The 57,671-nt window shown below is 31.0% G+C and carries 65 protein-coding genes, 1 pseudogene and 1 other annotated feature (1 of these 67 cut by a window edge); of the genes and pseudogenes, 52 read left to right on the forward strand and 14 right to left on the reverse strand.

What is annotated here, in order from left to right; genetic code table 11:
* The 4 genes from ABDZ69_RS06990 to ABDZ69_RS07010 form a co-directional block, all read left to right on the forward strand.
* On the forward strand, positions 1-38 hold the 3' end of the coding sequence (locus tag ABDZ69_RS06990) for a hypothetical protein (RefSeq protein WP_343768122.1). It extends 412 nt beyond the left edge of the window; only the last 38 of its 450 coding nucleotides appear in the window; the start codon falls outside the window, past its left edge; the stop codon is at positions 36-38.
* 137 nt (positions 39-175) lie between these two features.
* On the forward strand, positions 176-886 hold the full coding sequence (locus tag ABDZ69_RS06995; protein WP_343768125.1) for a L,D-transpeptidase family protein: 711 nt from the start codon (positions 176-178) through the stop codon (positions 884-886).
* 517 nt (positions 887-1,403) lie between these two features.
* On the forward strand, positions 1,404-1,760 hold the full coding sequence (locus tag ABDZ69_RS07005) for a L,D-transpeptidase (protein WP_343769611.1): 357 nt from the start codon (positions 1,404-1,406) through the stop codon (positions 1,758-1,760).
* A gap of 154 nt (positions 1,761-1,914) precedes the next feature.
* Positions 1,915-2,793, forward strand: coding sequence for a formate/nitrite transporter family protein (locus ABDZ69_RS07010; protein WP_343768127.1), 879 nt, complete (start codon positions 1,915-1,917; stop codon positions 2,791-2,793).
* 158 nt (positions 2,794-2,951) lie between these two features.
* Here the strand turns inward: ABDZ69_RS07010 and ABDZ69_RS07015 are convergent, their stop codons facing one another.
* The 3 genes from ABDZ69_RS07015 to ABDZ69_RS07025 all read right to left on the reverse strand — a co-directional run bounded on the left by ABDZ69_RS07015 (position 2,952) and on the right by ABDZ69_RS07025 (position 6,106).
* Positions 2,952-3,323, reverse strand: a complete 372-nt coding sequence (locus ABDZ69_RS07015) for a VOC family protein (protein WP_343768129.1) — start codon at positions 3,321-3,323, stop codon at positions 2,952-2,954.
* 80 nt (positions 3,324-3,403) lie between these two features.
* A complete protein-coding gene (gene baiCD, locus ABDZ69_RS07020) occupies positions 3,404-5,341 on the reverse strand; it encodes a bile acid Fe-S flavoenzyme BaiCD (RefSeq protein WP_343768131.1) in 1,938 nt (645 codons plus the stop codon).
* Positions 5,342-5,527: 186 nt separating this feature from the next.
* Positions 5,528-6,106 carry a TetR/AcrR family transcriptional regulator gene (locus ABDZ69_RS07025; RefSeq protein ID WP_343768133.1) on the reverse strand — a complete coding sequence of 193 codons (579 nt, stop codon included), beginning with the start codon at positions 6,104-6,106 and terminating at the stop codon, positions 5,528-5,530.
* Positions 6,107-6,292: 186 nt separating this feature from the next.
* Here ABDZ69_RS07025 and ABDZ69_RS07030 point away from each other — a divergent pair, with 186 nt between their 5' ends.
* From ABDZ69_RS07030 to ABDZ69_RS07045, 4 genes are all read left to right on the forward strand, one after another.
* The gene (locus ABDZ69_RS07030) at positions 6,293-6,523 is read left to right on the forward strand and encodes a glutaredoxin domain-containing protein (RefSeq protein WP_343768135.1); all 231 of its coding nucleotides are present in this window, start codon (positions 6,293-6,295) and stop codon (positions 6,521-6,523) included.
* A 23-nt stretch (positions 6,524-6,546) separates the two neighbouring features.
* Entirely contained in the window at positions 6,547-7,482 is a 936-nt protein-coding gene (trxB, locus tag ABDZ69_RS07035; RefSeq protein WP_343768138.1) for a thioredoxin-disulfide reductase, read from the forward strand.
* Between the two features lie 138 nt (positions 7,483-7,620).
* Positions 7,621-8,001 (forward strand): BlaI/MecI/CopY family transcriptional regulator, encoded by a 381-nt coding sequence (locus ABDZ69_RS07040; protein ID WP_343768140.1) that lies wholly within the window; start codon positions 7,621-7,623, stop codon positions 7,999-8,001.
* Between the two features lies 1 nt (position 8,002).
* Positions 8,003-10,255 carry a M56 family metallopeptidase gene (locus ABDZ69_RS07045; RefSeq protein ID WP_343768142.1) on the forward strand — a complete coding sequence of 751 codons (2,253 nt, stop codon included), beginning with the start codon at positions 8,003-8,005 and terminating at the stop codon, positions 10,253-10,255.
* A 39-nt stretch (positions 10,256-10,294) separates the two neighbouring features.
* Here the strand turns inward: ABDZ69_RS07045 and ABDZ69_RS07050 are convergent, their stop codons facing one another.
* The gene (locus ABDZ69_RS07050; RefSeq protein ID WP_343768144.1) at positions 10,295-10,438 is read right to left on the reverse strand and encodes a polynucleotide phosphorylase; all 144 of its coding nucleotides are present in this window, start codon (positions 10,436-10,438) and stop codon (positions 10,295-10,297) included.
* Between the two features lie 52 nt (positions 10,439-10,490).
* Positions 10,491-11,867, reverse strand: a complete 1,377-nt coding sequence (locus ABDZ69_RS07055) for a sodium-dependent transporter (RefSeq protein ID WP_343768146.1) — start codon at positions 11,865-11,867, stop codon at positions 10,491-10,493.
* Positions 11,868-12,197: 330 nt separating this feature from the next.
* Between ABDZ69_RS07055 and ABDZ69_RS07060 the strand changes: the two genes are divergently transcribed.
* From ABDZ69_RS07060 to ABDZ69_RS07080, 5 genes are all read left to right on the forward strand, one after another.
* Complete coding sequence (locus ABDZ69_RS07060; protein WP_343768149.1) at positions 12,198-13,643, forward strand: DEAD/DEAH box helicase; 1,446 nt, start codon at positions 12,198-12,200, stop codon at positions 13,641-13,643.
* A 205-nt stretch (positions 13,644-13,848) separates the two neighbouring features.
* On the forward strand, positions 13,849-15,198 hold the full coding sequence (locus ABDZ69_RS07065; RefSeq protein WP_343768151.1) for an ABC transporter substrate-binding protein: 1,350 nt from the start codon (positions 13,849-13,851) through the stop codon (positions 15,196-15,198).
* An 89-nt stretch (positions 15,199-15,287) separates the two neighbouring features.
* Complete coding sequence (locus ABDZ69_RS07070) at positions 15,288-16,130, forward strand: carbohydrate ABC transporter permease (protein WP_343768153.1); 843 nt, start codon at positions 15,288-15,290, stop codon at positions 16,128-16,130.
* The gene (locus ABDZ69_RS07075) at positions 16,130-16,963 is read left to right on the forward strand and encodes a carbohydrate ABC transporter permease (RefSeq protein WP_343768156.1); all 834 of its coding nucleotides are present in this window, start codon (positions 16,130-16,132) and stop codon (positions 16,961-16,963) included. The genes ABDZ69_RS07070 and ABDZ69_RS07075 overlap by 1 nt, the downstream gene beginning before the upstream one ends.
* Before the next feature lie 54 nt (positions 16,964-17,017).
* Positions 17,018-18,058: a LacI family DNA-binding transcriptional regulator gene (locus ABDZ69_RS07080; RefSeq protein ID WP_343768158.1), complete on the forward strand. Its 1,041-nt coding sequence runs from the start codon at positions 17,018-17,020 to the stop codon at positions 18,056-18,058.
* 48 nt (positions 18,059-18,106) lie between these two features.
* Here ABDZ69_RS07080 and ABDZ69_RS07085 read toward each other — a convergent pair whose 3' ends face one another.
* Positions 18,107-19,432, reverse strand: a complete 1,326-nt coding sequence (locus ABDZ69_RS07085) for an acetyl-CoA hydrolase/transferase family protein (RefSeq protein WP_343768160.1) — start codon at positions 19,430-19,432, stop codon at positions 18,107-18,109.
* A gap of 264 nt (positions 19,433-19,696) precedes the next feature.
* Between ABDZ69_RS07085 and ABDZ69_RS07090 the strand changes: the two genes are divergently transcribed.
* The 5 genes from ABDZ69_RS07090 to nadE are packed head-to-tail and all read left to right on the forward strand — an operon-like array spanning position 19,697 to position 24,231.
* On the forward strand, positions 19,697-20,587 hold the full coding sequence (locus tag ABDZ69_RS07090) for an NUDIX hydrolase (RefSeq protein WP_343768162.1): 891 nt from the start codon (positions 19,697-19,699) through the stop codon (positions 20,585-20,587).
* An 18-nt stretch (positions 20,588-20,605) separates the two neighbouring features.
* Positions 20,606-21,403, forward strand: a complete 798-nt coding sequence (locus ABDZ69_RS07095) for a ribose-phosphate pyrophosphokinase (protein WP_343768164.1) — start codon at positions 20,606-20,608, stop codon at positions 21,401-21,403.
* A 13-nt stretch (positions 21,404-21,416) separates the two neighbouring features.
* Positions 21,417-21,965, forward strand: coding sequence for a cysteine hydrolase family protein (locus tag ABDZ69_RS07100; RefSeq protein ID WP_343768166.1), 549 nt, complete (start codon positions 21,417-21,419; stop codon positions 21,963-21,965).
* A 2-nt stretch (positions 21,966-21,967) separates the two neighbouring features.
* Complete coding sequence (locus ABDZ69_RS07105; protein WP_343768168.1) at positions 21,968-23,437, forward strand: nicotinate phosphoribosyltransferase; 1,470 nt, start codon at positions 21,968-21,970, stop codon at positions 23,435-23,437.
* 59 nt (positions 23,438-23,496) lie between these two features.
* Positions 23,497-24,231, forward strand: coding sequence for an NAD(+) synthase (nadE, locus tag ABDZ69_RS07110; protein ID WP_343768170.1), 735 nt, complete (start codon positions 23,497-23,499; stop codon positions 24,229-24,231).
* Positions 24,232-24,383: 152 nt separating this feature from the next.
* On the opposite strand, the gene ABDZ69_RS07115 is transcribed toward nadE, so the two are convergent.
* Entirely contained in the window at positions 24,384-25,082 is a 699-nt protein-coding gene (locus ABDZ69_RS07115; protein WP_343768173.1) for a transglutaminase-like domain-containing protein, read from the reverse strand.
* 30 nt (positions 25,083-25,112) lie between these two features.
* Positions 25,113-25,877 (reverse strand): helix-turn-helix transcriptional regulator, encoded by a 765-nt coding sequence (locus ABDZ69_RS07120; protein ID WP_343768175.1) that lies wholly within the window; start codon positions 25,875-25,877, stop codon positions 25,113-25,115.
* Between the two features lie 220 nt (positions 25,878-26,097).
* Between ABDZ69_RS07120 and htpG the strand changes: the two genes are divergently transcribed.
* From htpG to ABDZ69_RS07140, 4 genes are all read left to right on the forward strand, one after another.
* A complete protein-coding gene (htpG, locus tag ABDZ69_RS07125) occupies positions 26,098-27,978 on the forward strand; it encodes a molecular chaperone HtpG (protein ID WP_343768178.1) in 1,881 nt (626 codons plus the stop codon).
* A 150-nt stretch (positions 27,979-28,128) separates the two neighbouring features.
* Entirely contained in the window at positions 28,129-29,001 is an 873-nt protein-coding gene (locus tag ABDZ69_RS07130; RefSeq protein ID WP_343768180.1) for an AraC family transcriptional regulator, read from the forward strand.
* A gap of 15 nt (positions 29,002-29,016) precedes the next feature.
* Positions 29,017-29,322, forward strand: a complete 306-nt coding sequence (locus ABDZ69_RS07135; RefSeq protein ID WP_343768182.1) for an ROK family protein — start codon at positions 29,017-29,019, stop codon at positions 29,320-29,322.
* A gap of 84 nt (positions 29,323-29,406) precedes the next feature.
* Positions 29,407-29,724, forward strand: coding sequence for a TIGR04104 family putative zinc finger protein (locus tag ABDZ69_RS07140; protein WP_343768184.1), 318 nt, complete (start codon positions 29,407-29,409; stop codon positions 29,722-29,724).
* Positions 29,725-29,778: 54 nt separating this feature from the next.
* On the opposite strand, the gene ABDZ69_RS07145 is transcribed toward ABDZ69_RS07140, so the two are convergent.
* Positions 29,779-30,033, reverse strand: a complete 255-nt coding sequence (locus ABDZ69_RS07145) for a GIY-YIG nuclease family protein (RefSeq protein WP_343768186.1) — start codon at positions 30,031-30,033, stop codon at positions 29,779-29,781.
* A 47-nt stretch (positions 30,034-30,080) separates the two neighbouring features.
* Positions 30,081-30,770 (reverse strand): YjjG family noncanonical pyrimidine nucleotidase, encoded by a 690-nt coding sequence (locus tag ABDZ69_RS07150; RefSeq protein ID WP_343768188.1) that lies wholly within the window; start codon positions 30,768-30,770, stop codon positions 30,081-30,083.
* Between the two features lie 145 nt (positions 30,771-30,915).
* Here ABDZ69_RS07150 and ABDZ69_RS07155 point away from each other — a divergent pair, with 145 nt between their 5' ends.
* The 16 genes and pseudogenes from ABDZ69_RS07155 to ABDZ69_RS07230 all read left to right on the forward strand — a co-directional run bounded on the left by ABDZ69_RS07155 (position 30,916) and on the right by ABDZ69_RS07230 (position 44,263).
* Entirely contained in the window at positions 30,916-31,605 is a 690-nt protein-coding gene (locus tag ABDZ69_RS07155; RefSeq protein ID WP_343768191.1) for a Crp/Fnr family transcriptional regulator, read from the forward strand.
* A 399-nt stretch (positions 31,606-32,004) separates the two neighbouring features.
* Positions 32,005-32,826, forward strand: a complete 822-nt coding sequence (locus ABDZ69_RS07160; protein WP_343768193.1) for a GNAT family N-acetyltransferase — start codon at positions 32,005-32,007, stop codon at positions 32,824-32,826.
* A gap of 164 nt (positions 32,827-32,990) precedes the next feature.
* Positions 32,991-33,602 carry a class I SAM-dependent DNA methyltransferase gene (locus ABDZ69_RS07165; protein WP_343768196.1) on the forward strand — a complete coding sequence of 204 codons (612 nt, stop codon included), beginning with the start codon at positions 32,991-32,993 and terminating at the stop codon, positions 33,600-33,602.
* Between the two features lie 45 nt (positions 33,603-33,647).
* Positions 33,648-34,052, forward strand: coding sequence for a GNAT family N-acetyltransferase (locus ABDZ69_RS07170; RefSeq protein WP_343768199.1), 405 nt, complete (start codon positions 33,648-33,650; stop codon positions 34,050-34,052).
* Positions 34,053-34,171: 119 nt separating this feature from the next.
* Positions 34,172-35,116: a ketopantoate reductase family protein gene (locus ABDZ69_RS07175; protein ID WP_343768201.1), complete on the forward strand. Its 945-nt coding sequence runs from the start codon at positions 34,172-34,174 to the stop codon at positions 35,114-35,116.
* Positions 35,117-35,286: 170 nt separating this feature from the next.
* Complete coding sequence (locus ABDZ69_RS07180; RefSeq protein WP_343768202.1) at positions 35,287-36,108, forward strand: MerR family transcriptional regulator; 822 nt, start codon at positions 35,287-35,289, stop codon at positions 36,106-36,108.
* Between the two features lie 118 nt (positions 36,109-36,226).
* On the forward strand, positions 36,227-36,925 hold the full coding sequence (locus ABDZ69_RS07185) for a B3/B4 domain-containing protein (protein ID WP_343768204.1): 699 nt from the start codon (positions 36,227-36,229) through the stop codon (positions 36,923-36,925).
* Positions 36,926-37,086: 161 nt separating this feature from the next.
* Positions 37,087-37,311, forward strand: a binding site (T-box leader).
* A 176-nt stretch (positions 37,312-37,487) separates the two neighbouring features.
* Positions 37,488-38,777: an aspartate--tRNA(Asn) ligase gene (gene aspS / locus ABDZ69_RS07190; RefSeq protein WP_343768207.1), complete on the forward strand. Its 1,290-nt coding sequence runs from the start codon at positions 37,488-37,490 to the stop codon at positions 38,775-38,777.
* An 88-nt stretch (positions 38,778-38,865) separates the two neighbouring features.
* A complete protein-coding gene (locus tag ABDZ69_RS07195) occupies positions 38,866-39,336 on the forward strand; it encodes a hypothetical protein (protein ID WP_343768209.1) in 471 nt (156 codons plus the stop codon).
* A gap of 160 nt (positions 39,337-39,496) precedes the next feature.
* A complete protein-coding gene (locus tag ABDZ69_RS07200; protein WP_343768211.1) occupies positions 39,497-39,871 on the forward strand; it encodes a MerR family transcriptional regulator in 375 nt (124 codons plus the stop codon).
* A gap of 15 nt (positions 39,872-39,886) precedes the next feature.
* Positions 39,887-40,318 (forward strand): annotated as a pseudogene (locus ABDZ69_RS07205) (GyrI-like domain-containing protein); the annotation flags it as partial.
* Between the two features lie 138 nt (positions 40,319-40,456).
* Entirely contained in the window at positions 40,457-41,155 is a 699-nt protein-coding gene (locus ABDZ69_RS07210; RefSeq protein ID WP_343768213.1) for a B3/B4 domain-containing protein, read from the forward strand.
* A gap of 287 nt (positions 41,156-41,442) precedes the next feature.
* Positions 41,443-42,201, forward strand: coding sequence for a YoaP domain-containing protein (locus tag ABDZ69_RS07215; RefSeq protein ID WP_343768215.1), 759 nt, complete (start codon positions 41,443-41,445; stop codon positions 42,199-42,201).
* 73 nt (positions 42,202-42,274) lie between these two features.
* A complete protein-coding gene (locus tag ABDZ69_RS07220; RefSeq protein WP_343768217.1) occupies positions 42,275-43,063 on the forward strand; it encodes a GNAT family N-acetyltransferase in 789 nt (262 codons plus the stop codon).
* 111 nt (positions 43,064-43,174) lie between these two features.
* The gene (locus ABDZ69_RS07225; protein WP_343769613.1) at positions 43,175-43,567 is read left to right on the forward strand and encodes an iron chaperone; all 393 of its coding nucleotides are present in this window, start codon (positions 43,175-43,177) and stop codon (positions 43,565-43,567) included.
* 168 nt (positions 43,568-43,735) lie between these two features.
* Positions 43,736-44,263: a GNAT family N-acetyltransferase gene (locus ABDZ69_RS07230; RefSeq protein WP_343768219.1), complete on the forward strand. Its 528-nt coding sequence runs from the start codon at positions 43,736-43,738 to the stop codon at positions 44,261-44,263.
* Between the two features lie 92 nt (positions 44,264-44,355).
* Here the strand turns inward: ABDZ69_RS07230 and ABDZ69_RS07235 are convergent, their stop codons facing one another.
* Positions 44,356-45,168 (reverse strand): alpha/beta fold hydrolase, encoded by an 813-nt coding sequence (locus ABDZ69_RS07235; protein ID WP_343768221.1) that lies wholly within the window; start codon positions 45,166-45,168, stop codon positions 44,356-44,358.
* 159 nt (positions 45,169-45,327) lie between these two features.
* Between ABDZ69_RS07235 and ABDZ69_RS07240 the strand changes: the two genes are divergently transcribed.
* The 10 genes from ABDZ69_RS07240 to ABDZ69_RS07285 all read left to right on the forward strand — a co-directional run bounded on the left by ABDZ69_RS07240 (position 45,328) and on the right by ABDZ69_RS07285 (position 51,876).
* Positions 45,328-45,819 carry a GNAT family N-acetyltransferase gene (locus tag ABDZ69_RS07240; RefSeq protein ID WP_343768222.1) on the forward strand — a complete coding sequence of 164 codons (492 nt, stop codon included), beginning with the start codon at positions 45,328-45,330 and terminating at the stop codon, positions 45,817-45,819.
* 100 nt (positions 45,820-45,919) lie between these two features.
* Positions 45,920-46,666 carry a hypothetical protein gene (locus ABDZ69_RS07245; protein WP_343768224.1) on the forward strand — a complete coding sequence of 249 codons (747 nt, stop codon included), beginning with the start codon at positions 45,920-45,922 and terminating at the stop codon, positions 46,664-46,666.
* A 31-nt stretch (positions 46,667-46,697) separates the two neighbouring features.
* Positions 46,698-47,423 (forward strand): sugar phosphate isomerase/epimerase family protein, encoded by a 726-nt coding sequence (locus ABDZ69_RS07250; RefSeq protein ID WP_343768226.1) that lies wholly within the window; start codon positions 46,698-46,700, stop codon positions 47,421-47,423.
* A gap of 71 nt (positions 47,424-47,494) precedes the next feature.
* The gene (locus tag ABDZ69_RS07255) at positions 47,495-47,689 is read left to right on the forward strand and encodes a hypothetical protein (RefSeq protein ID WP_343768228.1); all 195 of its coding nucleotides are present in this window, start codon (positions 47,495-47,497) and stop codon (positions 47,687-47,689) included.
* Between the two features lie 25 nt (positions 47,690-47,714).
* Positions 47,715-48,950, forward strand: coding sequence for a hypothetical protein (locus ABDZ69_RS07260; RefSeq protein WP_343768230.1), 1,236 nt, complete (start codon positions 47,715-47,717; stop codon positions 48,948-48,950).
* Positions 48,951-49,030: 80 nt separating this feature from the next.
* Positions 49,031-49,405, forward strand: coding sequence for an MmcQ/YjbR family DNA-binding protein (locus ABDZ69_RS07265; protein WP_343768232.1), 375 nt, complete (start codon positions 49,031-49,033; stop codon positions 49,403-49,405).
* A gap of 5 nt (positions 49,406-49,410) precedes the next feature.
* Entirely contained in the window at positions 49,411-50,232 is an 822-nt protein-coding gene (locus tag ABDZ69_RS07270; RefSeq protein WP_343768234.1) for a hypothetical protein, read from the forward strand.
* Positions 50,229-50,786 carry an NUDIX hydrolase gene (locus ABDZ69_RS07275; RefSeq protein WP_343768236.1) on the forward strand — a complete coding sequence of 186 codons (558 nt, stop codon included), beginning with the start codon at positions 50,229-50,231 and terminating at the stop codon, positions 50,784-50,786. The genes ABDZ69_RS07270 and ABDZ69_RS07275 overlap by 4 nt, the downstream gene beginning before the upstream one ends.
* A gap of 23 nt (positions 50,787-50,809) precedes the next feature.
* Positions 50,810-51,004, forward strand: coding sequence for a DUF6440 family protein (locus ABDZ69_RS07280; protein ID WP_343768238.1), 195 nt, complete (start codon positions 50,810-50,812; stop codon positions 51,002-51,004).
* 29 nt (positions 51,005-51,033) lie between these two features.
* Complete coding sequence (locus tag ABDZ69_RS07285) at positions 51,034-51,876, forward strand: MBL fold metallo-hydrolase (protein WP_343768240.1); 843 nt, start codon at positions 51,034-51,036, stop codon at positions 51,874-51,876.
* On the opposite strand, the gene ABDZ69_RS07290 is transcribed toward ABDZ69_RS07285, so the two are convergent.
* A complete protein-coding gene (locus ABDZ69_RS07290; RefSeq protein WP_343768243.1) occupies positions 51,859-52,719 on the reverse strand; it encodes a GNAT family N-acetyltransferase in 861 nt (286 codons plus the stop codon). The two genes, ABDZ69_RS07285 and ABDZ69_RS07290, sit on opposite strands and share 18 nt — an antisense overlap.
* Positions 52,720-52,848: 129 nt before the next feature.
* On the opposite strand from ABDZ69_RS07290, the gene ABDZ69_RS07295 reads away from it, so the two are divergent.
* Genes ABDZ69_RS07295 through ABDZ69_RS07310 form a run of 4 tightly spaced genes read left to right on the forward strand, consistent with a single transcriptional unit; the run spans position 52,849 to position 56,283 of the window.
* Entirely contained in the window at positions 52,849-53,715 is an 867-nt protein-coding gene (locus ABDZ69_RS07295; protein WP_343768246.1) for an NAD-dependent epimerase/dehydratase family protein, read from the forward strand.
* Positions 53,712-55,091 (forward strand): bifunctional metallophosphatase/5'-nucleotidase, encoded by a 1,380-nt coding sequence (locus ABDZ69_RS07300; protein ID WP_343768249.1) that lies wholly within the window; start codon positions 53,712-53,714, stop codon positions 55,089-55,091. Before ABDZ69_RS07295 ends, ABDZ69_RS07300 begins: the two co-directional genes overlap by 4 nt.
* Before the next feature lie 26 nt (positions 55,092-55,117).
* A complete protein-coding gene (locus tag ABDZ69_RS07305) occupies positions 55,118-55,753 on the forward strand; it encodes a GyrI-like domain-containing protein (RefSeq protein ID WP_343768252.1) in 636 nt (211 codons plus the stop codon).
* A gap of 32 nt (positions 55,754-55,785) precedes the next feature.
* Positions 55,786-56,283: an HIT family protein gene (locus ABDZ69_RS07310; RefSeq protein ID WP_343768255.1), complete on the forward strand. Its 498-nt coding sequence runs from the start codon at positions 55,786-55,788 to the stop codon at positions 56,281-56,283.
* 129 nt (positions 56,284-56,412) lie between these two features.
* On the opposite strand, the gene ABDZ69_RS07315 is transcribed toward ABDZ69_RS07310, so the two are convergent.
* A complete protein-coding gene (locus ABDZ69_RS07315) occupies positions 56,413-57,066 on the reverse strand; it encodes a heterodisulfide reductase-related iron-sulfur binding cluster (RefSeq protein ID WP_343768257.1) in 654 nt (217 codons plus the stop codon).
* Entirely contained in the window at positions 57,063-57,605 is a 543-nt protein-coding gene (locus tag ABDZ69_RS07320; RefSeq protein WP_343768260.1) for a bifunctional transcriptional activator/DNA repair enzyme AdaA, read from the reverse strand. The genes ABDZ69_RS07315 and ABDZ69_RS07320 overlap by 4 nt, the downstream gene beginning before the upstream one ends.
* Positions 57,606-57,671 lie beyond the last annotated feature (66 nt).

Genomic DNA, 57,671 nt, shown 5'->3' on the forward strand with positions numbered 1-57,671 from the left:
GTTTTTATTATAGCCTTAAAAAATTGAATTTGTATTAATTACTGTATAGTCTATTTATAGAAAACGGGAGTAAAATTGCTCCTGTCTTTTTGTGTTTTAATGATTATTACTGTAACGAAATCAACTTAAGTAAAATATTATAAAATAGAGCAAGTAATACTATAAGGAGATTTTTATGAGATATCCATACATGTGTAGACAATGTGCGGCGGGCCTTGTACCTTATACCATAAGAACTGGGGATACACTAAATAGAATAGCAAGTGGATATAATACTACAGCTCAGGATATTATTAATGCAAATCCTGGTATTAATCCAAATAGTTTAAGGGTAGGTCAAGTAATTTGTGTGCCACTAAGACCTCAATTATACCCATCTTGTCCAACTACAAACTACTATGTAGTAAGAAAAGAAGATACACTGGAGTCAATTGCAAATTATTTTAACATAACACCTCTTCAGCTTTTATACTCAAACTATGGTATTGACCCCAATGATTTATACGAAGATCAAATTTTATGCATTCCTGTAGCACCTTCCCCAGTAAATGTTGATGTAAATGTACCAGTAGGGCGACTTACGGTATTTAGAAATGGGAATATATTCAGGACATATATTATTGCACGTGAAAATCCTGCTTATCCCATGCCAAGAGGAACCTTTACAGTTTTAAATAAACAGGTAGACCCTGGAGTAGAGCGTGGTGCAAGGTGGATAGGGTTATCTGAGGCTGGCTTTGGTATACACGGGACAAACACTCCTCAATTTATTGATGTGGTATCTTCGGGAAGAAGTATAGTTATGTCGAATGAGGACGTAAGTGAATTATTTAATCTGGTACCTGTAGGAACAACTATAAGGGTTATAAATGGGGGAGGGGCTTGATATGCTTAATAGATATTGGTACCGTCAATGTCCAATGGGTTCGGCAACTTACATTATTAAAGCAGGTGATACCCTTTATAAAATAGCCCAAAGATTTAATACTACTGTAGCAGCTATTGTTTCAGTTAATCCAGGTATAGATCCATCAAGATTATATATAGGAGAGGAGATATGTGTACCTCAACAACAACTTCAACCTTTCCAATGTCCAATAGGAACCTCACCCTATGAAATAAAAAGCGGAGATACTTTAGTTACTATAGCTGGAAGATTTAATACAACTGTAGCTGCACTTATATCAGCAAATCCTGATATAGACCCCTATAGATTAAGAGTGGGTCAGATAATATGCGTAACAGAAAAACAGCCCCAGCCTACCACATGCCAGACGTTAAATACCTATGTTATACAAAAGGGAGATATATTATCTGCCATTGCAAGAGCATTTAATGTATCCATTCAAGATATTGTAGCAATTAATCCAGGACTTGATCCAAATAATCTTAATGTTGGTGCCATAATATGTTTGCCAGTAGCAGCGGCACCATTAAGTATTAGAATTAGTATAAGGGCTAAAATCCTTGGTTTATATCGTTCTGGAAGTTTTGTAAAATCATATCCAATAGCCACAGGAAAGCCTACAACTCCAACACCTACAGGAACTTTTACTATAGTAAACAAACAGGTTAATCCTGGAGGCCCCTTTGGAACAAGATGGATGGGGTTATCAAAGCCCCATTATGGTATACATGGCACTAACAACCCAGCATCCATAGGTACAGCGGCTTCAAATGGCTGTATACGAATGTATAATAATGATGTAAATGAGCTTTTCAATCAGGTACCTGTTGGAACTATAGTAAGAATATTTTAATATAAAATAATTTTCCCATAGGAGCATCATTTGCTCCTATGTTTTTTAATGAATATTCAGATTATAGACGATTTACAGACAATAAAACTGTATACTATAAGAATAAGTAATAATATTTGCGCAAAAAGTAATTATAATAAGAGGTGGTTATAAAGTGGATACGAAAAATTATTTAACGCCTGCAGAAATTGCTGCTACAACGGCACAAACAGGAATAAAAAAGGCAAAACTTTCATTTTCACACCAACTAATCTTAGGAATTTTAGCAGGAGCATTCATTGCATTTGCATCTGAAGGGTCAAATATGGCAGCGTTTAATTTATTTGCAAAACCTGAAACCTATGGGTTAGGAAAAGCTTTAGCCGGTTCAATTTTTGGAACAGGCCTTATGCTAGTTATTTTAGCAGGCGGGGAACTATTTACTGGAAATACATTAATGATAATAAGCGTTTTAGAGAAAAAAATAAAACTAAGAGAAATGTTAAAAAATTGGTGTACTGTATATATAGGAAACTTAATAGGCTCTCTAATAATAGCCTATATGATGGTGCAGTCAGGGCTATTTAATAGTGGAGCCAATGATCTTGGAGGGCAAACCATTAAAATTGCTGCGTATAAAGTGAATTTATCTTTTATGCCTGCCTTCTATTTAGGAATTATGGCAAATTGGCTTGTTTGTTTAGCGGTATGGTTAGCCTATGGAGCAAAAAGTATGACGGGGAAAATATTTGGAATATTCTTTCCTATATGGCTTTTTATCACATCAGGGTTTGAACATAGCATTGCTAATATGTATTACATTCCTGCAGGAATATTAGCAAAATCAAATATTAATTGGGCTAATGCGTCTCATCTTTCACAAGAAAAATTAGCTAGTATAAATTGGAATACTTTTATCTTTAATAATTTAATACCTGTTACCCTTGGAAATATAATTGGTGGAGCAATATTTGTAGGTTTTATATACTGGTTTGTATATCTAAAAGGTGATAATGCCAGTGTAAATGTAAAATCTAGCATAGATGTAAAATAAATATATAGTTTATTTAAGAATAAAAACGCAGTAGGTTTTCTGAAACCTACTGCGTTTTATTTGGTCTATATAGAACAGCTTGGTTGTAAATCAAGCAATGCTCCAAATTTTTGACAAGCTGTAAATAAACATTAATTTCTATAATCTTTTTAGGAGGCTTATCGTCTTGATGGAATGATTTCTATCCAATAGCCGTCAGGGTCTGATATAAAGTAAATGCCCATTTTTTCATTTTCATAACAAATGCAATCATTTTTCTTATGTAGAGCGTGTGCTCCCTCATAATCATCTACATGAAAGGCGATATGGAACTCATTGTCACCTAGGTTATAAGGCTTTGACCAATCTCTAAGCCAAGTTAGTTCAAGGTTGTGACCAGTAATGCCATCTCCTAGGAAAATTAAGATAAAGCTACCATCTTCAGCAACTTTACGTCTCACCTCTACTAGTCCTAGATTTTCTTTATAAAAAGCTAGACTTTTTTCCAGGTCAAGAACATTAATGTTATTATGATTAAAAGTAAACTTCATAACTAAAACCTCCTAATTAATAATTATAATAATGATACATTACATGTTTATAAACTTCAAGATTATAATATGATAAACCTTTATATTTTTCTTGCTACTTCTGCAGCTTCAGCTGTTGCATTAAGTGCTCTACGGGCACGTAGTGCATCTCCAATAATATAATAAGGGATTTTATTCTCCTCACAATATGCTTTTATATCATCACAATTGCGTGACTTTGCTCCTATAGCAATTATTACAGAATTGCATGGAACTTCTTCAAGGTCACCATTCTTTTCAACAACTACAGAATCTTCTTTAATTTCAACGCACTTTGCATTTGTGATTGCATTTACATTGGATTTATACATGCTTTCCATTACGCATATTTTACGTAAATTACCAAGATCTTTAGCTACTTGAGGTAGCATTTCCACGACTGTAATGCTATTGGCTTTTTCTGCAAGATACTCAGCAACTTCTAAGCCAACAAGGCCACCACCTATAACGACAACATTTCCTGATGCAGCTGTATTTCCAGCAAGTATATCATGGGAGTTTGTTACATGAGATAAATTAATACCAGGAATATTTGGCTTAATTGGTTCTGAGCCAATTGCTACAATAACCTCATGGGGATTTACTTTCTTAATAACCTCAGGAGTAACAGGGGTAGAAAGTTTTATTTCAATACCTTCCCTTTTTGCCATTTCGCCCATAGCTATAGCAGACTCCTTTAATTCTTCTTTTCGTGGAGCAGCTCCAGCAATTACAAATTGACCTCCTAGAGAGGTGCTTGTCTCACACAATATAGGGTTATGACCTCTATGTTTTAAAATAATAGCTGCTTCAAGCCCAGCTACACCACCACCTGCTATTAGGACTTTTTTAGGGCTATCAGTTTTTACTAAGGTATATTCAGCTTCTCTGCCTAATGCGGGGTTTCTTAAACATGTTATATATGGAACTTCTGGAGATACATAACCATCAAAGCAACCTTGATTACAACCAACGCATCTAACAATATCATCTACGTTACCTGAAAGTGCCTTATTACAAAATTCTGGATCAGCCAGTTGGCCGCGCCCTATTACTACCATATCTGCTTTTCCGTTTTCAACTATTTCCTCTGCCTGTGTAGGATCATTTATACGACCAACAGCTATTGTAATCATTCCTGTTTCTTTTTTTATTCTATGAGCGTTTGAAACATTAAAGCTTCTTGGCAAGTCCACTGGAGGTACTTCATATTTTATTGCTGAAGATGAAAAGTTTCCACGGGATACATCTAGCACGTCCACTCCAGCTTTTTTAGCTAGTTTGCAAAACTCAATAGTTTCTTCAATAGTTAAACCATTTTCCAAGCAGTCGTCCTGCGCTACAATACGCATAAATAGGGGCATATCTTCAGGAATATTGTTTCTAATAGATTTTATACATTCAAGCAAAAACCTTGCACGGTTTTCAAGGGAACCTCCATATTCATCTGTTCTTTTATTAAAGGCTGAGCTTAAGAAGGAATGAGGTAGATAATTGTGTCCAGCGTGGAATTCTATACAATCAAAACCCGCTTGGACTGCACGCTTTGCAGCTGTTCCAAAAGCTTCAACTATTTCTTTTATAAGTTCAATACTTGCACCAGGTATTATGGAATCAGTTCCTGTAATTGGGGTGTCACTAGACAAGATTATCCCTTCCTTTTGAAAACTAGCTACAGCCATTCCGCCTTGCCAAAGCTGTACACCGGATTTTCCGCCAGCGGCGTGAATGGCATCGGTAAGTTTTTTAAGACCAGGAATATATTTATCATCATAAATACCTAAAAAACCTTTTGGAGTGGATGGACCATGTACTCCACATACTTCGGTAAAGTTTAAGCCGTTTCCACCTAATGCTCTAGCTACATGGTAATCTATAAGCTGCTTTGTAACATACTTATTATCGCCAGGCATTTTTGTTCCCATTGCAGGAAACACAACTCTATTTTTAAGTTCCATACCTCTAATTTTTATAGGATTGAAAAGATTATCAAATGCCATGAATAAGACCTCCTAATATTTTTGTAATTTCTAATTATTTAATTAGATTATAGATTATTTAACAATGTAAATCAATATGTTTAAAACAATTTGTTTTATTATATAAAAATTCTCTTAAAAGAGATAAGTTAAAAAATAAAAGGCAATTTCCATTATTTAATTTATAGAAATTGCCTTTGCTCTATTTTATTTTAATCTATTTACTATATAGGAGATATAGTCTAATCTTTGTTTCTTATCATTTACCATGTTTGAATCAAAATTAATTGTATCCATGTTGCTAATTGGATGCAGAATTGAAGATAAAAAAATCATTCTGTTATATTGATATGTGGCGTTATTATTTTTAAAAACTTTTGATAGAATTCTATCCATCTTATCATTCATGGCATCAGTTATTTCAACTATTTTAGCATCAATTGCATCAATTTCTTTTTTAGCCATAGCTTCTTTTAAAATGGTGAAGATTCCTGGGTATTTTAATGTATATTCCATTATTTCGTTTGCCAATAAAATAATTTTTTCTTCATCACTAAATTCATCGCAATCTAATATGGAATAGGCTGAAATTGTGTTTTCTATATAAAATTCCTTTATATGAAGTAGCATCTCATCTTTGGTACGAAAATAATAGTTTATTGCACTTACATTTACATCTGCTTCCTTAGCTATGGCTCTTATGGGTACATTGAAGGAGCCATTTTTACCAATTAGATATAGAGCTTTATCTAGAATTTTTTCCTCAACACTTTTAAGTTCTCTCATTGCTATCACCTCTATAGTATAAATATGTAGTTATTACATATTATATCATAATCAACAACTTCAGTGGGATTTAATGCTATGGAAAGTAAAGATTGAATACTTTTATAGGTTATTGCAAATATTATTAAATGTTAGATAACTTTATCAGATTATATTAAAAAATAACTAATGTAGGAGGAGAAGTACATGGAAGTTATAGTTTATACAACACCTACCTGTCCTTGGTGTAAAGTTGTAAAGGATTATTTAAAATCAAATAATATAACTTATATTGAACATGATGTTTCTAAAGATGACAAGGCTACCACTGAAATGATTAATAAATCAGGTCAAATGGGCGTACCTGTAGTTGATATTGATGGAGAAATAATTATTGGTTTTGATCAAGATAGGATAGATAGAGTATTAGGATTATAGCTTAGTATGAGGAGAGACAATAATTGAATAAAGAAGTAAAAGATTTAGATTTAATAATAATAGGTGGAGGGCCAGCTGGCCTTACTGCTAGTATATATGCTGCAAGAGCAAAATTGAATATGGTTTTACTTGAAAATCAATTAATAGGGGGCCAAGTTAGGAATAGTTACACTATAGAAAACTACCCTGGGTTTAAAGTAGTAGCAGGTAATGATTTAGCAGATTCAATGGTGGAGCAGGCTAAAGAGTTAGGAGTTAAAATTGAGGGATTTAGTAAAATTATTAGCGTTAAGTTAAATAATGATGAAAAGTTAATTGAGACAAAGAAGTTTATATATAGACCTAAGGCAATTATAATTTCTACAGGAGCAACACCAAAGAAACTTCCCATTCCAAAGGAAGAAAGATTTTTAAGTAAGGGAATTCATTATTGTGCCATATGTGATGGCGCAATGTATGAAGGAAAAGTAGTGGGAATTGTAGGTGGAGGAAATGCTGCTTTAGAAGAAGCATTATTTTTAACGAGATTTGCTTCCAAAGTTATAATGATTAGAAGATACGATTATTTCAAAGGTGAAAAAGCCACACTAGATGAGGTTTTAAATAACTCTAAAATTGAAGTTATGTATAATTGGGATTTAGTTGATGTTGATGGTGATGACTTTGTAAATAAAGCATTAATAAAAAATACGAAAACTGGTGAAGAAAGAGAGATAGAGCTAAGCGGAATTTTTGGGTATATTGGTACTGAGCCAAAGACAAAATTATTTAAAGAGGATTTAAAGCTTACACCTTACGGATATATTATCACCGATGATAATATGCAAACTAACATAAAAGGAGTCTACGCAGCAGGGGATGTAAGAGATAAAGAGTTTAGGCAAATAACAACAGCGGTTTCGGATGGAACCATAGCGGCATTAGCTGCAGAAAAATATGTTGTGGAAAAGAATAGATAATAATCGTACCCTATGGGTGAGGAGAGCACCTTTAGGGTACGATTATTTTATTAAAAAGTTTTTGTATTGACAAATCATGACTACAGATGTAAACTGAGAATGTAATAGAAACTACAAATGTAATCGGAGGATATTTAGATGAGTAAATATAATATTAGTGAATCAGAGTGGAAAGTCATGGTGTGTTTATGGGATGAACCTAATTTAACTTTAAAGCAAATTGCTGATAAACTAAAAGATACAAAATGGAGCTATACTACTATAAGAACTTTGGTGACCAGGCTTATGGAAAAGGGAATCATAGATGCGGATAAAACCTCTACATCTAACTTTAAGTATTTTCCCGTTGCTCCAGAAAAAGAGTGTAAAGTAGAAGAAACCAAGAGTTTTCTTACACGAGTTTTTGATGGCTCTATATCTATGATGGTTTCAACTCTTGCAAGGCAAGAGGAGCTTTCAAGAAAGGAAGTGGAGGAGCTTAAAAAAATAATAGAAAGCATGGACGGAGGAGAGATTTGATATGGAAAGCATTATAAATGTAACCATAACTACTTCCATAACATCGCTTATTATCTTGTCGATAAAAGCATTGCTTAAAAATAAAATCTCCCCTAAGTGGCAGTTTTCCCTTTGGATTATAGTGGCTTTAAGACTTTTGGTACCGGTATTACCTGAAAGCAATATGAGTATTTTTAATGCTGTACCTCAGATTAAAAATGTAGAAGTTTCTGAGAGAGCATTAGAAAGCATTGGATCAGAGACTAGATCTTATATTACGGGAGACATAGTGGTAGGTGAAAAGGATAAAGAATTTATTCTAAGTAACGCCTTGGTGCAAAATGCTGTTACTATATGGATTGCAGGATCAATAATCATGTTTATATACATCACAGGTACCTATTTCATATATCATAGAAAAACAAGAAAGCTTATAGTATTAGAAGGAGGGGGTATTTCTTCAGTACTGGAGGAATGTAAAAGGGAATTAGGCATAAATCATATAATTAAAGTTAGAATGGGTGGAGAAACACCACTTTTAAAAGGCTTATTCAATCCAGAAATTATTTTGCCAGAAGGATACACTAATAAAGAGTTAAAGAGTGTATTTACCCACGAGCTTATGCACTATAAGCATAAAGATATTCTATGGAATGTAATTAGCATTTTACTACTTTGTATTTATTGGTATAATCCAATAATGTGGTTTAGTTTTTTTCAATTCAGAAGGGATATGGAAATATTATGCGATTACAGGGTACTCGAAATTTATAATAATAGAAAGGAATATGCAGAGGTTCTTTTAAAAACTGCCCTAAGAAAAAACAAATTCCTATTGTGCACCACATCCATGCAAAATGGTGAAAAGGATATAAGTAAAAGGATTAAGTATATTGCATATTTTAAAAAGCCAAAGGTATTTTGGAGTACTATTGCAGCTATTGTTGCAATTATAATTACATCAATTTGTCTTACAAATCCAGTAGGAAAAGCTTTTAATGTAGCTAATGGGTTGGATTACGGAAAGATCTATGAGCATAAGACCTTATACGTTGGAGATGCAAGCAAGGTAGGAAATCTAACAGATAAACTATATTATGGAGAATATAAGAAGGGATTTGAATTACAAACTGATTCTAAACCTTATGGAGCAACTATAAACTATTTAATTAAGCCTGGTGAATTGTCGCAAAATGGTGTTCTTGCAGTAACGGATAAAATGATGAAAAATGCAGCTATAATGTTTTGCCTTATTGATAATGTTGATGAAATCACTTTTGCTTTTAATGATGGTAGTGGAATTTATAGATTCCCTTTTAATAGAAAACTTTTCAATGAAGTATTTAATAAAGATATAAGAGAATATGCCACTTCTTTGCAAAGTTTTAAAAATGAATTTATCCCTATGATTTATAAACAGAACTGGAATGATGTAAAAGTACCTATAGATAATTTAAAGCATGATGTGAAGGATAAAGTTGAAAAAAACTTAAAAGTAATTATGTCATCGCCAAAATCATCCTCAAATCCTCAGGATTATATTGAGGCTCACCATAATGAGTATCACAACATACTTAAGATGGGAGAGGAAGCCTTACAATATATGCTTACTGTATTTGAAAGTAAAGAGGTGAAAGGTATTAAGGCACATATTATGATGTCTCTTTGTATTGATTTATTGGGGGATAGAAACAACGTTAAAGAGGGTTCATACAGTTCACCAGATGAGTGGTATGAAAAGCTTTCGCCATATACTGCTTCAAAATTACCTCCATTTAAATATGAAACATCTGATAAAATTGAGCAAATGGTTTATTTAGCAGCATTAGAAAAGTATTCAGCAGGAAAAGGTAATATTACACATGAGAATACTGTAACTATTGTAGCTCCACATATTTTTGGGACCTATGAGGATGGAAATCAACTAAAGATATTTACAACGGTTTACTATAATGGATTCAAGCTCTATGATAAAACCCTTTCTCAGGATGGTGCGGGAGTGGTTCCAGCAGCAATTATATATACTAAAAATAATGACGGCACATATACTTTTAAAAAATATGTTGAAGCAATGGATGGTACTTATTTCAAAAGATCCATAGAGGATTTCTGTAAGCCGCGAAGTGACATAGCTAAGGCAATAATGAATCATTACGGTAATGATGAAGATTTGTTTAGGATAATGAGAAGTAATCTTATAAAATACCTTAAGGACAATAAAATGGAGGGTATTAAGATTAAAGAAAACAACGGAGAAATTGTGACTTTAACCTAATGTAAAAAATTGCGATGCAACTTTGCATCGCAATTTTTATTACTTTTTCATAGCCATTAAATAAAAATCTGTTCCAAATTCAGTATTAAATTCTTTTTCTACTTCTCTAATTCTTTTTTCTTGTTGTTCTTGTAAATTAGCAAATTCAAGCTTGTTGTTAGAATTTGTATTGTTACTATTCATATTTATCACCTCATACTTAATTATTTCCATGAGGCTTTATAAAAATACATTATTAAAATTTTATAATATTTAAAGAACTCAAAAATACTATTATTAGTAAAATAGGAGTTACAAACTTGAGTATTAAGAAATACGCTTTGATAATTCCTTCATTTTTAATGGTGCCATTATTACTAAGTTCATTAACTACATTTTCCTTATTAATAAAGTAACCTACAAATATTGCTATTAAAAGTCCTCCTACAGGCAATAGTATATTTGATGATATAAAGTCAAAAGTATCAAAGAAACCTCTGCCAAAGAATACTTGTATATTACCTAAAATACTTCCTTTGTCAGCGGAAAACGTTGCTAGAGAGCCAATTGATAATATTATAATAGCATTAATTATTACGGCAGTACTTCTTTTAAAACCTTTTTCCTCTGTAAAATAAGCAACAGGAACTTCTACTATGGATATCATGGCTGTAGTAGCTGCAATTGCTGTGAGGAAAAAGAAGATTATTAAAAGGAAATAGCCAAAAGGTAATTTTGAAAATACTAGTGGTATAGTCATAAATAATAATCCAGGGCCAGATTGTGGCTCCATGCCAAAGGAAAATACTGTAGGGAATATAGCAATTCCCGCAAGTAAGGATACAATTGTATCGGCAACGGAAACTTTAGCGGAAGTGGTAATTAAATTAGTATCTTCAGTGAAATAACTACTGTAGGTAACCATAGTTCCCATACCTAAAGAAAGTTTAAAAAAAGCTAGTCCCATTGCGGACAAAATTATTCCAGGTTTAATCTTAGAAAAATCAACTCTAAATAAGAATTTTAGTCCTTCCATAGCTCCGGGGAGAGTTAATGCTCTAATGCCGCATACCACTATTAATACAAATAAAAGCGGAATAAGAGTTTTAGTAACCCTCTCAATACCTTTTTCAACACCTTTAATAAGAATTAAAGAAACCACTGCAATAGCAATGAACTGCCATGCTAATGGAGGTAAGGGTTCAACCACTGTTTTACCGAACAGTGCATTTGCAGAATCAGCAGTTACATTTGCAAAGTCTCCTCTTATGGTCTTAAAAATATAAGAGTAAACCCAGCCAGCAACACAGGAATAGAAGAACATAATAAAGTAAGCAGCAAGTAAGCCAGAAATACCTATGCTTTTCCAAAAATGATTAGGTGTTAACTCTTGTATGGCACCCATAACATTTTTATTAGTTTTTCTACCTATATAGAATTCGCTTACCATAACAGGGATTCCAATAAATGCAATACAGATAAGATAAACTAATAAGAATGCGCCTCCACCGTTTTGCCCAACTACATAAGGGAATTTCCAAATATTCCCTAAACCTACAGCTGAACCTAGGGTAGCAAAGAATACTGCAATTGAACCAGAAAAACTTTCACGGGTAAGTTTTTTGTCTTTCATACTGTAAATCACCTCCATATAATAGAAACAATAATTTATAAAATAATAAATTATGAATAATTTATCATACAATAAACTACAAATCAATATATCTTGCAATAATTAATATTAAAAAAATTAATTGTAGTAATTGTACAGAATAGTCTGTAATTTATGTAAATTTATATATGGAGATTACCTTTAAAGAAGGAACTATATCTAAGAAAGGAATTTTCAGTGGTAAAATTATGCTTTATTCTAAAAACTTTATAAATGTGAATACTATGGTAAAATAGAATAATAATATATATATATGCAATAAATAAAAAAAGAATACGAGGTTTTTGTTAAATGAAAGAATTAAATTTTAAAGATTTCAATATAAGCGAAGAAATATCAGAAGCTTTAGCTAAATTAGGTTATGAAGAACCTACAAAGGTACAAAGGAAAGTTGTCCCAGAAGCGTTAAGGGGAAGAGACATAATAGTTAAATCGAAAACAGGAAGTGGTAAAACAGCCTCCTTTGGTATTCCTATATGTGAAAAGGTGGAAGTGGAAAAGGGTAACCCTCAAGTGCTGGTACTTACTCCAACTAGGGAACTATGTATTCAGGTAAAAGAAGATATATCTAATATTGGAAGGCTTAAAAAAATAAGAGCCGCAGCGGTTTTTGGAAAGCAGCCTTTTGCAACTCAAGCAAGGGAATTAAAACAAAGGACTCATGTAGTAGTAGGAACTCCAGGAAGAACTTTAGATCATATTGAAAGGGGTACTTTATTATTAGATGAGATAAACTATTTTGTTATTGACGAAGGGGACGAAATGCTTAACATGGGATTTATTGACCAGGTAGAGTCAATTATCAATAAGCTTCCTAAAAATAGAGTGACCATGTTATTTTCTGCAACAATACCAGAAGAATTAGAAAAGCTATGCAAAGAATATATGAAAAACCCTATGACAATAGAGGTTACCCCTGAGGAAGTTACAGAGGGAAATATAGAACATATACTTTATGAAGTTCAGGATAGGTACAAAGATAAGGTTTTAAATAAAATAATAATCATTGAAAATCCAGATAGTTGCATTGTATTTTGTAGAACCAAGGAGAACGTCGACAATGTGTACAATGGACTTAAAAATAAAGATTATCCTTGTGGTAAAATCCATGGTGGAATGATGCAGGAAGAAAGACTAGAGGGGATGAAAAGATTTAAAAGGGGAGAGTTTATATATTTGGTTGCTACCGATGTAGCAGCTAGAGGCATTGACGTAGAAGAAGTAACCCACATAATCAATTATGACCTGCCCATGGAAAAGCAAAGTTATGTTCATAGAACAGGGAGAACAGCCCGTGCAGGTAAAAAGGGTAAAGCTATAACCTTTGTAACACCCCATGAAGATAAATTTCTAAAAGATATAGAAGAATACATAGGATTTTCCATACCTAAAGGGGAGGAGCCAAGGGAGCAGGAGATTGAAAGTGCCAGAGAAGCCTTTTTAGAAAAGATAAAAGCTAAACCAAAATTAAAAAAGGATAAAAGCAAAGAGTTAAATAAGGATATTATGAAAATATATATAAATGCCGGTAAGAAAAAAAAGATAAGACCAGGAGATATTGTAGGGGGCATTACAAGCATTCCAGGAATCACCGCTGATAACATTGGAATAATAGACATACAAGACAACATTTCCTACATAGATATATTAGAAGGAAAAGGAAAAGTTGTATTAGAAGGCTTAAAATCTGTTACCATAAAAGGTAAAGTTTTAAAAGCAGAAAAAGCAAGGAAATAAAGAAATAGCCACTAGAGAATAATGCTCTCAGGTGGCTATTTATAATGTATGGGATTAATGAGGAAAATTTACAAAACACATTGTAAATATATGGAAATTATGATAACATCAAAGTAAGGTATTGGAAACGATACCGATAACGGTACCAAATCATCATGGGGGAATGGCACTGGCTATAAAAAATTATAAGGGGGAGAAGATTAATATGAAAAAAAGGCTACTAAATTTATTTCTATGTGTAGCAATAGGCTCAACTTTATTAGCTGGATGCGCTGAAAAGCAAGCATCAACTTCTAAAACTAAGGAAATTTATTTTTTAAATTTTAAACCTGAAATTGCTCAAGTATACGAAGCAATTGCTAAAGATTATGAAAAAGAGTCAGGTGTTAAAGTAAAGGTTGAAACAGCAGCAAGTGGTACTTATGAAACAACTTTAAAATCAGAAGTAGCTAAATCCGATGCTCCAACGATTTTCCAGATCAATGGGCCTGTTGGATATAGTGCGTGGAAGGATTACTGCTTGGATTTAAAGGATACTAAGCTTTATAGCTATTTAACAGATAAAAGCTTAGCAGTAAAAAGTGGCGAAGGGGTTTATGGTATTCCATATGTTGTAGAGGGATATGGCATTATTTATAATGAGGCCATTATGAAAAAATATTTTGCCTTAAGTGATAAAGCTGTTTCAATAAATTCAACAAATGAAATCAATAGCTTTGACTTATTAAGCAAAGTAGTTACTGATATGACTAAACATAAAGATAAATTAGGTATTAAGGGTGTATTTGCATCTACATCATTAAAAGCAGGTGAACAGTGGAGATGGCAAACTCACCTTGCGAATGTTCCTTTCTACTATGAATTCAAAGATAATACTAAATATGACAATACAGTTTTAGCTGGTCTTGCATCAGATAAAATTGACTTCAAATATTCAAGTAACTATAAGAACATTTTCGATTTATACATCAATAATTCTAATACAGACAGAAAGCTTTTAGGAAGTAAATCCGTTGATGATTCTATGGCTGAATTTGCACTTGGTAATGTAGCTATGGTTCAAAACGGTAACTGGGCTTGGTCACAGATTAAAGGCGTTAGTGGTAATACTGTAAAAGAATCAGACATAAAATTCATGCCAATCTACACAGGTGTACCTGGAGAAGACAAGCAAGGCTTGTGCGTTGGTACTGAGAACTTTTTTGCAATCAATAGCAAGGTTTCAAAGGAAAAACAGGAGGAATCTATTGCGTTTATTGAATGGCTATTTACAAGCGATACAGGTAAGAAGTATGTAACTAATGACCTAGGTTTTATAGCTCCATTTAATACATTTAAGGACAATGAAAAGCCAGCAGACCCATTAGCTAAGGAAGTTTTGGCTTGGATGGAAAAGGGAACAAACGCAGTGGCATGGACATTTGCGGCATTCCCAAGTGAAGAATTCAAAAATAACTTTGGTGAAGGATTACTTGAATACGCTCAAGAAAACAAGAAGTGGGAAGATGTTGAAAAAATAGTTAAGGATTCTTGGGCATCTGAGAAAGCAAAATAATTAATATAACAGAAAATTAAAAATACAATGGTGAGCTTTGGATAGTAACTTAGTTCACCATTGTAAAATTATAATTAGGAGAAGATAGTGTGGAAAAGAGATTAAAAAAATATTTCCCTATTTTTGCCCTTCCAACCTTAATAGCATTTTCTATAGCATTTTTAATACCTTTTGTTATGGGAATGTATCTATCTTTTACAAAATTTACAACAGTTGTAGATGCCAAATGGGTAGGTTTCAGTAACTATGCTAAGGCTCTTGAAAATAAAGAGTTTTTAAACGCCCTTTGGTTTACTACAAAGTTTACTGTGGCATCTGTTATATCAATAAATGTAGTTGCTTTTATATTGGCATTATTGTTAACCAGAGGTAAAAGAGGTTCAAACGTATTTAGGTCAGTATTTTTTATGCCTAACTTAATAGGCGGTATTGTATTAGGTTATATATGGCAGTTAATTATTAACGGTGTTTTATATAAATTTGGTGTAACCTTGACCTACGACCCTAGTTACGGTTTCTGGGGATTAGTACTTCTAATGAATTGGCAATTAATAGGGTATATGATGATTATCTATATAGCAGGAATTCAAAATGTACCTGAAGATTTAATTGAAGCAGCCAAAATAGATGGCGCTGGTCCGTTTAGAGTGCTTAGAAGTGTTACAATTCCAATGATTATGCCAGCTGTTACCATATGTTTATTTTTAACCACATCTAATTCCTTTAAATTATTTGACCAAAACCTAGCTTTGACAGCAGGCGCACCATCTAAAAAAACGGCTATGCTGGCATTGGATATTTACAATACCTTCTATGGTAGAGTAGGCTGGGAAGGTGTAGGGCAAGCTAAGGCGGTTATATTCTTTGTTTTAGTAACTATTATAGCATTTGCACAACTTATTTTAACTAAAAGTAAGGAGGTAGAACACTAATGAGAGATTCAAAGATAAAAGATAATTTAATCTTCATGGTGCTATTAATCTTAGCCATTTTATTTTTGGTACCTATTTTAATAGTTCTTATGAATTCTTTTAAAGGCAAATTTTTTATTAGTGATACTCCATTCTTGCTGCCTAGTAGTACAACCTTCGTTGGGCTTAATAATTATATAAACGGTTTAACCAAGACAGGTTTTTTAAAAGCCCTTCAATGGTCATTATTTATTACTGTGTCCTCTGTTACAGTGATTGTTTTATTTACATCTATGACAGGGTGGTATATTACAAGAGTAAAGACTAAGTTTACCAAAGCTTTGTATTATTTATTTGTGTTTTCAATGATTGTACCTTTCCAAATGGTTATGTTTACTACTACTAAAGTAGCCAATGTTATGCATTTAGATAATCCATTAGGTATTATTATAATATATTTAGGTTTTGGTTCAGGATTGTCAGTATTTATGTTTGCTGGCTTTGTAAAGTCTATTCCAATTGAAATCGAGGAAGCTGCTTTAATTGATGGATGTAATCCAATTCAGACATATTTTATGATAGTATTTCCTGTATTAAAACCAATAATAATAACAGTTGCAATACTAAATACTATGTGGATTTGGAATGACTATTTGTTGCCCTACCTACTTATTGGTAGCGAATATAAAACAATTCCAATTGCTATCCAATATTTAAGGGGAGGGTATGGTTCGATAGATATGGGAGCTATGATGGCAATGCTAGTACTTGCTATTATTCCTATTGTAGTTTTCTATTTTACATGTCAAAAATACATCATTAAAGGTGTTGTATCTGGAGCAGTGAAGGGATAAAATCAAGGCAGTTGTAAAATGTTTAATATTATACAATGAAAAGGATGAGTGACTATGGAAACAATAACAATAAAAGATATTGCAGCATTGTGTGGTGTGGGTATAAGTACTGTATCTAGAGCAATAAATAATCATCCTGATATTAATGAAGAAACAAAGGCAATGATTATGCAGGTTATTTCCGAAAATAATTATATTCCTAACAATAGTGCAAGAAATTTAAAGAGAACGGATTCCAATACCATTGCGGTATTGATTAAAGGTATTACAAATCCTTTTTTCAGTAATATGATTAAAACCTTTGAAAGAAAAATTAAGGAGAAGAAGTATTCCTTTATTTTACAGCATGTAGATAATAGAGAAAACGAAATTGATGTTGCTATTCAATTAATAAAAGAAAAAAAATTAAAAGGAATTGTGTTCCTAGGAGGACATTTTTCTCACTCAAATGAAAAATTAGCTCAGTTAAAGGTGCCCTTTGTTCTAAGCACTATTGGAACTACACAAAAACTTGATAGGACTATTTGCTCCTCTGTTTCTGTAGATGACTTTAAAGAAAGCTACAAAATAGTTGATTATTTATGTAAGCTTGGACATAGTAAAATCGCCATTATTACAGCACCTTTGGACGATGAAAGTATAGGCAGTTTAAGACTTAATGGATATATGAGTGCTTTACGAGATAATGGAATTCAGATTAAAAAAAATCTAATACGCTTTATGAAAGATGAACTTGAAAGTTATTCTATACAAAACGGTTATGTTGTTACTAGAGAGCTACTGGAATCAGGAGAAAATTTTACAGCAATCTATGCAATAAGCGACACTCTTGTTATAGGTGCATGTAGGGCAATTTTTGATGTGGGTCAAAGAATACCAGAGGATTATTCCGTAGCTGGATTTGATGGATTGGACATCGCTCATTATTATAATCCGTCAATTACTACAATAAGGCAGCCCGTAGAAGAAATGGCGGAGGAAACTATTAAAATTCTATTTGATGCTATAAGTGGGAAAACATCAGCACAACATAAGACCTTTCAAGGTGAATTAATCATAGGACAATCCACGGGACCTATTTTAAGAAGAAAGTAAAATAAATAGCCATCTGAGAATAACAAAGTCTTCAGTGGCTATTTGTCTTTACCATATCATATGTTCTTTTGCATCATACCTCAATTCATCTCTAAAACTAGGATGGGCTATGTTTATAAGTCTTTCAACTCTTTCTTTTACCGAGCGTCCCCTAAGCCATGCTACTCCATATTCAGTAACCACGTAATCTACATCATTTCTTGATAGTGAAATAACGGTTCCTTCTTTTAATAGAGGAGATATTTTAGATATAAGTTTCTTATTACCGTCATTATCAGTTATTTCTATAGTAGAGTGAAGGGCAATTATGGATTTACCACCTTTAGACATTTGAGCGCCTATGGCCGTATCAGCTTGACCACCAGTACATGAATATTGCATGGCTCCTATGGATTCTGAAGCACATTGTCCAGTAAGGTCTACTTCAAGAGAAGTATTTATTGATACCATTTTGCTATTCTGCCCTATGACATAAGGGCTATTTGCCCAGGAAGCTGGTTTAAATATAAATGAAGGATTGTCATCTATAAATTTATATAATCTTTCTGAGCCGAAGGCAAAACAGCCAATGGATTTACCTTTATATAAGGATTTCATTGAATTATCTATTGCTCCACACTCTATTAAATCTGCCATGCTGTCAGTAAACATTTCTGTATGGATACCTAAATACTTTTTATTTTTAAGCTCATTAGCAACAGCATTAGGAGTTTTTCCTATACCCAGTTGAAGTGTTGAGCCATTTTCAACTAAATCGGCAATGTATTCACCGATTTTTTTATCTACTTCTGTATAGGAGGCAGGAGGTATTGAAGGAACAGCATAGTTTGTTTCCACCAAAGCGGATATTTCACTTATATGCACCGTAGTGTCGCCAAAGGTCCTAGGGAAATTTGAATTTACTTCAGCAATCACTAGAGCACCCATATCAATAAGTTCTCTTTCATAAACCGAGGAGAGGCTGAGGGTTAAAAATCCATGTTTATCCATTGGAGAACAGGTGCAAAGGAGAACAAGTCTTCTTCTTTCTGAAGCAAAAATTCTTTTTTTCAATGCGCTGTGAGCATGTTGAGGTACTAAACTTACATTTCCATTACAATGTGATTTTCTAAGAGGAGCAGTGTAAAACCAACCATTTACACAAATTGTGTCTTTATACAAAGGATTTTTTATAAATTCATAATTTTCTACAGGAAAACAGTTGGTAAGGTCACAGCCACGAATTCCTTTTTCTCTAATGATGTGAAGGTTATGTAATAGGGTGATGGGTTCACTGGCCGCTTGAGCAGTAAATATAAAATCATTAGATTTTATAAGTTCTAAGGCTCCTTGTAATGTTCTAATTTTACTTTTATAAATTTCTTTATAATTCATATTAATTACCCTCCAAAACTTTATGTTTACCATAGAAAATTAAAAGCAAAAAGAATGCCAAAGAAATTTCCCAATAGGAACTTTGTAAAATGGTACACTAGAGTAACATATTGTTACGTATAACAAATTTTAATTTGTATCGAGCAATTACAAAAATAAATTAAAAAAACACTTATTGACACATAGTGGAATAGATTGTATTATGAATACATAATATCAATTTGATATTATCTAATTGAAACTAAGTTGAGGTGGAAAATAATTTTGGATAAACATTTTATAGATAAGGAAGAAGAATTCCTAAAAAGTTATGACGAGAATGATTATAAAAGACCGAGTGTTACAAATGACATTATAATATTTACAACTGCTGATATGGAAGAAGATAATCTACGTAAGGTACCAAAAAGAGGGATGCAGGTTATTTTAATTAAAAGAGATGACTATCCTTATATAGATAAATGGGCGCTTCCAGGTGGGTTTGTTGATATTGAAGAAAGCTTAGAGGATGGTGCTAAGAGGAAACTTAAGGAGAAGACAGGGATAGACAACATTTATACAGAGCAGCTCTATACTTTTGGAGATGTTCATAGAGATAAAAGAACAAGGGTTATTAGTGTAGGAAATATTGCTTTAGTGGAAAAGAGTAGCATAAGATTAGGTGAAGTAGATTTGCAAAAGAAAAGTGGATGGTTTTGGATAGATAAAACTCTTATTAGTTCAGAAAAGTATGAGCAATATATAGAAAACAAACATCTGCTATCTCTTAAATCCATTGATGAAAGAATAATAATGAATTATGAAGTAACAGAGAAAATCGGAAGAGACATTTTTAGGAGGAAGGAGACAGCTTATAGGTTATTAAATAACTCTACAGAGGAATTGGCTTTTGATCACTATAAGATATTAGATTATGGAATAGATAGATTAAGAAATAAAGTAGAGTATACACCAATTGCATTTAACCTTTTGCCAAGAGTATTTACTGTAAAGGAACTACAGAATGTTTATGAAGCAATAATGGGAAGAGAAATTTTAAACTTCAGAAGAAAAATGGGAGAAATGATTATAGAAACCGATGAAAAAATAGAGGGTAAACCCTTTAGACCAGCTAAGGTATTTAAATTTAATGAAAATTGGGAGCATAATTTTTAAAAATAAAGAGGGGATATAATGATTTATTTTAATAATGAGAGAGTTGAGATTAAGAAATTTCCTAATGGTGAATCTCTGATTCATAGCGAAAATTTAAAGTTAAAAAGTGATGAAAATGAAATCAGAGTTTATTTTGAGAATGATGAAGATATAACTCATTTAATATTTTTGAAAAGCCATTTAGATGAATTAAGGATAAAATGTAACTTAATAATTCCATATATGCCGTATGGCAGAATGGATAGGACTGAAGGGATAACTATTTTTACATTAAAGTATTTCTGTAAGCTAATTAATAGTTTAAACTTCGAAAGTGTAACCATTTATGAGCCGCATTCAGAGGTGTCCATTGCATTATTAGATAGAGTTAAGATAGTTAATATGTCTAAAATGTTAGCAGAGAGTCTCTTGAAAGAATTAAACAATGGAAAAGAAGGAATATATTTAGTTTATCCGGATGCAGGTGCGGCAAAGAGATATGGGAAAGAAATAGACTATGAAAAGATTTTAACTGCAAGCAAAGAACGAGACTTTAAAACAGGCTTTATTAAGAAATTAGAGATAAATGGGGATATGAAAAGTAAAAGTTTTAAGGCAATTATAGTAGATGATTTATGTTCAAAGGGTGGCACTTTTATGCTTACAGCTTCTAAGCTAAAGGAAATGGGGGCAACGGAAATATATCTAGTAGTTACCCATTGTGAAAATACAATTTTTCAAGGTGAGCTTCTAACCTGTGATTTAATAACGGGGATATATACAACCAATAGTATTCTAAGCAAAAATCATGAAAAAATTAAGGTGTATGAAATTTAAGGGGGTATTTATTATGAAAAAACTATTAGTAGTTATTGATTATCAAAAGGACTTTGTAGATGGAACATTGGGATTTGAAAAAGCTGTAACTTTAGAGGAAAGTATATATAACAAGGTTAACAAATATCTAGAAAATGGTGACAAGGTATTGTTCACCTATGACACTCATTATGAAGAATATTTACAAACCAGAGAAGGTAAAAACTTACCTGTGGCACATTGTATCAAAGGTAGCGATGGCCATAAGCTATATGGAAAGCTAAGTGACTTTTCAAATTTAAAGAATACAATGCATTATGAAAAAAAGGGATTTGGCATATCTCCAGAGGATATGCTTCAAATATCTAATGAAATAGGAGAAGACATTAATGAAATTGAGTTAGTTGGAGTTGTTACCAATATATGCGTAATTAGCAACGTGGTATTGTTTCAGTCCCAATATAGAGAAGCTGACATCATAGTGGATGCAAGCCTTTGTGCTAGTTTTGATGATTCTTTGCATGAAAAAGCATTAGATGTAATTGAAGGCTTACAGGGAAAGGTAATTAATAGGGGGAACTGATTATGATAAACCCATTGTTATTAACGGATTTTTATAAAACAATTCATCATATGTGCTATGCACCGGGAATGACTAAATTAGTAAGCTATTGGACTCCCAGGATGTCCCGAAAAGATGATATGGATAAAGTTGTTATGTTTGGACTACAACCTTTTATAAAGAAGTATTTAATTCAGTACTTTAATGAAAATTTCTTTCAAAAGGATAAGGAGACTGTGGTTTCTGAGTATGAAAGAATTATTTCTAAAACTATGGGAAATATGGCAGCGGATACAAAGCATATTGAAGCTTTGCACGACTTAGGATATTTACCAATACAAATTAAATCTGTAGCAGAAGGCTCAAGAGTAAACATTAAAACGCCAATGATTGAAATTACCAATACACAGGTGGATTTTGCCTGGCTGGTGAATTATTTAGAAACTTTTATGAGCTGTAATATATGGCAACCTATGACAAGTGCCACTATTGCATATAGGTACAGAGAAATAATAGAAAAGTATTTTAATCTTACTGTAGAAAAGGGTGATATTAAAAAAGCTTGTGGAGATTTTAGCATGAGAGGTTTTAGCTCTGTGGAAAGTGCAGAACTTAGTGGTGCAGCACACCTGCTTTCATTTATAGGAACGGCAACAATACCTGCCATTAGTTATATAGAGGAATATTATAATTGCAATATAGAAGAGGAAGTAGTTGGATTAGGAACACCTTCTACAGAACACAGTGTAATGTGTAGCTACGGAGAAGATGAGTTTGCAGCCTATAAGAGGTTAATCACTGAAGTATTTCCAAGGGGAGTTTTGAGCATAGTATCTGACACCTATGATTATTGGAATGTTATAACAGATATACTTCCAAGGCTGAAAGAAGATATTATAAATAGAGATGGAAAAATTGTTATTAGAGGGGACAGTGGAGACCCAGTAAAAATAATTTGTGGGGATAAGGATGCAGCAAAAGATAGTGAGGAATATAAGGGAACCGTTGAGTTACTATGGGAGATATTTGGTGGGGAAATCAATTCAAAAGGATATAAGGTTCTAAATAGTAAAATAGGGACAATCTACGGAGACAGTATAACTGTGGAAAGATGCGAGCAGATTTGTAGAGGGTTAGAGGAAAAGGGTTTTGCAGTAAATAATTGTGTGTTTGGCATAGGTTCATACACCTATCAATACAATACTAGAGATACTTTTGGATTTGCTTTAAAGGCTACTCATGCAATAATAGATGGTGAAGAAAAGTTTATCTTCAAGGCTCCTAAAACGGATAAAGATAACTTTAAAAAGTCACAAAAGGGAATGTGTTATGTATATAGAGAGGGAGAAGATATTTTATATAAAGATGAATTAACTTTAAAGGAGCAAGCAGAATGTAAGGACAATCTGCTAGAGATTGTATTTAAGGATGGTAAATTGATAAAAGATTATTCATTATGGGAAATAAGAAATAGGCTGCACCGTAGCTTCTAATTAATATTTAAGGATAGTATAAGAAATTATTTTTCAATTTTGAGTGGAGGTATAGAAAGGTGAGAAAAGATTTCAATAGAGACATGGTATGTAAAAATATTATAAATTGGATTAGAGAATATTTTAAAGCCCAACCAAATGCTAAGGGTGCTATTATTGGAATTAGCGGTGGTAAGGATAGTTCGGTAGCAGCCAAGTTATTAGTTGAAGCTTTAGGAAAAGAAAGAGTCTTTGGCGTTTTAATGCCAAATGGTGAGCAGAAGGATATAGACGATAGTTTAAAGGTTGTAGATATTCTAGGAATTAATTATAAAATAGTTAATATAGAAAAAGCGTACAATGGACTATTGGACGCTATTCAGGAGGAGAGTTTATCTATTGATGCTAAAATCAATATTCCTCCGAGACTTCGAATGACTACCTTGTATTCACTTGGAGCTAACATGAACTATAGGGTATGTGGTACGGGAAACAAGTCAGAGGGCTTTGTAGGATATACAACAAAATGGGGGGATAATGCTTACGATTTTAATCCTATAGGAGACCTTACTACTGAAGAGGTTATGGCAGTGGGAGACTATCTAGGATTACCTTATGAATTGGTTCATAAAACTCCAAGCGATGGGTTAAGTGGAAAATCTGATGAGGAGAAATTAGGTTTGTCCTATAAACAAATTAATGAGTATATAGAAAATGGAAGTTGTGGGGATAAGGAGATAGATGAAAAAATTAAGTTGAAACATGAATATAATAAACACAAGGGAACTTTGCCACTAAAGTATGAGCTGGCATAACAGACCAGAAGTTGACTCGTAGCTAGAGGCTACTACTTTTTAGAATTGCCCTTGTAAAAGAAGTGAAAATTATCAAGTAGGTATGTACAATAAGCGGCATCGAGTCATTGCTTGATTCGATGTCGCTTTCGTTATACAATTTTCGGTAATATCTACAATTGGCGAATCTTGCGTATATTCCTGTTCATCAAGTGCCTTACTGCGTATTTATAAATGACTTCTTTGATTCTGCCCAAGTCTTGACGGTGTTCTTTGAAAAATTCGTCTGGGCTTTCATAAACTCCAAAGTCCCTTACAATACCCTCTTTTTGAATATAGGTATCGTTTTTATTCCAATATATAGAGGGATTTTTGAAGTCCTCTGTTGCAACTCCATAGCCACAAAAAGAACCGCTACACTGGCTAAACTTTTGCTGAAGCTTAGTCAAATAGGGAACATCAAGGATGAACCCCTCTAGATTAAGCCACTTGCCATCATAGTACACTTCGATCCAGCTGTGTAAAATTTCTTTTGGAGACAAGTGATAATATAGTCCCCTTATTGCTCCTTTTTGAAGTTTCTTATCAATGGTAAATCCGTGAATTCGGCAGGGGATTCCAAGGGCTCTTAATAATGCCATAAATAGAACTCCCTTTGTATTACACTGTCCGTAGCCATCTTTTAAAACTTGCGAAGCTGAAATATTATCTGCCCTGTTGTATCCAAAAAGGATAGAATCTCGAACAAAATTATAAATAGAAAGAACCTGTTCAGTTCTATCTAAAGTATCCCAGTGGTTATCTGAAATTAATTTCTGTATGATTTGATTCTTATAATTCAGTAGTGGGGTTTCAATTAAGTAATTCGTCATCAATAAGCACCTCCTACAATAATCATACAATTATTTATAAGGAGATACTTTCAAAAAAACGCTGTCTTTGTTTATCTCTCTTGCGGACATTCCTAATAAGCGCTTACTTGTGACAGCAAGATGAGAAGGACTGTCGAACCCCGCTGTTAATGCGGCCTTTGTTATGTTCATGCCATTAAAGATTAAATAAATTGCATTTTGTAATTTATGAAGAACAAGATATCCGCTTAATGTTATGCCGGTATTCTCTTTAAACAGATGGGACAGCCTGCTTTTGGATAAGCTTACTTGATTTGCTAATATATTTACGGAATGCTCGGAAGCATGACAATTTTTTAGCAGATCAATAACCTCAATGACCCGCTGATCTACAGGCTCTGAGTAAATATATTCAACGTTCAATAATCGAAGAAGTTCAGTTAGAAATTTAATATAGCTAGCATTGTCAATAATACTCTCATAGTTATTCAGTACAAACTTTGAGATTTTGTCTACCATCTCATTTGAGAAAGTATAAATATGATGACCGCAAAAAAGCTCTTTAAATGGCTTTGCCAAGGTAGAGGTATTATCAATCAGAAGAAAGAGCAATTTATTTTTATGACCATCAAAGCGGTGACTGGTGTTGGAATCAATGGCAATACCTTTACAGTTAAAATGTTTCCCCAAAACTTCTATCTCAAAAGAGGATTCCAGGGAAATTGATATCTGTAAAAATGAGTGCTTATGAAAATCAGCATTTATTATATCGCTTAAGATCAGTACGTGATCATGTGCTCCATATAGGTTCATCATTATTGTTCCGCCTCCTTCAAAGAATCCATCATTAGAAGTATAGCATAATTTCAAAAAAATGGGGTGTTTTTCATGCAACGGAAAGAAATGATATTTTTTTAATAACAAAATATTGACATAAAAAGAGAAATATGATATATAAAAATTATAGGTTAGCACTCAATGATGTTAAGTGCTAACAAATTAGTTATATAGTTTTTATACGAAGGGAGATATACATATGGAAAAGAGAGAATTTAAAGCAGAGTCTAAGAGACTTTTGGACTTAATGGTTAACTCAATCTATACGCACAAAGAAATATTTTTAAGAGAGCTTATATCTAATGCCAGTGATGCTATTGATAAAATTTACTACAAAACATTAACTGATGAAAATTTGAAATTTCATAAGGAAAATTACTATATTAAGGTAGTTTCAGATAAAGATAAGGGCGAGTTAAAAATTATCGATACTGGCATAGGTATGACAAGGGAAGAATTAGAAGAAAATTTAGGAACTATTGCAAAGAGCGGATCTTTAGCATTTAAAAAAGAAAATGAAATAAAAGATGGATATGATATAATTGGTCAGTTTGGAGTGGGTTTTTACTCTGCTTTTATGATAGCTGAAAAAGTTACTGTTATTACTAAAGCACTTGGAAGCGATGAAGCCTATAAATGGGAATCAAAAGGTGCAGATGGATATACCATAGAGGTATGTGAAAAAGAAACTGTTGGAACAGAAATTATATTAAAGATAAAGGAAAATAGTGAAGATGAAAATTATCAGGATTATTTAGAAGAATATAAATTGAGAAACTTAATAAAGAAATATTCTGATTTTATAAGATATCCAATAAAAATGGATATTACAGAAAGAAAACTTAAAGAAGGAAGTGACAATGAGTATGAAGACCATGTAGAAGAGCAAACAATCAATAGCATGGTACCAATTTGGACAAAGAATAAAAGTGAATTAACTAAAGAAGATTATGATAATTTTTACTTCGAAAAGCATTATGGATTTGATAAACCTGTAAAACACATCCATATAAGCACAGACGGCGCTGTAATGTACAACGCAATATTATTTATACCAGAGAGAATACCTTTTGACTATTATACGAAAGAATACGAAAAAGGCTTGGAGTTATATTCAAATGGAGTACTAATTATGAATAAATGCTCCGATTTACTTCCAGATTATTTTAGTTTTGTAAAGGGATTAGTTGATTCACAGGATTTATCTTTAAATATTTCAAGAGAAATGCTACAACATGATAGACAGCTTAAGTTAATTGCAAAGAACATTAAAAACAAAATAAAAAGTGAATTACTATCATTACTAAAAAATGAAAGAAATAAGTATGAAGAGTTTTACAAGTCTTTTGGTAGACAGCTAAAGTATGGAGTGTATAGCGATTTTGGAAGTGACAAAGATACATTACAAGACTTATTAATGTTCTATTCCTCTAAAGAGAAAAAACTGATTACATTAGATGAATATATTTCAAGAATGACAGAGGAACAAAAATATATTTATTATGCTACAGGGGATTCTGTTGAAAGAATAGCCAAGTTACCACAAACAGAAATGGTAGAAGAAAAGGGTTATGAAATTCTTTATTTAACTGAAGATATTGATGAGTTTGCAATTAAGATGATAATGTCATATAAAGAAAAGGAGTTCAGGTCTGTATCTAGTGGAGATCTAGGAATTGAAGACAAAGAAAATGAGAACAAGACAGAAAATGAAGATGCAGCCAATAAGGAATTGTTTGAAAAGATGAAAACCATATTATCAGACAAGATTAAGGATGTAAGAACTTCAAAGAGATTAAAATCTCATCCAGTATGTTTAACTAATGATGGAGACATATCAATAGAAATGGAAAAAGTTCTTAGCTCCATGCCAAATAATGAAAACATTAAAGCAGACAAAGTTTTAGAGATAAACATAAATCATAATATCTTTAAAGCTTTAAAAGAAGCTTATGAAAAAGATGAAGAAAAGTTAGCATTATATACTAATGTACTTTATAATCAAGCTCTTCTTATAGAAGGATTGCCAATTGACGATCCAGTAGAATTTACTAATAATATTTGTAAATTAATGATTTAATTAATATAGAAGCATAGAAGGTGCAACTTTTAGTATGCACCTTTTATGCTTCTATAGAAAAGCTTAAGTTAACCCTACAAAGTTGTGCATGAAAAGTCGGATAGATAAGTTCAGTTTCTGATATTCTATTTATGAGAGGAGGTCATATAAATGGATTTGCTTAAAAATATGAATGGAGCATTAGATTATATCGAAGAGAATCTTAACGATAATATTGACTTTAAAGAAATAGCAAAGAGGGCTTTTTGCTCTGAATATCATTTTAAGAGAATGTTTTCTTTCCTTGCAGGTGTTACATTGTCGGAATACATCCGTCGTAGGCGTCTTACACTAGCAGCATTTGAGATTCATAATAGTAACATAAGAATAATTGATATTGCAATTAAATACGGATATAGCTCTCCAGATTCTTTTACTAGAGCTTTTCAAAGTTTGCATGGTATAACACCGTCTGAAGCTAGAAATAATGGTCAATCGCTAAAAGCTTATCCTCGTATGACCTTTCAATTATCTATTAAAGGAGGAAATGAAATGAATTATAGAATTGAAGAAAAAGAAGCCTTTCGCATAATTGGCATTAAAAAAAGGGTACCTATAATTTTCAACGGAGTTAATCCAGAAATTGCCTCGATGTGGCAAAGCTTAACCGTTGAAACTATTAATAAACTTAAAGAACAATCTAATATAGAACCATTAGAACTAATAAGCGCGTCTGTAAATTTTTCAGAGGGGCGAATGGAAGAAAAAGGGGAGCTTGATCACTATATAGGTGTAGCAACAACTAATGAGTGCCCAAAGGATTTTACAAAACTTGAAGTTTGTGCATCAACTTGGGCTGTATTTGAATCTGTTGGACCATTCCCAAGTACGCTACAAAATATATGGGGACGTATATATTCCGAATGGTTTCCGTCCTCAAATTATGAACAAGCGGAAGGACCAGAAATCTTGTGGAACGAGAATAAAGATGTGACTTCACCAACTTTTAAAAGCGAGATATGGATACCGATTTCAAAAAAGTAGTGACTTTAAATCACCTTGACCAGCTTAAACTCTTTTGATGGAATTTTACTTGTAATAATATTGAAAATCATCCATACTATAGATAAAGAAATCCATAACGGTATGCTTCATCCTGAGATGGGACACGTTTTAGTTAGAAAGAACATGGATGATAAGTATGAAGGAAATTGCCATTTTCATGAAACTTGTTTAGAAGGTTTAGCTTCAGGCACTGCTATTGAGGGAAGAACTAAATTAAAAGGCATTGAAATACGGGATGATCATGAATCCTGGATATATAGTGGCAGAAGAATTAGAAGACATGGACAATTATATAGTTGAACCAAGCCTAGGTAGTAACTCTGGCATATTGGGTGCTTAGGCTTTAGGAATAAGTGAAGTATAAGGATAAGGTGGTGAAGGTGAATGTTAATACAAAAATGTAAGAAATGTTCTAATCAATTTACTTGGAAAGAGGTTATAAGACCAATATGGGTTAGTTGGACTTATTCACCTCTTAAATGTCCTAAATGCAATACTGAGCATTGCATTAATATTTCCACAAAAATATTTATTTTCTTAGGTATAATAGCTCCAACAGCTATTAAAGGATTTATGTTTTCCAGAAATGCACAAACTGTACTTAGAATTTCTCTAGGTCGCCAGTTATTGATTTATCTATTTTGGTTTGTTTTGCTAGGATGTTTGACACCATTTTTTGCAAGACACCATATAAAAGAATAGAGTAGTGAAATATATCTGTAATAGTCACCTAAGAATAAAAAAAGTATTAGGTGGCTATTTTTTAATGTAAAAATCTTTAATCAACATAAGCTTTTCATCTCTTCTAAATTGCTTAATTTCGTATTCTCTCTTCTGGGCAGATATCTTGTCCTCAAACTCCTCGAAGTAAACAAGCTCTACAGGCAGTCGACAGCGAGTATACTTAGCTCCTTTGCCCTTAGAGTGGGTCTCTATTCTTTTATTCAAATCCTTAGTCCATCCAGTATACAAAGTACCATCTGAACACTTTAGTATATATATATAACACATATTAATCACCAAAATTATTATAGCATTGAAGCTATATTAATTTATAGCTATTTTTTAAGTATATCATTAAGTTCTAATAAATTAAAAATCTCATAAGTAGGTTTTATTCCGATTTTATTTACAATTTTGTTAGGATTAAACCAGCATGTATCTATACCAAAATTTATCCCGCCTTGTATATCAGAGGTTAAACTATCGCCTACCATCAATACTTTACTCTTATCAGTATGCTTTATATTTTTTAAAGCTAGTTCAAATATTTTAGGATCTGGCTTTGATACCTCAACCTCCTCAGATATCACTATATCCTCAAAGTATTTTGCTATAGTAGATTTTCTAATTCTATTTTCTTGAACGTCTGTAAGACCATTAGTAATTATAGAAAGTTTATAATCTTTATGGAGATTTTCTACAAGGTCTACAGTATCATCATATAAAAAAGATCCATAAGATAAATGCTTCATATATGTTTTTGAAAATTCAACCTCGTCAAATCCAGCATTTAATTTATCTGATAATCTTTTAAATCTTTCAACTTTTAATTCTTTCTGAGTAATAAGCCCATCCTCGAACTCTTGCCATATAGCCGTATTTATATCCTTGTATATTTTCAAATGATGATTTTCATCATATTCAATATTAAATTGGAGCATAGTATTTTTAAAAGCTTCTCGTTCAGATTTTTTAAAATCAAATAAAGTTTCATCTGCATCGAATATTATAATTTCGTACTTCATATTAATCCTCCTAATATAGTTAATTTTTCTAATTATAACATATAAATATTTTTATAAAAAAGTCTTAAACTTTACAATCCTTTATAAATAAATTACAATATTAATATGAATTTGAACATGACATATGTCATGTTGAGGAGGGTTTATGAAAAGAATTTGGGACAATAACCTTATAAGCTATTATATTGTTAAACATAATATAGAAAACATGTTTGATAAAGACATATTTAAATATGCACAACTTCATTTCTATGAAAGAAATGAATATATATTGGAAGCAGAGTCTAATCTTGAATACTACTATTTGCTTGTAGATGGAAAAATCAAAATTTCTTATCCTTTTGAAAATGGTAAATCTATGCTTTTAAAGTTTTATAAAGATTTTAATTCAATAGGAGATTTAGAGCTTTTAAAAAACATTCCCACATTATGTGGCATTGATGCAGTAGAAGATACTTATTTGATAGCAATACCTTCAGATGTACTTAGAGAAAAATATTTAAATAATCTAAAGTTTTTACACCATTTAATTGACTCTTTAAGCGACAAACTTTATGCAACTATTAACAATAGTTCCTATAACTTTGTATATCCCCTTATAAATAGATTATCTAGCTATTTGGTTGAACATATAACAGATAAAAACTATGTAGTTTTGAATTCATCATTTATAGAAATCGCTCAATTCTTAGGAACAACCTATAGGCATTTAAATAGAACATTTAAAGAGCTTGAATTAAAATCCATTATAAAATGCGAGGATAAAAAAATATATATATTAGATGAGGATAAACTTCGAGAACTATCTAAAAACTTGTATATAAAACCCCTCTAATGTTAGATTAGTGTGGAAAGTAGATTTAAAAAATAATATTAAATTTAGAAAATACCTTTGAATATAGTGTAGCTGTGTTTAAAGGTATTTTTTTAGTAATTTCAATCTAGAAAGTTGGTTCAGTTACAAGGTGTTTTTAATCAAATACTTAGCCGATTAAGTAAAATGTATTATGGAAACATTGAAATGTAGCAGTAATTCCTATATTACATTCAAAACTTAAGCCATATTGACAATATGGAAAATATATGTAATAATACATAAAAAGTGAGTATGCTTAAGCATTTAATTGTGAGCAGCATAGGGACTATATATGTCCTACACGAATGGTTATTAACCCTTAGGAGTCACTGCTTTAGGTGATTCTATGGGTTTTTTGTTTTTACGGGGGTGATATTTATGATAAGGTTGCTTACACAGTGTGATAAAGAAATTATTTTAAACTATCTTAAGAGAAATGAAATTGAGACATCATTTTTGTATGGTAATATTATTGAATTTGGTGTTGACAATAATAAAGACATTAGAAGATGCGCAGATTACTATGGTTTTTTTAGCGGGGAAGTATTAAAAGGTATATTACCCTTCTATAATCTTGGCAGCTGTATACCTCACTATGAATTGGAGGAGGCGGTGCCTTTATTTGCAGAGATAATGAAAGATAGAAACTTTGAATTCTTGTTAGGTATGCATAAGATTATAAAACCTCTATATGAAGAGATTAAAGATTACAAAGAAATCAACACATATGAGGAATGTTCTTATTTTATAAACAATAACTTTAAACCTTTTATGTTGGAGGGCATAAAGATTGTAGATGCTAATAGACCAAATGTTAATGATGTAGTTGACTTTATAATAGATGCTCGTGTAAATGGATTTAATCAAGCTGTAACCAGGGAAGATGCTATAAAATCCTTAATACAAAGAGGAGAGGAAGAGGAGTTTATCATTGCAGAAAAAGATGGCATAATGGTAGCACAAGCATGTGTACAAACATATACTCCTAAAATAAATCAAATTGGCAGTGTTTATACACCTGAAAAGGAAAGAGGTAAAGGGTACTGTAAAGCAATTGTTTCTGAAATGTGCAGAAGAATTATTGTCAAAGATAAGGTACCTACTCTCTCTGTTAAAAAGAATAATATACCTGCTGTTAAAGCATATACTGCATTAGGCTTTGAGAATTATGATGATTACTTAATTATAAGATTTAAGTAATATAGAATAATTTTATGAGGCATTTTATATGTGAAAACTTCTAAAAATACAATGTAAAATTATAGATGTAAATAAAAATGTAGTATAATAATTTTAATACTACATTTTTTATATTAAGAAATAATGTGTTTTAGATATGGAGAGTTGTGAAAGGAAGTATTAAAATGAGTTTTGATAATTATGCTAAAAACTGGGATACTGAGGAAAGAATTAATAGAGCAAAGATAATTGCAAAGGAAATAAGCGAGTCTGTTGATATTAATAAGAATTATTCTGCTATGGAATTTGGGTGCGGAACTGGCCTTATAAGCTTTAATCTTTATGATAGATTTAAAAGCATTACTCTCATTGATTCCTCAAAAGGAATGATAGACATACTAAACTCTAAAATTCATAAATACAAGGTAGAGAATATGTTTCCCTATCATTTAGATATATTCACTGAAAATACACTAAATAAGAAATTTGATGTTATTTATAATTCCATGGTGCTTCATCATATTGATGATATTGAACCTACAATAAAAAAACTTCATGAATTTCTTAATGAAGAGGGTCAATTATGCATAGTAGATTTAGATGAAGAAGATGGTAGCTTTCACAAAGAGCATAAAGATTTTCATGGACATAATGGTTTTAATCAAGAGGATTTGAAAAGTATTTTAATTGCTTCTGGATTCAAGGATATAGAGTCACATACCTTTTTTTACGGTGAAAGAATTATAGAAGGTAAAAAGGTTAAATATTCATTGTTTTTGATGAAGGGAAGAAAATAGTGGCCATCAATTTATTTATTTTTACTATAAAAGGAGAATTAAAATATGAATAATATTACAATAACTGGAAAAAAGCCAACGGTTGAAGAATATATTCAATTAAGAAATTCTATAGGTTGGAAAATATTGCAGTATGATAAAATTGAAAAAGGGTTAGATAACTCAATTTACTGTGTTTGTGTTGAAAATCAAGGTAATATAATAGGATTTGGTAGAATTATTGGAGATGGTGGAACAGTTTTTTACATACAAGACATAATGATTGCACCATCATACCAAAGGCAACAAATTGGCACATTAATTATGAGGAAACTGATGGATTATATTAATGATAATTGTGTAGATGATGCTATCATTGGTCTGATTGCAATAAGTGAACTTGATAAGTTCTACAAAAAATTTGGATTTACATATAATCAGAATAACTGTTTTTATAGATACAATGGATAATATTTTAATAGCTGTTTAATTAAATCTGCATTCTTCTTGCTTTTAGTAAGTACACAATATTTAATATAGCACGTATCAATAGAATAATAATTAATTCATCTTTATGGGGGTGTTAAAAGGTGAAGCCTTCAGATAAAAAAATACTTATCATTGGTGCAGGTGTTATTGGAAGTATATATGCTGTAAACCTATCAAATGCTGGATATTCTGTCACAATGCTTGCTCGTTCCCGTAGGTTAACTGAGCTAGAAGAAAAGGGGCTTACTTTTTATAATAATAAGACTCAAAGCTTAGACAGGACCCATGTGGAAATTATTAATAAGCTTTATGATAATGATATCTATGACTATGTTTTTGTGACTGTCAGATATGAACAAATTGAGGATACTCTTTTGGGAATAAAGAATAATTGCAGCCTTAATGTAGTAACTATGGTCAATAACCCTTTTGGATACGACAAGTGGGGAGAGATAGTAGGAAAAGAAAAAATCATACCTGCCTTTCCGGGAGCTGGAGGGAAAATTGAAAACGGTGTTTTGTATTATAAGCTAACATCAAGAATAATTCAGCCTACCACATTTGGAGAACTCTCAGGTGAAAAAAGTACAAGGATAACAGAACTTTATAAGATTTTAAAATCAGCTGGATTTCCTGTAAGCATTTGCAATAATATGGACTCGTGGCAGAAATCTCATCTCGCTATGGTGATACCCATGGCCAATGCAATATATTTTGACGGAGGAAACAACTATTCAACTGCTAAAAATCTACAGGCTATACGTAACATGAGTCTATCACTAAAAGAAAATTTTAATTTTCTAAAATCTGTTGGTGTTATTATTACGCCTACAAAGTTGAGTATATTTAGAGTGTGTCCTACGTGTTTTTTAAGTTTCTTACTTAAATTTATATACAAAACTAAATTTGCTGAAACACTTATTAGTAATCATGCTAATAACGCTAAATATGAGATGGAATTGCTAAGTAATGATTTTGAAGAGTTAGCTAAAGAAAAGTGTATTTCTTTAAAATATCTATACCCAAGGGTACATGAATTTACATAAAATATTATAAAAATGTCTCCTTTTTTATTTTCTTTACAATTAAAATCTAGATTAAGTAAGTACAAAGTAATAAGAGATTAAGATATTAAATGAATTGGATATAATTTAAATATACATAAATCATCTATTAATATGAAAACTGTATTTTTGATAATTAGGAGATGAATTGAATGAGAGACTTATTTACAATCGGAGAAATATCAAAGTTATTTAATATTAATATAAAGACATTAAGATATTATGATGAAATTGACTTATTTAAGCCAATATTTATAGATAGAACAAATAGTTATAGATATTATTCAGCAAACCAATTTGAACAGTTAAACACAATCCAATATTTAAAAGCCCTTGGAATGTCATTGAAGATAATAGATTATCATTTAAAGGAACGAAGTACTGATACTATTATTGAGTTATTTGAAAAACAGAAGAAAATTACGGAAAAAAAGATAAAAGAGTTAGAATTTATAAAGCAAAAAATTGAAACTAGAATAAGTCAAATTAATTATGCAAGGCAATATGATAATTTAAATGTAATTCAAGAGGTTGAATTTAAAAAGAGAGAAGTTGTTTTATTAAAACAAAAAATAAAATCAAACAATGACTTAGAATTATCAATTAGACAGCTAGAAAACAAGGCAAATAAAAATGCTTCTATTTTTAATGGGAAAGTAGGGGTATCAATTTCTATAGATAAACTAAAAGATAGATTATTTGATGAATATGATTCCATTTTTTCCTTTGTAGAGGGTGAAGCATATAATAAAAAATTGCTAAAAGTTTTGCCACAAGGCGCTTATGTTACTATTCGTTTTAATGGAACTCATAATAGTTCTCCAGTATATTATGATAAACTTTTAAAATATATTGAAGAAAAAGGCTATACAATTATGGAGGATTCAATAGAAATAACCTTAATTGATTATGGACTAACTACTGAAAAATCAGAGTTTATAACTGAAATTCAAATATTAATAAATAAGTCTTGACACTCCAGTTACGGGAGACTTTATAATGTCTAATAAAGATAAGTGAAGATAATAAATTCATAGGAACAGTAGCAAAATTTGGCCTAAGAATTATAATTATATTTTGAGGAGGATAATTATGAAGTTCATTGTATCGAAAGAAGTTTTTGAAACAATAGATAACGTATATTTTGGTATTGTGGTAGCAAAAGGGATTAATAATGAGGATAATATCGAAGTAACTAACCTTTTGAAAGATAGTATAGAATTAAATGAAAAAAGATTTCAAGATAAAAAAGTAAAAGAAATAGAAGAAATAGTGTATTATAGAGACTCATTTATGAAATTGGGTATTAATCCTAACAAGTTCATGAGTTCTATTGAAGCAATAATTACAAGAGTAGCGAAAAATAAAGGACTACCCAATATAAATTCAATTGTAGACATAGGAAATGCAGTTTCATTAAAATACCTTGTTCCACTGGGTGCTCATGATACAGACGCTGCTGGAGGCGATATTTGCATTAGATTTTCAAAAGAAGGAGATATCTTTATTCCCTTTGGAGGAAATGAGGTGAAATGTTTAGAAGAGGGTGAACTTATTTACTCTGCAGGTAATAAAGTAAAAACAAGAAGATGGATATGGAGGCAAAGTGAAGAGGGAAAAATTACTAAAGAAAGCAAAAATATATTTTTTCCTATAGATGGATTTAAAGATAAAAACTATAATAATGTAATTAGTGCAAGAGACGAGTTGGCTGAACAATTAAAAAAGAATTTTAATTGTAAAATAAAAGAAGGATTTGTGGATATAAATAATACTGAATTTGAACTTTAAATGATAAGCATAAATGTAAGACAACTATCTGCCTTTTTACGAAACTGCTGAAAAACCTAGTTTTAAACCTTATGTGAAACCAGATAAAATAAGCAAAGTCCACATTAATATAGTAAATAGGTGTTGACAAATTAATCACTTGAGAGTAGTATATAGAAAAGCTAAATTCTTTGAAGGGAATAGTAGATATTTACTAAGTATCCAAAGCGAGTAGGGATGGTGTAAGCCTATGAGAAAAGTAGTATTGAAAGACATCCTGGAGATACTTATCTGAAAACTGTATTAGGATGAGTCGGGTTTCCTCCGTTATAGGGATTAGAGACAATAATGTATTAATACGTTATTAAATTAGGATGGTACCGTGAAGATATGCTTTCACTTCTATATGAAGTGAAAGCTTTTTTATTCTTCTAGGAAACTATATGGAAAACGGAGCTCTTTCTATATGTGATATCTATTCTAATTTACTATAAACATTGTTAAAAAGGGTGGTACCGCGAATTATTTTGCCCCTTGAGTTTTTACTCAAGGGGATTATTTTATTTTGGAGGTAATGATGAAAATGAAAAGAAAATTAGTAAGTGAATTAAAAAATTCTATAGACGAAAAAGTAAATATTCAAGGTTGGATTTACAAAATTAGGAGATTAAAGCTTATAACCTTTGTAATTCTAAGAGATAGATCTGGATTAGTTCAATGTATAGTGGACAATAATGAGTTTGATTTATCAAAAGTAAAGGTTGAATCAGTAGTATCAATTATAGGAGATGTTAAAGAAAGCAAGAATACTTTAAATTCTTTTGAGGTGCAAGTAGAAAATTTTGAAGTTATAAGTAATGTTGAAGAGGAACTTCCTATAGAAATAAATAAAGAAAATTTAGAAGTTAATTTAGATACAATGCTTAATAACAGGGTTCTAAGTATAAGACATCCAAAGATAAATGCAATTTTTAAGGTGCAAAGCTCAATAGTAAATGGTTTTAGAGAATTTTTAAATAAAGAAGGATTTACTGAAATTCATACTTCGAAGATTGTTAAGGAAGGAGCGGAAGGTGGTACAGAAGTTTTTGAAATAAAATACTTTGAAAATAAGGCTTATTTAGCTCAAAGTCCTCAATTTTATAAGCAAATGATGGTTGGAGCAGGCTTTGAAAGAGTCTTTGAAATAGGTCATGCTTATAGAGCAGAAGAGCACAATACCAATAGACATCTTAATGAATATATAAGTATGGATTTAGAAATGGGATTTATTGAAGACGAAAAAGATATTATGCAAGTTGAAGAGAGATTATTAAAGTTTATACTAGAAGTGCTCAATAAAGAATGTAAGGAATATTTAAATTTATTACAATTAGAATTACCAGTGATACAGAGAGAGATACCTAAGATTGAATTTAAAGAGGCTTTGGAGATATTAAATAAAGAATACAATAAAAATGATTTAGAGGGAGATTTAGACCCAGAAGGAGAAAAACTTCTCTGTGAATATGCAAAGGAAAGGTTAAATAGTGAATTCATATTTTTAACTAATTATCCTAGAAAGAAGAGGCCAATGTATACTATGCCCCTTGGTGAAGATGGAACCCATAGTTTTGACTTGTTATTTAGAGGAATAGAGATTACCACAGGGGGACAAAGAATTCATAACTACGATATGCTAGTGGAAAATATGAAGTACAAAGGATTTGACCCTAATAATTATGAGAGCTATCTATCAACTTTCAAGTATGGCATGCCTAAGCACGGGGGGTTGGCTATTGGTTTAGAGCGAATAACAGCAAAGATTCTAGGATTAGAAAATGTAAGAGAAGCAACATTAATTACAAGGGACAGAAAAAGATTAGTTCCATAATAACTGACTAAAATATGATATAATTATGATATAAGGTTAAAAAACGTAAGAAATTATTTTAGTTATATCTATGAAGGAGAGGCTTTTAATGAATATTTTTGATATTATTATACCAGTGCTTTTTATTTTAATTACTTTAAAGGAATTGAGATATATGAAAACATTAATAATACCCACAAGAAAAGGGTATGGAGAAATTATTACTGTATCCTTTAGTATAATTATTTTTATTTGGATTATGTATTCTTATGCTAATACTTGGATTCATTATGTTATGACAATATTGGGTATTTTTATGTTTTTAAGTTCCTGGCTTAAACAAGGAATTAGCTCAAAGGGTTTCATATCAATGTATAAATATAAAAAGATTATACTATGGAATGAAATTGAAAAAGTTATGGTAATTAGTTCAAAGGATATAAAGGTTAAGCTATTTGGTGGTTTTATGGAGCAAACATTTCATTTCAAAAATAGTGATTATAATAAGGTTATTAATATTCTAGAAGAAAATTTGCCTAGAAAAGCAGAGTTACAAACACAACTCTTAATAAGTAAATAAATAACTTGTATTCAATATTCAACACATTAGTGATATAAGCATTAATGTGTTGTTTAACTATATACCATGTGTGAGGAAGTGAAAGATGTGATAATCTAAATATATATTAATCATCTATTAACATAAAAACTATATTTTTAATAATTAGGAGATTAATTGAATGAGAGATTTATTTACAATCGGAGAAATATCAAAGTTATTTAATATTAATATAAAGACATTAAGATATTATGATGAAATTGACTTATTTAAGCCAATATTTATAGATAGAACTAATAATTATAGATATTATTCAGCAAATCAATTTGAACAATTAAACACAATTCAATATTTAAAAGCCCTTGGAATGTCATTGAAGACAATAGATTATCATTTAAAGAAACGAAGTACGGATAATATCATTGAACTATTTGAAAAGCAGAAGAAAATTACGGATAAAAAGATAAAAGAGCTGGAATTTATAAAGCAAAAAATTGAAACTAGAATAAGTCAAATTAATTATGCAAGGCAATATGATAATTTAAATGTAATTTAAGAGGTTGAATTTAAAAAGAGAGAAGTTGTTTTATTAAAACAAAAAATAAAATCAAACAATGACTTAGAATTATCAATTAGACAGCTAGAAAATAAGGCAAATAAAAATGCTTCCATTTTTAGTGGAAAAGTAGGGGTATCAATTTCTATAGATAAACTAAAAGATAGATTATTTGATGAATATGATTCCATTTTTTCCTTTGTAGAGGGTGAAGCATATAATAAAGAATTACTAAAAGTATTGCCACAAGGCGTTTATGCTACTATTCGGTTTAATGGAACTCATAATAGTTCTCATGTATATTATGATAAGCTTCTAAAATATATTGAAGAAAAAGGCTATACAATTATAGAGGATTCAATAGAAATAACCCTAATTGATTATGGGCTAACTACTGAGAAATCAGAGTTTATAACTGAAATTCAAATATTAATAAGCAAGTCTTGACACTCCAGTTACTGGAGACTTTATAATGTCTAATAAAGATAATTGAAGATAATAAATTAATATAAACAATAGCAAGTTTTAATTTATTTATCTGCAAATATTGTACTAGGATATAATTATATTTTGAGGAGGATAATTATGAAGTTCATTGTATCGAAAGAAGTTTTTGAAACAATACATAACGTATGCTTTGGTATTGTGGTAGCAAAAGGGCTTAATAATGAAGATAATATAGAAGTAACTAAACTTTTGAAAAATAGTATAGAATTAAATGAAAAAAGATTTCAAGATAAAAAAGTAAAAGAAGTAGAAGAAATAGTGTATTATAGAGACTCATTTATGAAATTTGGTATTAATCCCAATAAATTCATGAGTTCTATTGAAGCAATAATTACAAGAGTAGCAAAAAATAAAGGGCTACCCAATATAAACTCAATTGTGGACATAGGAAATGCAGTTTCGTTAAAATATCTTGTTCCATTAGGAGCTCATGATATAGACGCTGCTGGAGGAGATATTTGCATTAGATTTTCAAAAGAAGGAGATATATTTATTCCCTTTGGAGGAAATGAGGTGGAATGTTTAGAAGAGGGTGAACTTATTTACTCTGTAGGTAATAAAGTAAAAACAAGAAGATGGATATGGAGGCAAAGTGAAGAAGGGAAAATTACTAAAGAAAGCAAAAATATATTTTTTCCTATAGATGGATTTAAAGATAAAAACTATAATAATGTAATTAGTGCAAGAGACGAGTTGGCTGAACAATTAAAAAAGAATTTTAATTGTGAAATAAAAGTAGGATTTGTGGATATAAATAATACTGAATTTGAACTTTAAATGATAAGCGTAAATGTAAAATAATTAAATATAAATATATTTATAGATACAAAATCCCTATAGATGATATTGTTCATCTGTAGGGATTTTTTACGTAAGGAGAAATGCATATGTTATTAGAAGTTTTAAATATAAAAATTAGGCCTTTTTTAAGATCTTCATTTATCTAAAAAACATAATGAATTGATTAGGATTATATGGTATTATTACTAATAATTGAGTCAGAATCTTTTATAAAGGCGTTTTGAAGATAATTCATAGCTTACAAAGGAGGAGAAAGATGTAAAATGAATATCATTACAGTTAATAATGAAAATATTCAGAAAGAACATATATGTTGTGCCATCTCAGATAAAAAAGGGGAATGCCAGGTATCATCAAAAAAAGCATGGTTGAAAGAAAGATTTTCAGATGGTCTTGTTTTTAAGAAAGGCGATGTAAGAGGTAAGGTTTTTATTGAATACATTCCTGCTGAAAAAGCATGGTGTCCAATTAATGCAGATGGATATATGTTTATTAACTGCTTGTGGGTATCGGGACAATACAAAGGTCAGGGGATTTCTAATCAATTGTTAGAAGAATGTATTTTCGACAGTAAGCAGAAAGACAAAAAGGGACTGGTTATTCTGTCTGCAAAGAAAAAAATACCTTATTTGTCGGACCAAAAATATCTAGAATATAAAGGGTTTCTACTTGCGGACACAGCAGAGCCATACTACCACCTGATGTATCTGCCTTTTAGTAAAACTGCTGAAAAGCCTAGTTTTAAACCTTGTATGAAATCAGGAAAGATAAGCGAAAAAGGATTTGTATTATATTATTGCAATCAATGTCCTTTTACTGCAAAATACGTTCCTATGCTTGAGGAAGTAGCTAAAAATCGAAATGTACCGCTTAAAGTAATAAAGTTTGAAACGACAGAGCAAGCTCAAAATGCACCTGCTCCATTTGCTTCATACAGTTTATTTTATAATGGTGATTTTATCACAAATGACATTTTATCTGATAAGAAATTTGAAAAACTTCTTGAAGAAAAAGGTTTATAGAAAGAAAGGGAATATAATTTGTGTAAAGAATACTTATACAGAATAATTTAGATATTTATAGGAGAACTATCTTATGAAAGCAGAGTTGTATGAAAGAATACTGGGAACCGAACTGAAATATGTGAAATGTTTTTCGGATTATATTGAAGAACAGAAGATTATAAGATTTAAAGATAGTAAACTGGTTGATATGTACATGCATAATTTCATTTTTTTGAAAGAATTAATGGAGAAGGATGAATTAAGGATTTTTACTGAAAAGAAACTTAAAGAAGTGCAGAGAGAAGATAAGAAATATCTGCATATCATGATGGATTATGGTATAAAACCTCATGATTTAAAGAGTGTGATTCCTAAGCCTGAGATTACAGAATACTGCTTTATGGCTGCTACACCGAAAGATTTAAAAAAATTGAAGATAAAGGATGACTGCTTTGTTTTAAAGGCAGATACTCTTGAAATACTCAATGATGGAAACCTAGTAGATATACAAGCTAATAAATCTGCTATGGGAGAAGAGTTTGCTAGAAAAAGAATCAAAAGGAAGAGTGAAGTGTACAAGAATAATCCTAATTTGAATCTTTATGTATGTTACAAAGGAAAGAAGCCTATAGGTAAATGCGAACTTTTCATAGAAGATGGCATTGCCAAGATTGAAGACTTTGATATAACTAAGGAATATCAAAAGCAAGGCTATGGCACTTCCATGCTACGGAAGTTGCTAGAGGAATCTTTGTGCGCAGACGTAGATATATTATACTTAATAACAGATTATTTGGATAGTGCCAAGGATATGTACAAAAAATGTGGATTCTCCATATGGGGTATTAAAACATCAATCTTATTCAAGGTATTATTTTAAGAGCAAAGAGAATTGATTGATAAGCCAGAGCATGAACAAGCCACAAATATAATTAGAGAGGTATTAAAGGAAATAAGTTATTTATATAATGTGAATTTGAAAGGAGAAATCATGGAAGAAGATAAAAATGTGTTTAAATCAATTGATGAATATATTTTGCAGTTTTCTCCTGAGGTTCAGGAAAAGCTTCAATCACTAAGAAATGTTATAAAAGAGTCTGCTCCAGACGCAGAAGAAAAGATGAGCTGGCAAATGCCAACCTTTGCTTTGTACGGAAATCTAGTGCATTTCGCTGCTCATAAAAAGCATATCGGATTTTATCCTGGGCCCAGCGGAATTGACACATTCAAGCTTAAATTATCGGAGTATAAATGGTCAAAAGGAGCCGTGCAATTTCCAATAGAAAAGCCGCTGCCTTATGAACTAATAGGTGAGATAGTTAGATTCAGAGTTGCCGAAAACATAAAGGAAGCAGAAAGCAAACTCAAAAAGAGAAAAAAGTAACTTCTCATTATTTATATTGAACGTCACAACAATAAAAATAATAATTTGTATTTTGAGATGGTAAATATCTTAAAATCCCATGATAAATGATAAATATAGAAAATGTTACTTTATATAATAAGCTTTAAAAGTAGTATATAATTTAACTTTAGAAAGGAGTACTTAAGCGTGAATATAACTATCAGGCAGGAGACGGAAAGAGATTATAAATTATCGGAGTATATTATAGAAAAAGCCTTTGAAAATGCTGAATATAGTGATCGTAAGGAGCAGTTCTTAGTTGAGAGACTGAGAAAAAGTAATGCATTCGTACCAGAACTTTCTCTCGTTGCAGAATTTGATGGAGAAATTGTAGGACATATCATGCTTACAAAACTTCTTATTAAGAATATTGACAAAGAACATGAATCATTGGCATTAGCTCCTGTTTCAGTTTTACCGCAACATCAAAATAAGAGTATTGGAAGTAAACTAATCATTGAAAGTATAAAAATTGCAAGAGAACTTAGCTTTAAGTCAGTAATTGTTCTAGGACATGATAAATATTATCCACGATTTGGATTTAAGCCTGCAGATTTATGGGGAATAAAGGCTCCCTTTGATGTGCCAAAGGAATCATTTATGGCATTAGAACTTGAAAGTGATAGCCTTACTAATGTGTCAGGAGTTGTAGTTTATCCTAAAGAATTTTTTTAACTTAACTTCAATATGTTTTATATAGAAATAATGACTACATAGAAATGCCGTAAAATTTGTTTAAGAGTTTTACGGCATTTCTATAATATAATTTATTTCTCAATAAATTGTGCTAATTCCATGTTGAATTTATCACGCTCTTCCCAGAACAATCCGTGACCACTATATTTAAAAGGTACTAACTTAGAGTTTTTAATTCCTTTATTCTGTACAATAGCCAATGAAAATGGACAAACTTTGTCATGAATACCATGAAGAATTAAAGTGGGAACGCAAATTTTACTTAAATCAGAAAATAAACTTTCATCTCTAAGTGATGTAGCAAGGGCTGCAGTTGACCAACCTGCTGCCTGTAATCCTAGTTGGAAGAACCAATCTGAAAAAGGACTAGTTGTATTTTGAAAGAAGAATATATCTCCAAAACCCTGAAGCATTTTAGGACGATCAATATATGTTTCTTGAATAAGTTTAGTTACTTCCTCCTTTGGTAATCCATATGGAAAATTTGGACGCTTAGTAAAGCTAGGAGCGGCAGCAGCGAAAAGAGCAAGTTTAGATACTCCGTAACCGCTATGGCGAGCCATATAGCGAATTGCAATTGCTCCACCCACAGAATGTCCTGCTAGCGTAAAATCTTGTAATTTTAGTGATTCAACCACACATCGAACATCATCGGCCAATCGATCGTAATCGTATTCGCTCCAAGGCTTATCAGAATTACCGAATCCTCTAATATCTATTCCAATACATCTATATCCCATTCTAGGAAGTTGATTAAATTGATATTCAAATAAATTGTGATTTGCTGGCCAACCATGTATAAACAATATTGTGTTATTTCCCTCAGGATTAACATCTTCTACATAAATTTTTACCTTTGGTTCTACGTAAACGTAGTATCCCATATAAATTTCTCCCCCATTAATAGAACTATATCAATAATTATGTTATGCGATTTAAGAAACGTTGTGCTTTCTAATATTTCTTAAATTAATCTTAAAATAGAGGGTATTACTTTTTTGTGAAGAATAATAATTTAAAAGAATTAAAGGGAGAAATAAACTATGAATATACGTTTGGCAAAATTAGATGATGAAGAAAAAATAGCTAAATTAGTAGCACAATTTAGAGTGGATTTAAGAAAATTTAAAACAGTCATATCAAGCCCTAATATAGAGGAAGGAAAAGAGGAATTTAGAGAGTATATGGATAAAAAATATCCTATTTTTGTGGCTGAAGATACAAATAAAGAGTTGTTAGGATATTTAGTGTGTCGCATTGATAAAGAGATAGTTTGGGCTGAATCCTTATTTGTTTCTTATAATGTAAGAAGAAGCGGAATAGGATCAAAGTTGTATGAAAAGGCAGAGGAAATTGCACAGGAAATTGGCTGTAGTACCGTATATAATTGGGTGCATCCTAATAATGATAAAATAATACCCTTTTTATCTAAAAAAGGATACAATGTTTTAAATCTTATTGAAATAAGAAAAGCAAGGGAAAATGAGGTATTAACTCAAAAAATAGGGGTTGGTAAATATGACTTTGATTATTAATTATAGAATATGAAGTTATTATTAATTATGAGCGGAGTTCAATTTAAAAAATTTTATATACCGGTATATTTTATATGATTTGTAAAAGGTGGAGATGATAATGAAAATAGATTTCTTTTATTGGAATTATCAATGTCCAATAAATAATGAAAATATTATGTTACTAAATGAATTAAAAACTGATTTTAAAATAAACTATTATGATATTTCTGTTGATCCCCAAATTGCAATAGATAATAATATATACTTTCCATTTCTTACGGTTTTTAATAATACTATAAGATGGAGAGGCCCTTTAAAAAAAGATATTATAGAAAAGATTAAGAAAGGTAAAGAAGTAGTAGAAACACCTTATATGATTAAACTTGGCGAACAAAAATTTTATGGAGAAATAGTAGAACTTAATGATTCAAATATTCACTTGCTTTCTAATGGATGCACCATGAATAATTGTTCAGCTAGCTGTTTAAAAAAGAAACAGTTCTTATCAAGTGTGTGTGATGATTTTTATGGATATTTGCACTTAAATAATGGAAAAGTAGTTGGTGGAGTAGAGTATATCCCGTCATTACAAGTACCATATAATGTTGCAAAGGATGAAGAAACTGCTTTTTTAACCTGTATTTATCATTCTTCTACTGAATATGATTATAAGTCATATCCATTGGAAAAATTAGAACAAAGATTATCTAAAAAATATAAGAGTATTATAGCAATAAGTGGTGAAGAAGGCACTTTCCCTAATGGAAACTTACAGTGGTTTTTAAATCATGGATATATTGATAATGGAGTGATAAGTATAGAAGAAAATTATTGCAAGCTCCATTTGATGAGCAAAAGTTTATAGGCATATTTTTAAAAAGGGAGGGTGTATAACAATGATAGAATATGGAAGAAGTATTAAGTGGTATAATAATTATAGAGATGAAGTAGAGTTTTCAGAGTATAATAAATTTGATTTTATGCAAATTTGGTTTGTGAAGGGTGAATTAGCCATTGATAAGGTATTGTCTCCCAAAGAACAATATGTCTTAAATTCTAAATTTCCAGTAATAATTCATGCGTTATATGATATTGATGATTATGATAAATATAATGATGAATTGATTCGTATATTAAAATATTTAAATCATAAGGAAGTTATTATTCATCCTGTATGTGAAAGTATTCCCATAAATTCAGAAACCATATATACCCTTGCAGAGAATATTTATAAAACAAACCAACTACTTAAAGGAAGCAACATAAAACTATACATTGAGAATAATAGTGTAATTGATAGGATTAATTATACACCAGAAGACTTAAAAATAGTATTTGATAGAAATCCTGATGTGGAGCTAATTCTTGACATTGCTCATATAGATGACTATAGCCATTTGCAAAAAATTCTCGAAGTAAAATTTCCTAAATGTCTACATATAGCAGATAAACGTTTTAGTGTAGAGCATGAACATCTTCCGATAGGACAAGGTGAACTTGATTTTAAGTTGATTTTTCAAAACTATTTAAAAGGCTATGATGGAAAAATTATATTTGAAGTAGTTGACACAGATGAAGAAATTATTAAATCAAAGAATATAATAGAAAGGATAGTAAAATGACTAATTTTTTCAGGAGCTATTATAAAAATATAATTTTTATAATCATAGTTTTATTTACTTTTATAGCATGTATGATAAGTAGAAGTTCTTATGTAATATTTATTATTCTATGTTTAATAACAGATGGAGTATCCCTAGCTAATAATCATTACTATAAAAAAGATTTATATTATAGTAGACCAATGTATATAAAGGCAATATTAGTTGGTATATTAGTTGCTTTTATAATAGAACAAAGGGGAGAAGTTATAAAATATTTCATCTAAAATAAGAAAGATAAAAGGTGATAAGATGTACAATAAAAAAATATTAAGTTCAATTTTAATAGCAATTAGTTCGCTTTTTCTTTTAATAGGATGCAATGGTACTGCAGAAAAAAATAGTGAAAGTGAAGTGAAAACTAATAGTAATATTACCGAAAATGATAAGAAAAGTGAATCGCATATAATTAGTTCAGGGCTTTTAGTAGGTTTATCCTATGACGGTAAAGAGGATAGAAAAATCAATGAATTTAACATGCCATCAAAGGAATTTAGAACCTTATGGATTTATCATAATGGTAGTAAATTTATAGTAAAAGAAAAAGACAAATCAATAGTTACGCCATATAAGGATAAGTTCTATGAAATTAAAAATGATTATTTTGAGATTAAAGAGAAAAATAAAGAAAATGAATCTGAAGGTTTTTATTTAAAATACAATTCCTATTATAGTTGGAACAGTATAGTGAGTAAAGCTATAGGAGAGCCAGATAAACCTTTTTTTACAGAAGAATCCTTTAAGGATAAATTTATTGCAAAAAATGATGATTGGCCATTTAAGTCAAATATGGAGAGAGTGGATTATATAGGTAATAACTACGCATGTATAAATAGCGATTACTACGAAACTGGTGGCGGTACCTATAGAAGTGGCAGAAACCATATAAAACTATTTGATATAGCCAGTTTAGGTAGCAATAATTTTAGAGATAAAAATGGAAAGCTCTATGATTTATTAGATGAAAATGTTAGAAAAGAACTTAAAGCACTTGTAGACAAAAAAAATAATGAATTTAAGGCTGATGATGGAAATAAAGAGGACTCATTTATTAAAGTAGAAAGAGTTGTAGATATTGACAACTTGTCTCTCCGAAGAAAAGAAGGTAAGTGGATAGTTCAAATACCTGTTTATGAAAGATATATCCATGAAGGTAATGGCAGCAACTTTTATAAAGTTACAGAATTTATTCCTTATCAGTGCAAATTACCATCCTCAATAACATCCTATGATAGTTTATCCATGACCTGGGATGATATTAAGAAAGCAGTACCAGATGCTATAGATGCTATGTCTTCTCCAGAGGGTGAACTAATGTCAGTAACTACAAAGGATCAATTATTAATTTTTATAAACCCAAAAGAGGACATGAAAAATGCTGATTTGAAAATTCCACTAAATAACAATGAGATAGTCATATCAAATCAATGGGCAACAGGGAACTATGTAGAAAAGTGGAATAAGGATTTAGATATATTATTCAAGTAAATTTCAAGACTTATAAAGTAAGCTTGATTACTGTAGATAAAATAAATGATACGCAATGTAAGTAGAGATGGAGGATTTATATGAGATACGGATGGCTTGACGAATACTGTCTTTCTAAAAAAGCAGCAGAAAAAGACTTTAAGGTAGAATGGAATGCAACAAGATACCTTATCGGAGGAAAAATGTTTCTTATGCAAGGTGGAGATAAAAATAAAAAAGCTATTGCTACCATGAAATGTGAGCCTACATTTGGACAACTTTTAAGAGAGAAATATGAACATATTATCCCTGGATATTATATGAATAAGGAGCACTGGAATTCGGTATATTTAGAGGGAGATGTATCTGATGATATTTTAAAACAAATGATAGATATGTCTTATGAATTAGTATTAAATTCTTTGAGTAAAAAGAAGATACAGGAAATTATGGAAGGGAAAAGTGAGGAAGTGTAAATTAAATGTGTACAAGTTTTGTAGTTCATTCAAAAAAGACATTCATAGGTATGAATTTTGATAATAAAAACCCAATAAAAATTATGATTAAAGATGATAATCAGTTTTTAGTTCTAGTTAATGAAAATGGACAATTTACTCCTTCTTTTGGTTGCAATAGAAATGGAACATTTATGAATACACTAATGGTTGATTCAAATGAAGATGGGAAATACAGAAGAGGTAAAAATGTTATTCATATTATGAGATTGCTTGAAGATATTTTAGGAGAGAAGATTAAGCCTGATTCACTAAGAGATTTATTTAAGAATAATCTTATTGTTAATGTGCCTAATTATAGTGTACATAGTATGATTGCAGGAAAAAATAAAGATGCATATATTGTGGAGCCAGGAAGAAATAATATAGATATTAGTTCATTTAACCGAGATTTTATGGTATTGAGTTGTTTTCCTTTATCGGATTATATTGGTGAAGATTATACTAAGGTGAAGGGAACAGGAGCTGAACGTTATAAAAAAGCATATGAAATGATAATAAAAAATCATCATTCCTTTAATATTGATGTTGGTTTTTCTATATTAAAAGAAACTATGCAACAAGAGGGTGATTATCCTACACAGTTTTCCATGGTTTCAATTCCTGAAGAAAATGTAATTTATTTTACTATAAATGGAGATTTTACTAAAGGCTTTGAGTTTTCTTTTTTAGATAATAAAATACGAACTGGCTTTGGCTTTGCAGAAAAAAATAGCTACCTTCTTTCTAAAAAGGGGATATTGTTATGTGAACTTGAAAACTTAATTAGAAATGGAGAAAAAATATGAACTGGATTGAGAAAATAAAAGAATATGCTCCTTACAATGAACAAGAGAAAAAAGATAAAGAAATAATTTTGCATTCCATAGATACTTTAGATAATATTTTAACTAGGGATAACGAGATTGCACATATAACAAGCTCAGCCTTTGTAGTAAATAAAACAAAAGATAAGGTATTGATGATACACCATAATATATATAATTCATGGTCATGGACAGGAGGTCACGCAGACGGAGAAAAAGACTTGTTAAAAGTTGCAGTTAGAGAGGTAAAAGAAGAAACAGGAGTGAATTATGTTCACCCTGTTAGAACTGATATATTTTCATTGGATATACTACCTGTGTTAGGGCATATAAAAAGAGGAAAATATATCTCTGCACATTTGCATTTGTCAGTTGCGTACTTACTAGAAAGCGATGAAAATGAATCATTGATTGTAAAAGCAGATGAAAACAGCGATGTTAAATGGATACCCATTGAGGAAGTGAATGCATATTCTAATGAGCCTCATATGATGAAGGTATATAATAAATTAATATCAAAAATTAAAGAGTTATAAAATATATTAAATGGAGGGTTAACATGTTTAAAAAGAGTTCAGAAGATAGGTTTGAGGTAATATATGAGCAGGGAGTTTTAAATCGATGCAAGATTCTAGTTGATAAAAAAACTGGAGTAAATTATTTATTTAGTAACGAGGGGAATGGAGGAGGTTTAACAGTTTTAGTAGATAGAGAAGGAAAGCCTATTGTTTCTAATGTTGAAACTCAATATTAATAAAAAATTACAATATTAAGGAGAAATCCATGAAAATAATTACCCTTGTAGAAAACACGAAAAACCATTCAAGCAATCTAATTAATGAGCATGGTTTATGTCTTTACATAGAAAAAGATAATAAACGCATACTCTTTGATACGGGGAGGACAGGAAATTTTATTAGTAATGCAAAGAAGCTGGCAGTTGATATAGAGGATATTGATGCTGTAGTGATTTCCCATGGACATAGCGATCACGGAGGAGGACTTTTGTCTTTTTTAAAAGCAAATAACAAAGCAAAAGTATATATGAAAAGAAAAGCTTCAGAGAATCATTATTTTAATTTTATGCTCCTTAGTAAAAATGTGAGCATAGATAAAAAAGTCTTTGATGAATATTCTAATAGAATTAATTATATCTATGATTTTACCGAAATAATGAATGATATTTATATTATTACAGATATAGAAAATCATTATTTAGTTCCAAAGGGAAATAAATATTTATATTGTAAAGAAGAAACTGGGCTATTTAGAGATAGATTTGAACATGAATTAATTATGATTATAAAAGAACAGGATGGTATAAGTATTTTTACAGGCTGTTCTCACAACGGTACTGCAAATATGATACAGACCGCTAGAAATACTTTTCCTAGTTCAAGTATTAAAGCTATTATAGGAGGTTTTCATCTTATTAAAATACCAATTTTAAAATGCTTAACTTCTCCTCAAGAGGAAATAGATGTAATTAGTAAAAAGATTATTGAGGAGAAGGTAGCGAAAGTATATACAGGACATTGTACTGGAGAAAAAGCATATAACAAATTAAGGAGTATTCTAGGTGATAAAATTGAATATATTAAAACAGGATCAGAGATAAATATTTAAAATCATTTCATATTGATTAACATATAGATTAAAGCCCAATTTACATAAGAAGTTTTTTAGTGTTGTACACTGGTCATCCACATTAATAATATTGATTTTATTAGCTTCGGTGTTATTTATTAAATCAGTTAAGATGGTTTGTCCAATTCCAAGACCTCTATACTTCTTATTTACACCTATTTGAGGAATATCTCCTGTTTTTTTATCAATAATGCCATAGCCAACAATAGCATTATCTAAACGCACAACTGCATATATAAATGAATGTGACAGAGCATTGATAGAATCAATAGAATTCTGCCAAGAAGGTGTAATATCCCAGAATTCAATTAGTTGATTCCAAGTAGTTGCATCAATTTCATTGATATGCTCAATAGTATAAGTAGATAAGGGATTATAGCTACTCTTATCTACTTGAAAACAACTAAAAGTTCTTAAAGCTTTAAATCCTTGCTTTTTATAAAGCTCTAAAGCAGATGTATTTGATTGAATTACTTCTAATAAGTATTGCTCAATATTTTTTTGTTTTAATAATTTTAGTAAACTATCAAACATATTGCTTGTTATTCCTTTCTTTCTATGCTCTGGAATAACACCAGTTCCTAAATCATATACAGTGGGTTTGCCATTCCATTCTCTAAGTCCATTAAAAATAAAACCTACCAAAGCGTCATCTTTAAATGCACCTATGGAAAGCTCAGGAACATAACCTCTTCTTTTAAGCATTTTTTCAAATTTGTACAGAGGTAGGTCTAATTTTACTTCATAATCAGTAAATGCATTTAAAAATCCTTCGTGCAATATTTTTATATCTATATTTTTTAAAGTTTTATAATGAAACATAGATTATCCTCCTCATAGCAATTTTAATTTACATAATAATTATAACATTAACTCAATGCAAATACATGTATTTACATTAAAACATAAATTATGTAAAATTAATTCAATTGAAGAAAAGGAGAGGTTTTTATGGATAAAGTTTTAGTCTTCGGAGGAACCAGATTCTTTGGTAAGGATTTAGTAAGGACTCTTATAGACAATAAATATGATGTAACCATTGCCACAAGAGGACTCACTAAGGATGATTTCGGAGACAAGGTTAAGAGAATAGCTATAGACAGAGATAATAAAGAAGCTTTAAAAAAGGCTTTTAAAGATATGAGCTTTAATATTATTTATGATAATATTTGCTACAGCCCTAATGGAGCGTTGAGTGTTTGTGATATTTTTAAGGGAAAAGTAGGAAAGTATGTTTTTACATCTACGCTATCCGTTTATGATGGAGGTCTGAATTTAAAAGAAGAAGAATTTAATCCTTACAATTATAAAATTAAATTTGGGGAAAGAGAAGACTTCAGCTACAATGAAGGAAAAAGGCTAGCAGAAGCTGTATTTTTCCAGAAGGCTACTTTCCCAGTAGTGGCTGTGCGTTTTCCAGTAGTAATTGGAGAAGGCGATTATACTAAAAGGCTCATTTCCTATGCAGAAAATATTTATAATGAAATTCCTTTTTTTGTAGACAATCTAGAAAGCGAAATGTCCTTTATTTCTTCTCAGGAAGCAGGAGAATTTCTCCATTGGATAAGTACTAAGGATTTTAAAGGGCCAATAAATGCATGTAGTAACGGTACTATAAAAATAAAAGAGATAATTGCAATGTGTGAAGAAAAACTAAATAAAAAATGGATTGCAGATGAGCGTGATAAAGGCATCACAGGAGCATTTAATGGATTTTATAGACATACCTTAAGCAACGAAAAAGCCAAAGAGCTAGGATTCCAATTTAAAGATATTCATAAAGAGGTTGAATCTAACATATTAAGGAGATTAAAATGAATATAAGGATACTACATACTAATGATATTCATAGCAGGTTTGAAAATTTTGCAAAGATAGTAAGTAAAATAAAAGAGCTTAGAAATGAAAACACCCTAATTTTAGATGCTGGGGATTTTAATGATTTCATGAGGGTAGAGCTTCAAGGAACAATGGGTAGGGCAGGGTGTAGCTTATTAAGTATGGGGGGATATGATGCTATTACTGTTGGAAATAATGAGGCTTTTCAGGGAGTAGAACCCCTTGAAACTATGACATCCTCAAAGTTTATTCCTTTTCTGTCCTGTAATTTATATAAAAAGGATATGAGTTTTATTAATGGATTAAAAAGAAGCATTATTATAGAAAGAGGGGGAATAAAGTTTCTTATCATAGGAACAACTCCTCAATATAATGAGTTTTTTTCGCTGCTTAATATGCATGCTTCTGACCCTACTGAGGAGATTGAAAAAGAGTTTAAAGAAAATCAGGGAAAATATGATGTATGTATACTCCTAAGCCATTGTGGCATTACATATGATTTATCTCTTGGAGAAAAGGTAAAGGGTATTGACATAATAATAGGAGGGCACAGTCATACTCTTATGGAAAATGCTAAAGAAATAAATGGAACAATAATTCATCAATCAGGAAGCTACGGAGAGCATTTAGGGGTTCTCGATATTGAAATTAAGGATGGAAAAATTGTGAATTTTAGCGGAGAAAATATTAAGGTTGAAAATCTGTCTTTTGATAGTGAGATTATTGAAGAAATCTCAAAGCAAAAGGAAATTGCAGTTGAGGTTTTAAGCCAACCATTATATAAATTACATTGTGATATGTGGCACGATGTTGTTGAAGAAAACCCAATAACCAATCTTTTGGCAGATGCATTAAGAGATGTGATATCTTGTGATTTAAGTATAATTAACAGCGGTATAATAAGCGGAGGTATAAGAAAAGGAGAGGTTTCCAATAAGAAACTCCTTGAAATAAGTCCTTCTCCATTAAATCCTACTTACATGGAGATTCAAGGAAAATATATAAAAGAGGCATTGAAGCTTTCTCTTCAATCTGATATATGTTTACAAGATGGAAAAGGTGCAGGATTTAGGGGAAGATATCTTGGGAGGCTTCATGTATCTAGCAATACTACTATTGAACATGATGGTAAGAATATATTAAGGGTGAAGCTTAAAAATGGTGAAATTGAAGATGAAAAGATATACAAGGTGGCAACATCTGATTATTTGCAAAGAGGTACAGGCTATTCAAGTCTATCAAACAATAAAAATGAGAAATATAATCCAGAATATACAAGAGATCTTTTAAGAAGTTACCTAAGTAGAGAAGAGTTTATAGAAAAGTGTTTTGTTGAAAGATGGATAAGAGTATAAAATTATGATAAAGTGAGGATGAACTTATGAAATATGAATGGAGAAAACAAGATAAGAATATTTATCTCCCTAAAAATAACCCTGAGCTTATAGAGATTCCTTCCATGAACTTTTTTATGCTTGAGGGAAAAGGAAATCCTAATGATGATGCCTTTTCAGAAGCTGTAGGGGTAATATATTCTCTTTCTTATGCAATTAAAATGATGCCTAAAAAAGGAATAGTTCCAGAGGGCTATTTTGATTATACTATTTTCCCCCTTGAAGGAGTTTGGGACTTGGAAGAAGAAGCGAGGGGAGAAGAAATTCTTAATAAAGATAAATTAATATATACTTTGATGATAAGACAGCCAAGCTTTGTAACAAAAGAACTTGCAGAAACAGCTATTAATATTACTAAAAAGAATAAACCACATCATTTATTAGAAAATGTTAAATTTGAAAGCTGTGGAGATGGACTTTCTGTTCAAATGATGCACATAGGAAAATATGACGAGGAGCCTGCAAGTTTTGATTTTATGGAGAAGTATTGTAATACAAACAACTTAATTAGAAAAGAAAAAACACACAGAGAAATTTATATTTCAGATTTCAGAAAGACAGATCCAGAAAAACTTAAGACAGTATTGCGTTTTAAAGTGGAGAGGAAACTTAATTCAATATAATAAAAATTGGCTTTAGAATGGGAGAGGATTAGATGACAAGAAAAATTACAACTGGAGACGGTAGAACTATAGAAGTTGAATGTCTAAGTTGTGCTATTACCTCAGGATTAATTGAACCTACTGGTGGCGTAATAATTGAGACGAAGCACTTTCACGCACATCAAGACATTGCTTATCCAATTTCTGGGTTGGTAATTGTAGCATCTAAAAGACACATTTACTCTTTAGATGAATTGACTAAAGATGAATTAATTGAGTATATAAGTCTAGTTCAGGAAATTAGAAGAGCTCAAAGAAGAGAACTTGGAATTGAACAAGTTTACTATTTTTATAATGAAGATACCACCCACCACTTTCACTTATGGATGGTTCCTAGATATAGTTGGATGAATGAGTTTGGTCGTTCAGTTGAATCTTTAAGACCAGTACTTTTACATGCAAAGAATAAAATGAATAACAAAGAACATTTGCATAACGTACTTGAAAGTATAGAACTATTAAGAAATGCTCTGAAAAATTATAGGGGTTAGGGTGTAAAAGGGGATATTTTGAGTAAAGATAAAAGAAAGTAAACTTTTAAAATATAAACTTATATTTACGAATGTATTGTAGGAACTGCATTTAAATAAAAATGCAGCTCCTTATTTGAAATAATAGCATTAATGATTTTTTACAAATTCGTCAATTTCTTTATGCCATTGGTCAGGTTCATAAGTTTTAGGAATAGTTTCTTCATTGAATAGAAGATCAATCATGTAATGAGGTTTTTTCCCTCCTATGAACACCGATTTGCTACAGGATACACAGTAAACCACAATATCTTCTACAGGCATTTCAGAGGTGCGTTTAATCATCATTTCCTTAACCTTGTCCACAGGTAGAACGCCCCAAAAACTATCACCACAACAAGTGCCATTTGTTTCTGTTTTTTCTGGCTCTACTAACTCAATATTCATTCTAGAGAGCAATGTTCTAATGGCTTTATGTACTTTTACTTTATTCCTAGTTGGGCAAGCATCAATGATGGTCATTTTTTTACCATGGTAGTCAGGAAAAGGGAAAAAATCACTTTCTGCGAGAACTTCCCAAAGGGAAATTGTAGTGGAGTTAGAATAATTTTCACTGTAACGTCTGTCACAACCAGGACAAATATTTACTACCTCAGTACCATCCTCCAATGAAGGGTTATTTCTGCAACAAATATCTAACCTATCCATTGCGCTTATATTTTCATTTAAAATCTTATGCAATTTTTCTGTAAGATGCGGTTTATATATAGTTAATGCGCATCCAGGTGCAAAAATTTTTTTCATAATATGCCTCCTTTACGATATTCTTCTGGCGTTAATCCAGATAACTTTTTAAAATTTGTAAAAAATGTTGTATAGCTTGAAAATCCACAACTAAAGGCAATGTCTACAGTTTTCATATTTGAACATGTAAGTAGATTTTTTGCAGCTTCAAGTCTACTATTTAGTACATATTCTCGAGGGGTTAGACCAAATCTGTTCTTGAAAATACGAACAAGATGAAAACTGCTAACACTAAAACGTTCATTTAAACCTTCAAGACATTGAGGGATAAGGAAAACCTTATCTAAAAAGTTCTTTATTTCTGTGAGAAGTTGTTCATTTGGCGCATAGGTGGAATATAAATCAGGACGGCACCTTTTACAAGGGCGAAATCCTGAATTAATAGCCTGATCATAGAAATGAAAAAACACAATGTTTTCTTTTAGAGGAAGTTTTGATTTACAGGAAGGTAAACAAAAAATCCTTGTAGTTTTGACACCATAATAAAATTTGCCATCTGCTGTAGGGTCATTATTTTCCACAGCAGTCCATTTTGTCATATCCATATTTTCACCTCATCGCCAAATATATGATATAATTATATCATAGGTAATATTTCAGGTCTT

This window comes from Clostridium malenominatum (assembly GCF_039521365.1).
GTDB classification, from domain to species: Bacteria; Bacillota; Clostridia; order Clostridiales; family Clostridiaceae; genus Clostridium_AW; species Clostridium_AW malenominatum.

Bases quoted from the DNA above. Each gene is read 5' to 3' on its own strand.
- ABDZ69_RS06995 (WP_343768125.1), top strand. From the start codon at position 176: ATGAGATATCCATACATGTGTAGACAATGTGCGGCGGGCCTTGTACCT.
- ABDZ69_RS07015 (WP_343768129.1), bottom strand. From the start codon at position 3,323: ATGAAGTTTACTTTTAATCATAATAACATTAATGTTCTTGACCTGGAA.
- baiCD (WP_343768131.1), bottom strand. From the start codon at position 5,341: ATGGCATTTGATAATCTTTTCAATCCTATAAAAATTAGAGGTATGGAA.
- ABDZ69_RS07025 (WP_343768133.1), bottom strand. From the start codon at position 6,106: ATGAGAGAACTTAAAAGTGTTGAGGAAAAAATTCTAGATAAAGCTCTA.
- ABDZ69_RS07030 (WP_343768135.1), top strand. From the start codon at position 6,293: ATGGAAGTTATAGTTTATACAACACCTACCTGTCCTTGGTGTAAAGTT.
- ABDZ69_RS07040 (WP_343768140.1), top strand. From the start codon at position 7,621: ATGAGTAAATATAATATTAGTGAATCAGAGTGGAAAGTCATGGTGTGT.
- ABDZ69_RS07045 (WP_343768142.1), top strand. From the start codon at position 8,003: ATGGAAAGCATTATAAATGTAACCATAACTACTTCCATAACATCGCTT.
- ABDZ69_RS07050 (WP_343768144.1), bottom strand. From the start codon at position 10,438: ATGAATAGTAACAATACAAATTCTAACAACAAGCTTGAATTTGCTAAT.
- ABDZ69_RS07055 (WP_343768146.1), bottom strand. From the start codon at position 11,867: ATGAAAGACAAAAAACTTACCCGTGAAAGTTTTTCTGGTTCAATTGCA.
- ABDZ69_RS07060 (WP_343768149.1), top strand. From the start codon at position 12,198: ATGAAAGAATTAAATTTTAAAGATTTCAATATAAGCGAAGAAATATCA.
- ABDZ69_RS07065 (WP_343768151.1), top strand. From the start codon at position 13,849: ATGAAAAAAAGGCTACTAAATTTATTTCTATGTGTAGCAATAGGCTCA.
- ABDZ69_RS07075 (WP_343768156.1), top strand. From the start codon at position 16,130: ATGAGAGATTCAAAGATAAAAGATAATTTAATCTTCATGGTGCTATTA.
- ABDZ69_RS07080 (WP_343768158.1), top strand. From the start codon at position 17,018: ATGGAAACAATAACAATAAAAGATATTGCAGCATTGTGTGGTGTGGGT.
- ABDZ69_RS07085 (WP_343768160.1), bottom strand. From the start codon at position 19,432: ATGAATTATAAAGAAATTTATAAAAGTAAAATTAGAACATTACAAGGA.
- ABDZ69_RS07095 (WP_343768164.1), top strand. From the start codon at position 20,606: ATGATTTATTTTAATAATGAGAGAGTTGAGATTAAGAAATTTCCTAAT.
- ABDZ69_RS07100 (WP_343768166.1), top strand. From the start codon at position 21,417: ATGAAAAAACTATTAGTAGTTATTGATTATCAAAAGGACTTTGTAGAT.
- ABDZ69_RS07105 (WP_343768168.1), top strand. From the start codon at position 21,968: ATGATAAACCCATTGTTATTAACGGATTTTTATAAAACAATTCATCAT.
- ABDZ69_RS07115 (WP_343768173.1), bottom strand. From the start codon at position 25,082: ATGACGAATTACTTAATTGAAACCCCACTACTGAATTATAAGAATCAA.
- ABDZ69_RS07120 (WP_343768175.1), bottom strand. From the start codon at position 25,877: ATGATGAACCTATATGGAGCACATGATCACGTACTGATCTTAAGCGAT.
- htpG (WP_343768178.1), top strand. From the start codon at position 26,098: ATGGAAAAGAGAGAATTTAAAGCAGAGTCTAAGAGACTTTTGGACTTA.
- ABDZ69_RS07130 (WP_343768180.1), top strand. From the start codon at position 28,129: ATGGATTTGCTTAAAAATATGAATGGAGCATTAGATTATATCGAAGAG.
- ABDZ69_RS07140 (WP_343768184.1), top strand. From the start codon at position 29,407: ATGTTAATACAAAAATGTAAGAAATGTTCTAATCAATTTACTTGGAAA.
- ABDZ69_RS07145 (WP_343768186.1), bottom strand. From the start codon at position 30,033: ATGTGTTATATATATATACTAAAGTGTTCAGATGGTACTTTGTATACT.
- ABDZ69_RS07150 (WP_343768188.1), bottom strand. From the start codon at position 30,770: ATGAAGTACGAAATTATAATATTCGATGCAGATGAAACTTTATTTGAT.
- ABDZ69_RS07155 (WP_343768191.1), top strand. From the start codon at position 30,916: ATGAAAAGAATTTGGGACAATAACCTTATAAGCTATTATATTGTTAAA.
- ABDZ69_RS07160 (WP_343768193.1), top strand. From the start codon at position 32,005: ATGATAAGGTTGCTTACACAGTGTGATAAAGAAATTATTTTAAACTAT.
- ABDZ69_RS07165 (WP_343768196.1), top strand. From the start codon at position 32,991: ATGAGTTTTGATAATTATGCTAAAAACTGGGATACTGAGGAAAGAATT.
- ABDZ69_RS07170 (WP_343768199.1), top strand. From the start codon at position 33,648: ATGAATAATATTACAATAACTGGAAAAAAGCCAACGGTTGAAGAATAT.
- ABDZ69_RS07180 (WP_343768202.1), top strand. From the start codon at position 35,287: ATGAGAGACTTATTTACAATCGGAGAAATATCAAAGTTATTTAATATT.
- ABDZ69_RS07185 (WP_343768204.1), top strand. From the start codon at position 36,227: ATGAAGTTCATTGTATCGAAAGAAGTTTTTGAAACAATAGATAACGTA.
- aspS (WP_343768207.1), top strand. From the start codon at position 37,488: ATGAAAAGAAAATTAGTAAGTGAATTAAAAAATTCTATAGACGAAAAA.
- ABDZ69_RS07195 (WP_343768209.1), top strand. From the start codon at position 38,866: ATGAATATTTTTGATATTATTATACCAGTGCTTTTTATTTTAATTACT.
- ABDZ69_RS07200 (WP_343768211.1), top strand. From the start codon at position 39,497: ATGAGAGATTTATTTACAATCGGAGAAATATCAAAGTTATTTAATATT.
- ABDZ69_RS07210 (WP_343768213.1), top strand. From the start codon at position 40,457: ATGAAGTTCATTGTATCGAAAGAAGTTTTTGAAACAATACATAACGTA.
- ABDZ69_RS07215 (WP_343768215.1), top strand. From the start codon at position 41,443: ATGAATATCATTACAGTTAATAATGAAAATATTCAGAAAGAACATATA.
- ABDZ69_RS07220 (WP_343768217.1), top strand. From the start codon at position 42,275: ATGAAAGCAGAGTTGTATGAAAGAATACTGGGAACCGAACTGAAATAT.
- ABDZ69_RS07225 (WP_343769613.1), top strand. From the start codon at position 43,175: ATGGAAGAAGATAAAAATGTGTTTAAATCAATTGATGAATATATTTTG.
- ABDZ69_RS07235 (WP_343768221.1), bottom strand. From the start codon at position 45,168: ATGGGATACTACGTTTACGTAGAACCAAAGGTAAAAATTTATGTAGAA.
- ABDZ69_RS07240 (WP_343768222.1), top strand. From the start codon at position 45,328: ATGAATATACGTTTGGCAAAATTAGATGATGAAGAAAAAATAGCTAAA.
- ABDZ69_RS07245 (WP_343768224.1), top strand. From the start codon at position 45,920: ATGAAAATAGATTTCTTTTATTGGAATTATCAATGTCCAATAAATAAT.
- ABDZ69_RS07250 (WP_343768226.1), top strand. From the start codon at position 46,698: ATGATAGAATATGGAAGAAGTATTAAGTGGTATAATAATTATAGAGAT.
- ABDZ69_RS07255 (WP_343768228.1), top strand. From the start codon at position 47,495: ATGATAAGTAGAAGTTCTTATGTAATATTTATTATTCTATGTTTAATA.
- ABDZ69_RS07260 (WP_343768230.1), top strand. From the start codon at position 47,715: ATGTACAATAAAAAAATATTAAGTTCAATTTTAATAGCAATTAGTTCG.
- ABDZ69_RS07265 (WP_343768232.1), top strand. From the start codon at position 49,031: ATGAGATACGGATGGCTTGACGAATACTGTCTTTCTAAAAAAGCAGCA.
- ABDZ69_RS07270 (WP_343768234.1), top strand. From the start codon at position 49,411: ATGTGTACAAGTTTTGTAGTTCATTCAAAAAAGACATTCATAGGTATG.
- ABDZ69_RS07275 (WP_343768236.1), top strand. From the start codon at position 50,229: ATGAACTGGATTGAGAAAATAAAAGAATATGCTCCTTACAATGAACAA.
- ABDZ69_RS07280 (WP_343768238.1), top strand. From the start codon at position 50,810: ATGTTTAAAAAGAGTTCAGAAGATAGGTTTGAGGTAATATATGAGCAG.
- ABDZ69_RS07285 (WP_343768240.1), top strand. From the start codon at position 51,034: ATGAAAATAATTACCCTTGTAGAAAACACGAAAAACCATTCAAGCAAT.
- ABDZ69_RS07290 (WP_343768243.1), bottom strand. From the start codon at position 52,719: ATGTTTCATTATAAAACTTTAAAAAATATAGATATAAAAATATTGCAC.
- ABDZ69_RS07295 (WP_343768246.1), top strand. From the start codon at position 52,849: ATGGATAAAGTTTTAGTCTTCGGAGGAACCAGATTCTTTGGTAAGGAT.
- ABDZ69_RS07300 (WP_343768249.1), top strand. From the start codon at position 53,712: ATGAATATAAGGATACTACATACTAATGATATTCATAGCAGGTTTGAA.
- ABDZ69_RS07305 (WP_343768252.1), top strand. From the start codon at position 55,118: ATGAAATATGAATGGAGAAAACAAGATAAGAATATTTATCTCCCTAAA.
- ABDZ69_RS07310 (WP_343768255.1), top strand. From the start codon at position 55,786: ATGACAAGAAAAATTACAACTGGAGACGGTAGAACTATAGAAGTTGAA.
- ABDZ69_RS07315 (WP_343768257.1), bottom strand. From the start codon at position 57,066: ATGAAAAAAATTTTTGCACCTGGATGCGCATTAACTATATATAAACCG.
- ABDZ69_RS07320 (WP_343768260.1), bottom strand. From the start codon at position 57,605: ATGACAAAATGGACTGCTGTGGAAAATAATGACCCTACAGCAGATGGC.